The 56,646-nt window shown below is 69.1% G+C and carries 55 protein-coding genes and 3 tRNA genes (2 of these 58 cut by a window edge); 17 read left to right on the forward strand and 41 right to left on the reverse strand.

Features of this window, described 5'->3' with window-relative positions:
• From ACFQV6_RS09635 to ACFQV6_RS09660, 6 genes are all read right to left on the reverse strand, one after another.
• Positions 1-432: the 5' portion of a metalloregulator ArsR/SmtB family transcription factor gene (locus tag ACFQV6_RS09635; RefSeq protein ID WP_378027029.1), read on the reverse strand. 534 nt of this gene lie to the left of the window's left edge; only the first 432 of its 966 coding nucleotides appear in the window; its start codon is at positions 430-432; its stop codon lies beyond the left edge, outside the window.
• Positions 433-464: 32 nt separating this feature from the next.
• Positions 465-1,415, reverse strand: a complete 951-nt coding sequence (locus tag ACFQV6_RS09640; protein WP_378027030.1) for a LamG-like jellyroll fold domain-containing protein — start codon at positions 1,413-1,415, stop codon at positions 465-467.
• A gap of 208 nt (positions 1,416-1,623) precedes the next feature.
• Complete coding sequence (locus ACFQV6_RS09645; RefSeq protein WP_378027031.1) at positions 1,624-2,664, reverse strand: hemolysin family protein; 1,041 nt, start codon at positions 2,662-2,664, stop codon at positions 1,624-1,626.
• Positions 2,657-3,991 carry a hemolysin family protein gene (locus ACFQV6_RS09650; RefSeq protein WP_378027032.1) on the reverse strand — a complete coding sequence of 445 codons (1,335 nt, stop codon included), beginning with the start codon at positions 3,989-3,991 and terminating at the stop codon, positions 2,657-2,659. The genes ACFQV6_RS09645 and ACFQV6_RS09650 overlap by 8 nt, the downstream gene beginning before the upstream one ends.
• 135 nt (positions 3,992-4,126) lie before the next feature.
• Entirely contained in the window at positions 4,127-6,322 is a 2,196-nt protein-coding gene (locus tag ACFQV6_RS09655) for a (Fe-S)-binding protein (protein WP_378027033.1), read from the reverse strand.
• Between the two features lie 209 nt (positions 6,323-6,531).
• Positions 6,532-6,798 (reverse strand): cell division protein CrgA, encoded by a 267-nt coding sequence (locus ACFQV6_RS09660; protein WP_378027034.1) that lies wholly within the window; start codon positions 6,796-6,798, stop codon positions 6,532-6,534.
• Between the two features lie 230 nt (positions 6,799-7,028).
• Between ACFQV6_RS09660 and ACFQV6_RS09665 the strand changes: the two genes are divergently transcribed.
• The 4 genes from ACFQV6_RS09665 to ACFQV6_RS09680 are packed head-to-tail and all read left to right on the forward strand — an operon-like array spanning position 7,029 to position 10,970.
• Complete coding sequence (locus ACFQV6_RS09665) at positions 7,029-7,802, forward strand: DUF881 domain-containing protein (RefSeq protein ID WP_378027238.1); 774 nt, start codon at positions 7,029-7,031, stop codon at positions 7,800-7,802.
• Positions 7,802-10,018 carry a class E sortase gene (locus tag ACFQV6_RS09670; RefSeq protein ID WP_378027035.1) on the forward strand — a complete coding sequence of 739 codons (2,217 nt, stop codon included), beginning with the start codon at positions 7,802-7,804 and terminating at the stop codon, positions 10,016-10,018. The genes ACFQV6_RS09665 and ACFQV6_RS09670 overlap by 1 nt, the downstream gene beginning before the upstream one ends.
• Positions 10,019-10,021: 3 nt before the next feature.
• Positions 10,022-10,315, forward strand: a complete 294-nt coding sequence (locus ACFQV6_RS09675) for a hypothetical protein (RefSeq protein WP_378027036.1) — start codon at positions 10,022-10,024, stop codon at positions 10,313-10,315.
• 4 nt (positions 10,316-10,319) lie between these two features.
• Positions 10,320-10,970, forward strand: a complete 651-nt coding sequence (locus ACFQV6_RS09680) for an aminodeoxychorismate/anthranilate synthase component II (protein ID WP_378027037.1) — start codon at positions 10,320-10,322, stop codon at positions 10,968-10,970.
• Between the two features lie 81 nt (positions 10,971-11,051).
• On the opposite strand, the gene pknB is transcribed toward ACFQV6_RS09680, so the two are convergent.
• The 7 genes from pknB to ACFQV6_RS09715 all read right to left on the reverse strand — a co-directional run bounded on the left by pknB (position 11,052) and on the right by ACFQV6_RS09715 (position 19,876).
• A complete protein-coding gene (pknB, locus tag ACFQV6_RS09685; protein ID WP_378027038.1) occupies positions 11,052-12,836 on the reverse strand; it encodes a Stk1 family PASTA domain-containing Ser/Thr kinase in 1,785 nt (594 codons plus the stop codon).
• Positions 12,833-14,203 carry a protein kinase gene (locus ACFQV6_RS09690; protein WP_378027039.1) on the reverse strand — a complete coding sequence of 457 codons (1,371 nt, stop codon included), beginning with the start codon at positions 14,201-14,203 and terminating at the stop codon, positions 12,833-12,835. The genes pknB and ACFQV6_RS09690 overlap by 4 nt, the downstream gene beginning before the upstream one ends.
• Before the next feature lies 1 nt (position 14,204).
• Positions 14,205-15,707, reverse strand: a complete 1,503-nt coding sequence (locus ACFQV6_RS09695; protein WP_378027040.1) for a peptidoglycan D,D-transpeptidase FtsI family protein — start codon at positions 15,705-15,707, stop codon at positions 14,205-14,207.
• A complete protein-coding gene (locus tag ACFQV6_RS09700; RefSeq protein WP_378027239.1) occupies positions 15,704-17,161 on the reverse strand; it encodes an FtsW/RodA/SpoVE family cell cycle protein in 1,458 nt (485 codons plus the stop codon). Before ACFQV6_RS09700 ends, ACFQV6_RS09695 begins: the two co-directional genes overlap by 4 nt.
• A 77-nt stretch (positions 17,162-17,238) precedes the next feature.
• Positions 17,239-18,603 carry a PP2C family protein-serine/threonine phosphatase gene (locus ACFQV6_RS09705; protein WP_378027041.1) on the reverse strand — a complete coding sequence of 455 codons (1,365 nt, stop codon included), beginning with the start codon at positions 18,601-18,603 and terminating at the stop codon, positions 17,239-17,241.
• Positions 18,600-19,082: an FHA domain-containing protein gene (locus tag ACFQV6_RS09710; protein WP_378027042.1), complete on the reverse strand. Its 483-nt coding sequence runs from the start codon at positions 19,080-19,082 to the stop codon at positions 18,600-18,602. The genes ACFQV6_RS09705 and ACFQV6_RS09710 overlap by 4 nt, the downstream gene beginning before the upstream one ends.
• A gap of 5 nt (positions 19,083-19,087) precedes the next feature.
• Positions 19,088-19,876 carry an FhaA domain-containing protein gene (locus ACFQV6_RS09715; RefSeq protein ID WP_378027043.1) on the reverse strand — a complete coding sequence of 263 codons (789 nt, stop codon included), beginning with the start codon at positions 19,874-19,876 and terminating at the stop codon, positions 19,088-19,090.
• 240 nt (positions 19,877-20,116) lie between these two features.
• On the opposite strand from ACFQV6_RS09715, the gene ACFQV6_RS09720 reads away from it, so the two are divergent.
• From ACFQV6_RS09720 to ACFQV6_RS09730, 3 genes are all read left to right on the forward strand, one after another.
• Positions 20,117-20,199: transfer RNA gene (locus ACFQV6_RS09720), tRNA-Leu, on the forward strand.
• A 289-nt stretch (positions 20,200-20,488) separates the two neighbouring features.
• A complete protein-coding gene (locus ACFQV6_RS09725; RefSeq protein WP_378027044.1) occupies positions 20,489-21,307 on the forward strand; it encodes a WecB/TagA/CpsF family glycosyltransferase in 819 nt (272 codons plus the stop codon).
• Between the two features lie 78 nt (positions 21,308-21,385).
• Positions 21,386-22,006, forward strand: a complete 621-nt coding sequence (locus ACFQV6_RS09730) for a hypothetical protein (protein WP_378027045.1) — start codon at positions 21,386-21,388, stop codon at positions 22,004-22,006.
• Positions 22,007-22,026: 20 nt separating this feature from the next.
• On the opposite strand, the gene ACFQV6_RS09735 is transcribed toward ACFQV6_RS09730, so the two are convergent.
• The 3 genes from ACFQV6_RS09735 to ACFQV6_RS09745 all read right to left on the reverse strand — a co-directional run bounded on the left by ACFQV6_RS09735 (position 22,027) and on the right by ACFQV6_RS09745 (position 23,711).
• Positions 22,027-22,473 (reverse strand): hypothetical protein, encoded by a 447-nt coding sequence (locus ACFQV6_RS09735; RefSeq protein WP_378027046.1) that lies wholly within the window; start codon positions 22,471-22,473, stop codon positions 22,027-22,029.
• 168 nt (positions 22,474-22,641) lie between these two features.
• Positions 22,642-22,860 carry a DUF397 domain-containing protein gene (locus tag ACFQV6_RS09740; RefSeq protein WP_378027240.1) on the reverse strand — a complete coding sequence of 73 codons (219 nt, stop codon included), beginning with the start codon at positions 22,858-22,860 and terminating at the stop codon, positions 22,642-22,644.
• Positions 22,830-23,711, reverse strand: a complete 882-nt coding sequence (locus tag ACFQV6_RS09745; protein WP_378027241.1) for a helix-turn-helix domain-containing protein — start codon at positions 23,709-23,711, stop codon at positions 22,830-22,832. The genes ACFQV6_RS09740 and ACFQV6_RS09745 overlap by 31 nt, the downstream gene beginning before the upstream one ends.
• A 430-nt stretch (positions 23,712-24,141) precedes the next feature.
• Between ACFQV6_RS09745 and ACFQV6_RS09750 the strand changes: the two genes are divergently transcribed.
• Positions 24,142-24,444 (forward strand): hypothetical protein, encoded by a 303-nt coding sequence (locus tag ACFQV6_RS09750; protein ID WP_378027047.1) that lies wholly within the window; start codon positions 24,142-24,144, stop codon positions 24,442-24,444.
• A gap of 106 nt (positions 24,445-24,550) precedes the next feature.
• Here ACFQV6_RS09750 and ACFQV6_RS09755 read toward each other — a convergent pair whose 3' ends face one another.
• Positions 24,551-25,318 carry a PASTA domain-containing protein gene (locus tag ACFQV6_RS09755; protein WP_378027048.1) on the reverse strand — a complete coding sequence of 256 codons (768 nt, stop codon included), beginning with the start codon at positions 25,316-25,318 and terminating at the stop codon, positions 24,551-24,553.
• A 145-nt stretch (positions 25,319-25,463) separates the two neighbouring features.
• On the opposite strand from ACFQV6_RS09755, the gene ACFQV6_RS09760 reads away from it, so the two are divergent.
• Positions 25,464-26,777 (forward strand): Hansenula MRAKII killer toxin-resistant protein 1, encoded by a 1,314-nt coding sequence (locus ACFQV6_RS09760; protein WP_378027049.1) that lies wholly within the window; start codon positions 25,464-25,466, stop codon positions 26,775-26,777.
• Here ACFQV6_RS09760 and ACFQV6_RS09765 read toward each other — a convergent pair whose 3' ends face one another.
• Complete coding sequence (locus ACFQV6_RS09765) at positions 26,778-28,256, reverse strand: glutamate-cysteine ligase family protein (RefSeq protein WP_378027050.1); 1,479 nt, start codon at positions 28,254-28,256, stop codon at positions 26,778-26,780.
• A gap of 187 nt (positions 28,257-28,443) precedes the next feature.
• Complete coding sequence (locus ACFQV6_RS09770; RefSeq protein WP_378027051.1) at positions 28,444-29,016, reverse strand: YceI family protein; 573 nt, start codon at positions 29,014-29,016, stop codon at positions 28,444-28,446.
• 100 nt (positions 29,017-29,116) lie between these two features.
• On the opposite strand from ACFQV6_RS09770, the gene ACFQV6_RS09775 reads away from it, so the two are divergent.
• Positions 29,117-29,608 carry a MarR family winged helix-turn-helix transcriptional regulator gene (locus tag ACFQV6_RS09775; RefSeq protein WP_378027052.1) on the forward strand — a complete coding sequence of 164 codons (492 nt, stop codon included), beginning with the start codon at positions 29,117-29,119 and terminating at the stop codon, positions 29,606-29,608.
• Positions 29,609-29,689: 81 nt separating this feature from the next.
• Here ACFQV6_RS09775 and ACFQV6_RS09780 read toward each other — a convergent pair whose 3' ends face one another.
• The 15 genes from ACFQV6_RS09780 to ACFQV6_RS09850 form a co-directional block, all read right to left on the reverse strand.
• Positions 29,690-30,847 carry an acyl-CoA dehydrogenase family protein gene (locus ACFQV6_RS09780; RefSeq protein WP_378027053.1) on the reverse strand — a complete coding sequence of 386 codons (1,158 nt, stop codon included), beginning with the start codon at positions 30,845-30,847 and terminating at the stop codon, positions 29,690-29,692.
• Positions 30,848-30,858: 11 nt separating this feature from the next.
• Complete coding sequence (locus tag ACFQV6_RS09785; RefSeq protein WP_378027054.1) at positions 30,859-32,382, reverse strand: acyl-CoA carboxylase subunit beta; 1,524 nt, start codon at positions 32,380-32,382, stop codon at positions 30,859-30,861.
• A gap of 239 nt (positions 32,383-32,621) precedes the next feature.
• Positions 32,622-33,986 (reverse strand): chaplin family protein, encoded by a 1,365-nt coding sequence (locus ACFQV6_RS09790; protein WP_378027055.1) that lies wholly within the window; start codon positions 33,984-33,986, stop codon positions 32,622-32,624.
• Between the two features lie 359 nt (positions 33,987-34,345).
• Entirely contained in the window at positions 34,346-35,398 is a 1,053-nt protein-coding gene (locus tag ACFQV6_RS09795; protein WP_378027056.1) for a hypothetical protein, read from the reverse strand.
• Positions 35,399-35,562: 164 nt separating this feature from the next.
• Positions 35,563-36,441: a hydroxymethylglutaryl-CoA lyase gene (locus tag ACFQV6_RS09800; RefSeq protein ID WP_378027057.1), complete on the reverse strand. Its 879-nt coding sequence runs from the start codon at positions 36,439-36,441 to the stop codon at positions 35,563-35,565.
• A gap of 8 nt (positions 36,442-36,449) precedes the next feature.
• Positions 36,450-37,781, reverse strand: a complete 1,332-nt coding sequence (locus tag ACFQV6_RS09805; protein ID WP_378027058.1) for an acetyl/propionyl/methylcrotonyl-CoA carboxylase subunit alpha — start codon at positions 37,779-37,781, stop codon at positions 36,450-36,452.
• 117 nt (positions 37,782-37,898) lie between these two features.
• Positions 37,899-38,504 (reverse strand): TetR/AcrR family transcriptional regulator, encoded by a 606-nt coding sequence (locus ACFQV6_RS09810; RefSeq protein ID WP_378027059.1) that lies wholly within the window; start codon positions 38,502-38,504, stop codon positions 37,899-37,901.
• A 48-nt stretch (positions 38,505-38,552) separates the two neighbouring features.
• Positions 38,553-41,330, reverse strand: coding sequence for a tetratricopeptide repeat protein (locus tag ACFQV6_RS09815; RefSeq protein WP_378027060.1), 2,778 nt, complete (start codon positions 41,328-41,330; stop codon positions 38,553-38,555).
• Positions 41,331-41,367: 37 nt separating this feature from the next.
• On the reverse strand, positions 41,368-43,104 hold the full coding sequence (locus ACFQV6_RS09820; protein ID WP_378027061.1) for an HSP90 family protein: 1,737 nt from the start codon (positions 43,102-43,104) through the stop codon (positions 41,368-41,370).
• Positions 43,105-43,137: 33 nt separating this feature from the next.
• A complete protein-coding gene (locus ACFQV6_RS09825; RefSeq protein ID WP_378027062.1) occupies positions 43,138-43,791 on the reverse strand; it encodes a hypothetical protein in 654 nt (217 codons plus the stop codon).
• Positions 43,788-45,299 (reverse strand): hypothetical protein, encoded by a 1,512-nt coding sequence (locus ACFQV6_RS09830; protein ID WP_378027063.1) that lies wholly within the window; start codon positions 45,297-45,299, stop codon positions 43,788-43,790. Before ACFQV6_RS09830 ends, ACFQV6_RS09825 begins: the two co-directional genes overlap by 4 nt.
• A complete protein-coding gene (locus ACFQV6_RS09835) occupies positions 45,296-46,171 on the reverse strand; it encodes an ABC transporter ATP-binding protein (protein WP_378027064.1) in 876 nt (291 codons plus the stop codon). Before ACFQV6_RS09835 ends, ACFQV6_RS09830 begins: the two co-directional genes overlap by 4 nt.
• The gene (locus ACFQV6_RS09840; RefSeq protein ID WP_378027065.1) at positions 46,168-46,998 is read right to left on the reverse strand and encodes a zf-HC2 domain-containing protein; all 831 of its coding nucleotides are present in this window, start codon (positions 46,996-46,998) and stop codon (positions 46,168-46,170) included. The genes ACFQV6_RS09835 and ACFQV6_RS09840 overlap by 4 nt, the downstream gene beginning before the upstream one ends.
• Positions 46,995-47,570 carry an RNA polymerase sigma factor gene (locus ACFQV6_RS09845; protein WP_378027066.1) on the reverse strand — a complete coding sequence of 192 codons (576 nt, stop codon included), beginning with the start codon at positions 47,568-47,570 and terminating at the stop codon, positions 46,995-46,997. The genes ACFQV6_RS09840 and ACFQV6_RS09845 overlap by 4 nt, the downstream gene beginning before the upstream one ends.
• Positions 47,571-47,656: 86 nt before the next feature.
• A complete protein-coding gene (locus ACFQV6_RS09850) occupies positions 47,657-48,556 on the reverse strand; it encodes a sulfurtransferase (protein ID WP_378027067.1) in 900 nt (299 codons plus the stop codon).
• A gap of 75 nt (positions 48,557-48,631) precedes the next feature.
• Between ACFQV6_RS09850 and ACFQV6_RS09855 the strand changes: the two genes are divergently transcribed.
• The 4 genes from ACFQV6_RS09855 (at position 48,632) to ACFQV6_RS09870 (ending at position 52,279) form a co-directional block, all read left to right on the forward strand.
• On the forward strand, positions 48,632-50,365 hold the full coding sequence (locus ACFQV6_RS09855; RefSeq protein ID WP_378027068.1) for a proline--tRNA ligase: 1,734 nt from the start codon (positions 48,632-48,634) through the stop codon (positions 50,363-50,365).
• A 35-nt stretch (positions 50,366-50,400) separates the two neighbouring features.
• Positions 50,401-50,790, forward strand: coding sequence for a CBS domain-containing protein (locus ACFQV6_RS09860; protein WP_378027069.1), 390 nt, complete (start codon positions 50,401-50,403; stop codon positions 50,788-50,790).
• A 408-nt stretch (positions 50,791-51,198) separates the two neighbouring features.
• Positions 51,199-51,642, forward strand: a complete 444-nt coding sequence (locus tag ACFQV6_RS09865; RefSeq protein WP_378027070.1) for a SufE family protein — start codon at positions 51,199-51,201, stop codon at positions 51,640-51,642.
• A gap of 1 nt (position 51,643) precedes the next feature.
• Positions 51,644-52,279, forward strand: coding sequence for a DsbA family oxidoreductase (locus ACFQV6_RS09870; RefSeq protein ID WP_378027071.1), 636 nt, complete (start codon positions 51,644-51,646; stop codon positions 52,277-52,279).
• A gap of 133 nt (positions 52,280-52,412) precedes the next feature.
• Here ACFQV6_RS09870 and ACFQV6_RS09875 read toward each other — a convergent pair whose 3' ends face one another.
• Positions 52,413-52,964 carry a YbaK/EbsC family protein gene (locus ACFQV6_RS09875; RefSeq protein ID WP_378027242.1) on the reverse strand — a complete coding sequence of 184 codons (552 nt, stop codon included), beginning with the start codon at positions 52,962-52,964 and terminating at the stop codon, positions 52,413-52,415.
• A gap of 66 nt (positions 52,965-53,030) precedes the next feature.
• On the opposite strand from ACFQV6_RS09875, the gene ACFQV6_RS09880 reads away from it, so the two are divergent.
• The 3 genes from ACFQV6_RS09880 to ACFQV6_RS09890 are packed head-to-tail and all read left to right on the forward strand — an operon-like array spanning position 53,031 to position 54,395.
• Positions 53,031-53,468 (forward strand): helix-turn-helix transcriptional regulator, encoded by a 438-nt coding sequence (locus ACFQV6_RS09880; RefSeq protein ID WP_378027072.1) that lies wholly within the window; start codon positions 53,031-53,033, stop codon positions 53,466-53,468.
• Positions 53,469-53,478: 10 nt separating this feature from the next.
• The gene (locus ACFQV6_RS09885) at positions 53,479-53,889 is read left to right on the forward strand and encodes a VOC family protein (RefSeq protein ID WP_378027073.1); all 411 of its coding nucleotides are present in this window, start codon (positions 53,479-53,481) and stop codon (positions 53,887-53,889) included.
• A gap of 53 nt (positions 53,890-53,942) precedes the next feature.
• The gene (locus ACFQV6_RS09890) at positions 53,943-54,395 is read left to right on the forward strand and encodes a hypothetical protein (protein WP_378027074.1); all 453 of its coding nucleotides are present in this window, start codon (positions 53,943-53,945) and stop codon (positions 54,393-54,395) included.
• Here ACFQV6_RS09890 and ACFQV6_RS09895 read toward each other — a convergent pair.
• The 6 genes from ACFQV6_RS09895 to ACFQV6_RS09920 form a co-directional block, all read right to left on the reverse strand.
• Entirely contained in the window at positions 54,278-54,868 is a 591-nt protein-coding gene (locus tag ACFQV6_RS09895) for an NUDIX domain-containing protein (RefSeq protein WP_378027075.1), read from the reverse strand. The two genes, ACFQV6_RS09890 and ACFQV6_RS09895, sit on opposite strands and share 118 nt — an antisense overlap.
• A gap of 93 nt (positions 54,869-54,961) precedes the next feature.
• Positions 54,962-55,642, reverse strand: a complete 681-nt coding sequence (locus tag ACFQV6_RS09900; protein ID WP_378027076.1) for a DUF6461 domain-containing protein — start codon at positions 55,640-55,642, stop codon at positions 54,962-54,964.
• 65 nt (positions 55,643-55,707) lie between these two features.
• Positions 55,708-55,780 (reverse strand) — tRNA-Ala (locus ACFQV6_RS09905).
• A 10-nt stretch (positions 55,781-55,790) separates the two neighbouring features.
• Positions 55,791-55,919 carry a DLW-39 family protein gene (locus ACFQV6_RS09910; RefSeq protein ID WP_378027077.1) on the reverse strand — a complete coding sequence of 43 codons (129 nt, stop codon included), beginning with the start codon at positions 55,917-55,919 and terminating at the stop codon, positions 55,791-55,793.
• 235 nt (positions 55,920-56,154) lie between these two features.
• Positions 56,155-56,228: transfer RNA gene (locus ACFQV6_RS09915), tRNA-Ile, on the reverse strand.
• 78 nt (positions 56,229-56,306) lie between these two features.
• A protein-coding gene (locus tag ACFQV6_RS09920; protein WP_378027078.1) for a DUF3566 domain-containing protein crosses the window boundary here: on the reverse strand, positions 56,307-56,646 show its final stretch. Its footprint extends 548 nt past the window's final position; only the last 340 of its 888 coding nucleotides appear in the window; the start codon falls outside the window, past its right edge; it ends in the stop codon at positions 56,307-56,309.

Consider the following 56,646-nt stretch of genomic DNA (forward strand, 5'->3'; position numbering starts at 1 on the left):
CCACCAGCGGGCGAGCAGGGCCGGGTCGGTCAGGTGGGGCCAGAGCTGCTCGGGCGGCACGCCCACCGACCTGACGAAGGTGAACGACCGGCCGTCTGCCCAGCCCGGCTCGTGCGCAGCCGACCGCTCCGCGTGGAGGTTGTCCCGGTAGAGGTGGAAGGCCTGCGCCTGGTCCGCACCGTCGGCCAGCCGGAGCAGCTCGGTGGCGAGATCACGCAGGACGGTGGGCTGGAGCTCGTAGATGCGGCGCTGCCCGGTGCGATGCGAGACGACGACGCCCGCCCGCTCCAGGGCCTGTAGGTGCTTGGTCGTCTGGGGCTGACGCGCCTCCGCCAGCTGGGCGAGGACCCCGACGGAACGGGGCCGCTCGGCCAGTAGTGCCACGAGCCGCCACCGAGCGGGATCGGCCAGTGCGGCAAGGAGTACGTCCATGCCGCAATCATTCTTCTAGAAGAATATTCCTGTCAAGGAATAGTTTCCCCGATCCTGACGAAGACGTCGTCGATGGCGCCGGCGAACTGGTCGTTGCCCTGGGCCAGACCCTTGCCGCCGATGCGCAGCGGCTCGGTGTTCGCGATCGCGAGCACAGGAGGCACCGGCACCGAGGCGCGTGGCCGACCGTCGACGATCATGAAGAGGCGGTTCGGGGTGCGGTAGCACTCCAGCGCGTGCCAGGTGCCGTCGGCCACGTCGATCCAGGGCTCGGCGCGGTAGATGCGGGCCCGCTGACCGGCGATGACGCAGCTGGGATGGCCCTGCCGGTGGTCGACCTGGAGCTTGAACTGGCTCATCCCACCGACGGAGTACCCCTTCTGAACCACGTTCGCGCCGTCGGCCAGGTCGCCGTGGGTCATCAGGACGGAGGCGCCGTAGCGCAGGGGGCGCCGGCCGGGGTTGAGGTTGTCGTCACGGATGCCTTCGAGGATCGCGCGGGGGCAGTCGCGCTCCCTCGGCAGGGCGCATCGGTCGGGATAGGCAACTGCCAGACCACCACGCTGGGGTACGAGACGCAGCCGGCCGCCATTCTGCCCGAGCGGCCGGAGGAGGTGGCGCCCGTCGACGTCCACGATCGGGCGGCGCACCCCGGCGTCGAACGTGTACCGAACGGTCACCGGTCCACCCGCCACCCCGATCGGATCCGGCGACACAGGCCGGGGGACGGCCCCCGGCGGCACGGGCCGGGAGACGGCTCTACCCGCCGAGGTCCGAGAAGGGGCAGGCAGGGAGGAAGCGGGCCGGGAGGAGTCGCCGAGGTTGTCGAGGACACCGGCAACGGGCGGCGTCCGGACACCACCCGAGGCGCGCGGGCCGGCCGGAGCGGCGGGGGCGTGACCGGCGAAGAGGAGGGCACTGCCCAGAACGAGGGTTGCTGACAGGGCGCCTACCGATACGACGCGCCGCCGAGAGTGAAGCATGGGGATATTGTCCGGATTACCACTTGACTACCCAAATGAAACACCGGTCAACACCAAATGCACCCGAACGCGTTCGGCCGAACCGCCGACGCCGAACCGGGGAAGCGGAACCGCCGAGGCCGAACAGGGAAGCGGAACCGCAGAAGCCGAACAGGGAAGCGAACCCGAGACAGCCGAACCGGCGAACGCAAGATGCCGAACCGGGCGATCAGCGCGCCCGGACCACCGCCTCCGCCGCCCCGGCCGACTCCCCCACCACCGCATGCAGCACGTCATCCAGCGTGATCACCCCGAGCGGCCGCCGCCCATCGCTGACCAGCACGATGTGCAGCCGATCCCGGCGCATCGTCAGCAGCAGATCGGCCAGGCTCCGCTCCGGCGACACCACCGCCAGGGGGCGGATCACCTCAGGTGTTATCGGAAGGCGGCGCTGCGTTGCCCCGTACCCGAGAACGTCCTTGATGTGCACGAAGCCCAGCACCCGCCGGGTGTCGCGCTGGACCACCGGAAAGCGTGACCGGCCGCTGCGGGTCGCCACCGATTCCAAGGTCGCCGGCGAGACGTCGGCGGCCACCGTCGTGACCCGCGACCAGGGCAGGAGCGTGTCGGCGGCGGTGCGGTTGTTGAGGCCGAGCGCGGCGTGGATGCGCGCGTACTGCTCGGAGCCGAGCAGACCCTCGCTGCGCGCCTGGGTGACCATGCCGGCGAGTTCCTCGGCGGTGAAGACGGTCTTGACCGCGTCGGTGGTTTCGATCTTCCAGAGGCCGAGGATGAGGCCGGATGCCCAGCGCATCGCGGTCAGCAGGGGCTTGGTCGCGGTGCAGAACGCCAGCATGAACGGGCCGAGGATGAGCGCCGAGCGTTCCGGGCCGGCCAGCGTGATGTTCTTCGGGACCATCTCGCCGATCACGGTGTGCAGGAAGGTCACGATCATCAGCGCGACGACGAAGGCGACCGGGTGCACCGCGTTGTCCGGCAGCCCGGTCGCGGCGAACGGGTCCTCCAGCAGGTGCGCGATCGTGGGCTCGGCGATCGCGCCGAGGACCAGCGTGCAGATCGTGATACCGAGCTGCGCTCCGGCGATCATCAGCGGGATCTGGCTCATCGCGGAGAGCGCCCAGCGGGCCGCCTTGGAGGTCTCGGCGAGCGGTTCCAGCGCGGTACGCCGGGACGCGATCAGAGCGAACTCGCCGCCGACGAAGAGGCCGTTGCCGATCAGGAGTACGGCGACGAACAGCAGCTCAGTCATCGGCGGGCTCCGGCGGCGCGACCACACGCACCTGCTCGATGCGGTGCCGGTCGACCTCCATCACGGTGAACTCCCACCCCTGCTCCTCGAGCGACTCGCCGACCACCGGGATGTGGCCGAGGCGGGCGAGGAGAAAACCGGCAAGAGTCTCGTACGGGCCTTCGGGCAGTTGGAATCCGGTCTGCTCGAGCACCTCGTCCTCGCGCAGCAGGCCGTCGGTCAGGAAGGTCTTCTCCCCGCCCGGCGCGGTCACCTCCTGGCTGCCGATCTCGTCGAGGTCGATGTCGTGCTCGTCGGCGATCTCACCGACCAGCTCCTCGATCAGGTCCTCGACCGTCACGACGCCGTCGGTTCCGCCGTACTCGTCGACCACGATCGCCAGGTCGGCGCCGGCGGCGCGCAGGGCGGCCAGCACCTTGTCGAGGCTGAGGCTCTCCGGAACGTAGACCGGTTCCTTGGCGAGCGTGGAGACCCGGGTCGCGGCTCGGCGCTCGGGCGGGACACCCAGCGCCTCGTTGACCCCGACCACCCCGGTCACGACGTCGAGCGTGTCCTCGTACACCGGAAAGCGGGTGTGGCCGGTCTCCCGCGCCACCGTGATCAGGTCCGCGGCGCTCGCGGTGGTCTTGAGGCCGACCACGTCGACGCGCGGGGTCATCGCCTTGGCCGCGCGTTTCTCGCCGAACCGGATGGTGCGGCGCAGCAGGGTCGCGGTCTCGTTGGGCAGCGCGCCGGCCCGGGCGCTGATCGCCGCGAGCAGGCCGAGTTCCTCCGGGGAGCGGGCGCTGGCCAGCTCCTCCTGCGGTTCGATACCGAGGCGGCGGACCAGCCAGTTCGCCGTGCCGTTGAGCGCGGCGATCAGCCATTTGAAGAGGATCGAGAAGCCGCGCAGCGGGGCGGCGGTTGCCAGCGCCACACGCATCGGGCGGGCCAGCGCGGCGTTCTTCGGCACGAGCTCACCGAAGAGCATCGAGACCAGGGTCGCCACGACCAGAGCGCACACGTGGGTGACGGTTTCGGTACGCGACCCGGCGAGTGGCTCCACGACGGGGATGAAGAGCTCGGACAGGGCCGGCTCGGCCAGGTAACCGGTGAGCAGCGCGGTGAGCGTGATGCCCAGCTGCGCACCGGAGAGCTGGAAAGACAGGCCGTGCAGGGCGTTACGGACGGTCCGGGCTCTGCGGTCACCGGCTGTCGCGCGTTGCTCGATCTCCGCTCTATCGACGGTGACCAGCCCGAACTCGGCGGCCACGAAGAACGCGTTGCCAGCCGTGAGCAGCACAAAGGCCACCAGCGGGAGCACCGCGGTCAGGAACAGGCCGTCCATGATCGCTTCACCTCGGCCATCATTGTGCCGGATTCGGGCCGATCGGCACCAACCACACCCGTGACAAGGACAACACTTGCCGCTGAAACGGCGACGGCCGCGAGCATCACGCTCGCGGCCGTCACCTCAAATCCGTCAGGCTTCCTGCTTGAGTGATCTGAGCAGCACGGTCGCGACGTCGACGACCTCGACCTCTTCCTGCTTGCCCTTGCCGGTCACCCCGTCGCCGATCATCGTGTAGCAGAACGGGCAGCCCACGGCGATCGTCTTCGCGCCGGTCGCGAGGGCCTCCTCGGTGCGCTCGACGTTGATCCGCTTGCCGATGCGCTCCTCCATCCACATCCGGGCGCCGCCGGCACCGCAGCAGAACGACCGCTCCTGGTTGCGCGGCATCTCGATCAAGCCGCTGGCGCGGCCACCGGACTCGATCCCGGTGCTGTCCTGGCTCTTTCCGGCTGCGCCTCCAAGAGCCGAGCCGAGCACCTCGCGCGGCGCCTCGAAGACGCGGTTGTGCCGGCCCAGGTAGCAGGGGTCGTGGTAGGTGACGCCGCCGTCGACAGGCTGCACCGGCGTCAGCTTGCCGGTGGCGACCAGGTGGGCCAGCAGCTGGGTGTGGTGCACCACCTCGACCTTGAGGCCGAGCTGCTCGTACTCGTTGCCCAGCGTGTTGAAACAGTGCGGGCAGGTCGCGACGATCTTTTTGACCCCGGCCTCCTGCAACGTCTCGACATTCTGCTGAGCGAGCATCTGATAGATGAACTCGTTGCCGATCCGGCGGGCCGGGTCACCCGAGCAGGTCTCGCCCTCACCGAGGATGGCGTAGTTGACGCCGGCCTCGTTCAGCAGCGTGGCCACCGCGCGGGTGGTCTTCTTGGCCCGGTCCTCGAAGGCGCCGGCGCAGCCGACCCAGAACAGGTAGTCGAAGTCCTCGACCTCGCCGACCCGCGGCACCTCGAAGGGCAGGCCCTTGGTCCAGTCCTCGCGGGTGTTCTGCGGCGCGCCCCACGGGTTGCCCTTGTTCTCCAGGTTGCGCAGCATGACGCCGGCCTCGGAGGGGAAACTCGACTCGATGAGCACCTGGTAGCGGCGCATGTCGACGATGTGGTCGATGTGCTCGATGTCGACCGGGCACTGCTCGACGCAGGCGCCGCAGGTGGTGCAGGACCAGAGCACGTCCGGGTCGATGATGCCGTTCTCGTCGACGCCGCCGATCAGCGGGCGCTCGGACTCGGCCATCGCGAGGACGTCGACGCCGGCGAGCTGCGCCTCGGTCCCCTTCTCCTCGCCCATCAGATCTTTGCCGCCGCCGGCCAGAAGATAAGGGGCTTTCGCGTACGCGTGATCCCGCAGCGACAGCACGAGAAGTTTCGGGGAGAGCGGCTTGGCGGTGTTCCAGGCCGGACACTGCGACTGGCACCGGCCGCACTCCGTACAGGTGGAGAAGTCCAGCAGTCCCTTCCAGGTGAACTGCTCGACCTGGGCGACGCCGAACTGGTCCTTCTCCGGGTCGGCCTCCTCGAAGTCGAGCGGCTTGCCCCCGCTCATCATCGGCTTCAGCGCGCCGAGGCCGGAACCGGCCGGCTTCTCCGGGCTGCGCTTGAAGTAGATGTTGAAGAAGGCCAGGAAGCGGTGCCAGGCCACACCCATCGTCGGGTTCAGCGAGATGGTGATCAGCCAGGCCATCGAGATGAAGATCTTGATAAGGGCGGCCCAGGTGCCACCGTCCTCCCAGGCCGGCAGCACGGAGCCGATCGCGTGGCTGAGCGGGGTCGCCCACACCGGGTACTCGAAGTGGTCCGTGGCGACCTTGAAGCCGCGGATCAGGAAGCCGAAGATCAGCACGCCGACGATGACGGCCTCGACGAAGTACGCCTGCCACATGGTCGAGCCGAGGAACCGGCTCCGCTTCGTGCTGCCCGGCTTGTCCCGCTGCCGTCGGTAGATCAGGTAGAGGATGCCGATCAGGCCCAGGATCCCGATCCACTCGGTGACCAGGCCGAAGATCGTCCAGTGCCCGATGATCGGGAGGCCGGCCTCGGGGTCGACGACCTCGAAGTACGCCTCGAGCACCAGCAGCGACAGGATGACGAACGAGACCATCACGAACCAGTGGGCGGCGCCGATCGCGCTCCACTTCAACATCCTGGTGTGACCCACGGTCTCCACCAGCATGGTTCTGGTCCGGGTCTTCGGCTCGGTGAAGCGTGCCGGGTCCGGCTGTCCCTGACGGATCACTGCCGTGATCGTGAGGACGGCGCGGACCGCGAGGTAGACGGCCACCACCGTGACCGCCCCGGCTAAGACGGTGGCGACGATCTGCGCGATGCCCATCTGCGTTGTGCCTCCTCGGTCCGGCGGTGCGCCAGACCATGTTACCCACGAGTAATAGACGAGCGCGCGCCGTAGGTCAAGGATGCGCCCCAGGCCAAAGCGCACCCCACGCCGAACGGGGGTGCGCTCACTTCCGACGATTTTCACGTATCCGCGGGATGCGGATACGTGTTGTCAGCGCCAGCGGGGACAGAGGGCCCAGCGGATCGTCAGCGCCAGCGGGACAGCAGACCCAGCGAGGCGACCATGCAACCGAACCCGACAGCCAGGTTCCAGTAGCGCCAGCTCTCGACCGGCCACTGCTGTGACGAGAGGTAATAGACGACCAGCCACCCGATGCCGATGACGATCAGGCTCACCGCGGTGACTGGCAGCCAGATCGGACTCGGCTTCTTCGACGCAGCCGCACTCACCGCCGGGCTGATGTCCGACGGCGGGGTGTAGACCTTCTTCTTGCGAACCTGAGACTTCGGCACGGTGCTCTCCTGAGGGCAACAAGTGGTGAACAACCCACCGCTGAGCGGCTCCGGGATCCCCGAATGCTGCCCGTGGCGAATACTGTTCGACAGCTAGCGTAGTCAAGTCGATGCGGAGACAGGCACCCGCCGGGGCAGGAAAATACTCCCGCGTCGGGTGTTGAGGGGGCTCGGTGGTCTTTCGAGGGGGAGGCGACGTGGACGACGGCGCCGGTGGGGCCTCCTGGCGGATGGTGCTGCGCCGTGCCGCACGCGGCCTTCGGCCACGCCGAAACCAGCACATAACAATCTGGTCAGCGGGGGTTCCGCTGATCGCTTTGGCGGCGGGTCTGCTCTTCACCACCTCCGCGACAACCGCAGACGGTACGGCACTGCGCGATGACCGCCGTCCGCAACTGACCCAATTGATCACTGAGAAGCGGGAACGCCTCACCGCCAGTGAAAAGCGGGCTGCCGAGCTTCTGGACGACGTGGACGACGAGACCGCCCGGCTGGCCGAGGTGGACCAGCCGGTAATGAGCGCGCGGCAGCACGCGGACGCCCTGCGCGAGCCCGCCGGCTTCACGGCACTGCACGGGCCTGGCCTCACGGTGACACTCAACGACTCGCCGCGACGGGGAACCGACTTCGGCGAGAACGCACCGGACAATGACGATCTCGTGGTGCATCAGGGTGACGTCCAGGCGGTCGTCAACGGACTCTGGGCTGGTGGAGCGGAGGCTATGACGATCATGGATGTCCGCGTGATCTCCACGAGCGCGGTACGCTGTGTCGGCAACACGCTGCTCCTTCACGGCCAGGTCTTCTCACCCCCCTTCAAGATCACCGCGATCGGCGAACCCACAACCATGCGTCAAGCGTTGGGGTCGTCAGAGGGAGTCAGGCAGTTCCGCGAGGCCGTCGCCGACTTCGGGCTCGGTTACACGGAAAAGGTGGAGAAGAACGTGACAGTGCGGGCGTACGACGGATCGACCGACCTCCGATCGGCGCAGGCTGCCCAGTGATGGTTCCCCCCGAGCACCCCGCCAGCCCGCCCGGCAAGGGCCGCCACCGCGCTCCCGACGGCGACGCGCAGACCGCCTTCATCCCCCGGATCACCGACACCTCACCCGACGGTGTCCCCGGCGGCCCACTGGCACCCCCGGTCGGCCTCGGCGGCAACGTCGACCCACGCCCACCCCGGCCCGCCGCGGCACCGCCCGCGAGCCAGCCGATGGCACCGCCCGCCGGCCAGCCGATCGCGCCGCAGGTGAGCCAGCCGATGGCGCCGCCCGCCGGCCTGCCGATCGCGCCACCCACCGGCCAGCCGATCGCGCCGCAGGTGAGCCAGCCGGCGGCACCGGCTGCCGGCCTGCCGATGACGCCTCAGCCTGATCGTTTCTCCGCGGCGCCTCACGCAGCCTCGGGCAGCGGCACAGGAGCGCCGTTCGCGGGCGAAAACCGCGGTAATGGCAGTCCGGTCACCCCGCAGCCGCTCGCGGCCGCTCAGCCCTTCACGGCCGCTCAGCCGCTCGTGGCTCCTCAGCCCTTCGTGGCCACTCAGCCGCCGCCGAACCCGCAACCGGCACGCGGAGCGGCAGCCCACTCCGAGCCGGTCGCGCCGCACAGTGGGGGCGGCTGGCAGGGAAGTTCGTCGACGGATCCATCGGTCACCGCCCAGATCGGCGCGCCTCAGGCCACCTCGGGATGGCCGTCAGCGCCGGACCGGCGCGCGCCCGAGGAGCCGCCCGCTCCCGCCTGGCCCCCGGCCTCCCGCGCGAGCGCACCGGCCGGCGGGTCCGGCTGGGCCTCAGGGGCACCCGCCGCAGCAGAGCCGACCGGCCGGCACGGCAGCGCCGCTACGCCGCCGATGCCCCGCGGCTGGGACGCGAACGCACCTCAACGAGCGAACGGAACGGCTTCGGTGCCACGCCCCGGCGCCGAGACGAACGGCTGGCACCCCACGGTGGCGCCGCCCACGGACAGCAGCACCACAGCCTGGCTGCCGACCGCGAGCCCGACCCGCCCGCCCGCGACCCCGGCAGCGCCTCACAACCCGGCAGCGCCCCACAGTGCGGCACTCCACCCGGGTCTGGCACCGGCACCGGCCGCGAACCCCGCGCCGAACGGCTGGGCACCATCGGTCAGCCCGGCGAACGGCGGCAGCCCGGCACTCACCCCCGGCTACGGGCAGCAGCCGCCCGTCACCGCGCCGACGAATGACCCCAGTCCGACTGCTGTCATCCGTACCATCGACGCTCCCACCGGCTTGCTCCCCGCGTTGCCGCAGGGCGCCCCCCTGCCCGGCAAGCTCACCGCGCTACCGCCCGGCGGGGCCGCCCAGGCCGCCCGCGACGCAGCCGGCCCCGAGGCCGCACTGGGCGCGGCCTCGGTCTCCCCTGCGCCCGCGGCCCGGCCCGGCGGCTCTGACGACGACGCCGCGGCCGAGCCCGCGGAGCCCGTCGAGCCGAAGCGGGGTGAGCGGGTGGTCAAGCTCCGCCCGGAGCAGACCGACGAGGGCTACAAGAGCGTCTACTCGGAGCTGACCCGCCCGACGATCGCCTCGCGGCTGCGGACCGGCATCCGCACCTCGGGCGAAGTGATGATCACTTTCGGTCTGGTGGTGCTTCTCTTCGCGGGCTACCAGGTCTTCGGGAACTCGGCCAAGGTGCAGTCCGAGCAGGACAACCTCGACCAGGAGCTGGATCAGGCCTGGAACGACCCGACCGTGGCGCCGACACCCAGCAACAACGTCAAGGCTCCGGCGGCACCGAAGGACGGGCTGGTCGGGCGCCTCTACATCCCGAAGTTCGACAAGAAGTGGGTGGTCGTCGACGGCGTGCAGCCCGACGACATCCGGTACGCCCCCGGCCACTACCCGGACTCCGCGAAGCCCGGCGACATCGGCAACTTCTCGGTCGCCGGCCACCGGATCAAGAAGATCTTCTGGCGGCTCGACGAGCTCACGACCGGTGACGTGATCGGCGTGGAGACCCGCGACAGCTGGTACGTCTACCACGTCTACAAGTCGGAGGTGGTGAAGCCGAACCAGGTCGAGGTGGTCGCCCCGGTTCCCGGCAAGCCCCGGGCGAAACCGACGAAGGCGCTGCTCACGCTCACCACGTGCAACCCGAAGTTCAACAACTACGAGCGGCTGATCGTGCACGCGGAACTGGTTCAGACGGTGCCGCGCGACCCGACGCTGGCCGACGCCGGCATGCCGGCGGAGATGAAGGCGTAGCCGATGTACGGGTGGATCTGGCGCAAGCTCCCGGGTGCCCTCTGGCACAAGGTCACCACGTCCCTGGTGCTGGTCACGGCGATCGGCGCACTCCTCTGGTATGTCGTCTTCCCGTGGGCGACACCCCTGCTGCCGTTCGACGACGTCCAGGTCGAGGCGGGCACCGAGCAGGTCGACTCGGACTCCGGCATCCCCGGCGACGCGGGCATCCCGGGCGACGACCCGGACGCCGGCGCCCCCGACGAGATCCCCTACAGCGTGACCTCCAACCATCCCGAGCCCAGTCCCAGCAGGTGATGACGTGCGCATTCTCGTGATCGACAACTACGACTCGTTCGTCTTCAACCTCGTGCAGTACCTGGAGCAGCTCGGCGCGCGGTGCGAGGTGCGGCGCAACGACGAGATCTCGGTCGCCGACGTGGGCGGCTTCGGTGCGGCCGGCATCCTGCTCTCCCCCGGTCCGGGCGAGCCGACCCGCGCCGGGATCATGATGGACGTGATCAAGGAGTACGCCGGGAAGATCCCGATGTTCGGCGTCTGCCTCGGTCACCAGGCGATCGGCGCGGCTTTCGGCGCGACCGTGACCCGGGCTCCGGAGCTGCTGCACGGCAAGACGTCCGAGGTGCATCACCAGGGTGCGGGTGTGCTGGCCGGGCTGCCCGAGCCGTTCACGGCGACCCGGTACCACTCACTGGCTGTGCTCCCGGAGACGCTGCCGGCCGAGATCGAGGTGACCGGCCGTACCGAATCGGGTGTGGTCATGGCGATGCGCCACCGCGACCTTCCGATCGAGGGTGTGCAGTTCCACCCGGAGTCGGTGCTGACCGAGGGCGGTCACACCATGCTGGCGAACTGGCTGGCGTCGTGCGGCCTGCCGTCGGCGCTGGAGAAGGCCCCGCCGCTGGCCGCCGAGGTCGAAGCCCGCCGCCGCTCCGCATTCGCCACGGTCTGAGCAGGCGTTCAAGGCTGACAGAACGAAGAAGGCCGGTAACCCGAGAGGGCTACCGGCCTTCCGCCGTTCTCAGCAGGAGGATTACTCCTGGCCGTCACCACCGCCGTTGCCGGTCTCGCCGTCCGTCGGTGTTGAACTACTCGGATCAGGCTCTCCGCCACCCGGCTGGACCACCGTGATGGTCACTGTGGCGCTCTTCTCGACCTTCTTGCCACCCTTGGGGTCCTGGCTGATCACCGAGTTGGGATCCCCGCCGCTGGCCACGAACCGGACCTCGACGTTCAGCCCGTCCTGTTCGAGCAGCGCCTGCGCGACCTCCTGGGACTTGCCGACCACGTTCTGCACGATGACCTGGCTGTTGTTGGAGACCCGCACCGTGATCGACGTGCCGGGGTCGACCTTCTCGCCGGCACTCTCGACGGAGAGGACCTCGCCCTTGGGCTTCTCCGAGTCGCTCGTCCGGATCACCGGCTCGAGGCCGACGCCCCGCAGGGTCGCCTCGGCGGAACTCTGGTTGCCGCCGACCAGGCCCTTGGGAACCGTGACCTGCTCAGGTGCGTTGCAGATCTGATAGGAGACGGCCGCGTTGAGCTCGACCGAAGTACCGGTTTCCGGCGTCTGCTTCTTGACCGTGCCGTCGCAGTCCTTGTCGACCGTCGGCTTCTCGGCCTGCACGTTCGTCAGTTTCGCGTTGGCGACCTCGGCCTGCACCTCGTCGGGGGTCAGCCCGATCAGTTTCGGCATCTGGATCGTCGTCGGCGCGGCGGTGTTGTCGCCGTTGTCCTTGTCGTCCTGGTTGCTCAACGCGAGGGCGACGCCGAGAACGACCACCACCAGGAAACTGAGCCCGGCCAGCACGGCCATCACCCAGGACGACTTGTTCTCCGGCTTGCGCGGCGGCGCCACACCGGCCGGAACCGTCCGCTGCATGGTGGTGGCGGCCTGCGGCTGCCACTGCCGCGGGTCGTTGGTCATCGCCACGGTCTCCGCCTGGCTCATCACCGGCGTGGCCATCACGGGACGACCGGAGACCGCGCGCAGAGCGTCGGCCCGCATCTCCTGTGCGCTCTGATAGCGGTTCAGCGGGTTCTTGGCGAGCGCCTTCAGCACTATCGCGTCGATGTCCGGCGGGAGGTCGCGGACGATCGAGCTCGGCGGCTTCGGGTCTTCGCGAACGTGCTGGTACGCGACGCTGACCGGGCTGTCGCCGACGAACGGCGGGTGGCCGACGACCAGCTCGAAGAGGACACAGCCGGCCGCGTACACATCGGAGCGGGCGTCGACGGACTCGCCGCGGGCCTGCTCGGGTGAGAGGTACTGAGCCGTACCGATCACCGCACTGGTCTGTGTCATCGTGGTGGCACCGCTGGCCAGGGCCCGGGCGATGCCGAAGTCCATCACCTTGACCTGGCCGTTCTGGGTGACCATCACATTGCCGGGCTTGATGTCGCGGTGGATGATCCCGTGCCGGTGGCTGAACTCCAGGGCGGCACAGATGTCGGCGATCATCTCGAGCGCACGACGTGGCTGGAGACGCTGCTCCTGGGCGAGCACCTCCTTGAGGGTCCGTCCGTTGACGAACTCCATCACGATGAACGGGAGCTTCTCGCCGGTCGCGGAGATCTCTTCGCCGGTGTCGTAGACGGCGACGATCGCGGGGTGGTTCAGCGCGGCGGAGTTCTGCGCCTCGCGACGGAACCGCTCCTGGAACGTTGCGTCGCGGGCCAGATCGGTGCGGAGCATCTTGATCGCCACGTCGCGGCCGAGGCGCAGGTCACGTCCCTTGTGCACCTCAGCCATACCGCCATAGCCGAGCAGCTCGCCGACCTGGTACCTGCCACCGAGCAGGCGGGCCTGCGCCGTCATAACGTCTGTCGTCCTTCGTTCGGTCGGATCCAGCCGAGCTGGGCATCGGCCTTAGTAAGACGGTACGACGCCACCAACACTGGGTCAGCGACCACGCCCGAGCGGAGGATAGCCGCAGAGCTGCTGTGATAGCCCAGCGTGTTGCTCGCGGCGGTATTGCCGTTGCCATGTCGTAACAGGAAAGAGATGACCCCGGCGCAGAGCAGGACCAGAAGTGCCAGCACCACGGCCAGCACCACCAGGACCTGACGGCCGAAGGGACTCTCCGGTTTGGCTGCCGGCGAGACGGGTGGTGAGTAGGCGTTGACCGGCGGCGCCGACTGTGGCCGGTACGGCGGCGGCATCTGCGGTGACGGCGAGGTGGGCACCGAGGCGGCACCGCGGGCACCGGAGACCGGTCGCGGCACCGAGGCCCGGGCCGCGGCACCGGACTGGGGCCTCGCCGGCGGCCCGGACTGCGGCCGGGCCGGCGCCGGGCTGACCGGACGCGAGTTGCGGGCCTGCTGCTGCTGGTGCTGCTGGTGCTGCACCGGCTGCTGCACGGCCGTGGTCAGCGAGGACGCGGCCTGACGGGCCACCGTCGCCATCGCCGAGGCGCTCGGCCAGCGGGCCGACGGGTCCTTGGACATCGCCCGGTCCACAATGGCGCGGACCGCGGGCGGGATGTCGCCGGGAAGCGGGCGCGGGTTCTCCCGGACGTGCTTCATGGCGATCTCGATCGGGGTCGACCCGTCGAACGGCCGGTGCCCGGAGAGGCACTGGTAGGCGACGACACCCAGCGCGTACACATCGGAGGCGGCCGTGGCGACGTCGCCGGCGGCCTGCTCCGGTGAGATGTAGGAGGCAGTGCCCAGCACCGCGCCCGCGACGGTGAGCTGACCCACCATCGCCGAGCGGGCGATGCCGAAGTCGGTCAGAACGAGGGTGCCGTTCGGCCGTACCAGAAGGTTTCCCGGTTTGACGTCACGATGCACGATGCCGTTGGCGTGTGCGGCCTGGAGTGCGTCGGCGGCCTGCGCAACCAGCGCCATCGTGCGCGCCGGCGTCAGCCGCCCCACCCGGCTCAGCGTCCGGGAGAGGGCGTCGCCCTCGACATACTCCATCACCAGGAAAGCGATCTGCTGATCGCTGCCGTAGTCGTAGACATCCACGACGCCCGGGTGATTGATGGTGGCCATGGTCCGCGCCTCACCGCGGAACCGCTCGGCGAAGCCCGGCTCGTCGAGGAGCGCGGGCAGCAGGATCTTGACAGCGACGATGCGGCCCAGCACCTCGTCGGTGCCGCGCCAGACGTCGCCCATACCCCCGCCGGCGATCCGCTCCTCCAAGCGGTACCGCCCACCGAGCGTGACCCCCGGGCGGATCATGTCAGTCCCCTCCCTGGCCCGCCGCGGCCTTCATGATGCGCCCGGCGATCCGGGCGGCCTCGGCGCTGGCGTGGCCACCGGGCACGTTCTCCAGCATGACGCAGGCCGCGGAGACCGCTTCGCCCTTGGAGTTGAAGGCGAAGCCGATGAACCAGCCGTGCGGGTTCGCACCCTCGGCGTTCTGGGCCGTTCCGGTCTTGCCGCCGACGGTGTAGTTGTCGATCTGTGCGTTCTTACCGGTACCGCCCTCGACGACGCTGACCATCATCTCCTTGAGCTTCCCGGCGACGTCCGCGTTGATCGGCTCGCGCAGCGTCTTCGGCTCGGCGGTGTAGATCGTCCGCCGGTCCGGGCCGAGCAACTTCTGCACCAGGTAGGGCCGCTTCTGGTCGCCGCCGTTGGCCACCGTGGCGGCCATCAGGGCGCCCTGGAGCGGCGTCATCCGGACGTCACGCTGACCGAGCGAGGACTGGGCCAGTGCGGCGGTGTCGGTGCTGCCATCAGGGTTCGTGATGTTACCCGTACGGCTGGCGGCGACGGCCAGACCGTTGTCGACGCTCTCCAGATCACCGATCCGCAGCGCCTCGTCCTCGAAGCCGAACGCCTTCGCGGTTCCCTTGATCTTGTCCGCCCCGAGCTTCACGCCGAGCCGGGAGAAGCCGGTGTTGCAGCTGGTCCGCAGGGCGTCCTTCAGGGTGATCTGGCTGCCCGGGCAGACCTCGTCCTCGGAGTTGCGGATCGTCGCGCCGCCCTCGCGGTAGACGGCGCCCGCCTCGATCTCGGTGTCGAGGTCGTAGTTGCTCTGCAGGGCGGCCGCCGAGACGATCACCTTGAAGACCGAGCCGGGCGGCAGGGTCGAGGCCACCGCGCGGTTCAGCAGCGGCTGGTCGTCGTCGCCGTTGAGCTTGTCGTACGCCTTCTTGGCCGCCGCCTGATCGTGGCTGACCAGCGGGTTCGGGTCGAAGCTCGGCATCGAGACCATCGCCTGGATCGCTCCGGTACGCGGATCGATCGCCACCGCCGCGCCCTTCTTCACCCCGCGCTCGTTGTTGGTCATCTGCTTCCAGGCGGTCTCTTGCGCCTTGGTGTTCAGGGAGAGCAGGACGTTCCCGCCGCTGGTGTCCTCACCGGTGAACATGTTGCTGATCCGGTCGGCGAGCAGCTTGTCGCTCTGGCCGGAGAGGAAGTCGTTCTCGCTCGCCTCGATGCCGACGGCGCCGAGACCGACGGGCTTGTACCCGATTACCGGGGCGTAGATCTCATCCTTGGGATAGACGCGCAGGTACTTCAGGTTGTCGGCGGTCTCCTTGTTCTCGGCGAGCGCCTGACCGCCGGCCTCGATCACGCCGCGCGGGCGCTCGTACTCGGCGATCATGACGCGGTCGTTGCGGTAGTTGGTGCGGTACTCGTCGGCCTTGTACGCCTGGATCCAGTTGAGGTTCGCGAAGATCAGGCCGAACAGGACGAGGATGACCACGCCGGATCGTCGGAGTGGTGCGTTCACGGCTTGATCACCTCCGTCATGGCGCCGTGCAGTTGGGTGGGTGCCTTCTTCGGTCCCGGGCGTTCCGGGCTGCCGCCGCTGGTGGCGGGGCGCCGGGCGGCATCCGAGATCCGCAGGAGCATCGCGATCAGCAACCAGTTCGCCATCAGCGAGGAGCCACCGGCGGAGAGGAACGGGGTGGTCTGACCGGTCAGCGGGATCAGGCCGGTGATACCGCCGAGGATGACGAAGACCTGCAGGCCGAGGGTGAACGCGAGACCGCCGGCGACCAGCTTGCCGAACGAGTCGCGAACCGCCAGGGCCGCACGCAGGCCGCGCTCCACGATCAGCAGGTACGTGACGAGCAGGGCGGAGAGGCCGAACAGGCCGATCTCCTCACCGAGCCCGGCGAAGATGAAGTCGGTACGGACCTCGGGCACCTCACCCGGCGATCCGGCACCGGGCCCGCTGCCGAACAGCCCGCCCGTGCCGAGCCCCAGCAACCCCTGGACCAGCTGATAGCTGCCGCCGATCCGGTTGTAGTTCTCGTCGTCGAACGGGTTGAGCCAGACCTCGGCGCGGTCGTAGAAGTTCGCGAACGGCCCGCCCACCGAGGCACCCAGCAGGTACGCCACGTAGACGCCGCCGAAGAAGAGCAGCAGACCGATGATCAGCCAGCTGGCCCGCTCGGTGGCGACGTAGAGGGTGACGATGAACAGGCCGAAGTACAGCAGTGCGGTACCCAGGTCCTTCTCGAAGACGAGGATGAGCAGGCTGAACAGCCACACCGTCACCACCGGCCCGAGGTCGCGGCCGCGCGGGAAGTCGATGCCCAGGAAACGGTGGCTGGCCAGCGAGAGCACCTCGCGCTTGCGCACCAGGTAGTACGCGAAGAACGAGACCAGCGCGAGCTTGGCGAACTCACCGGGCTGGATGGAGACCCCGCCGAGCCGGATCCACAGCTTGGCGCCGTTCACCTCGGAGATGCTGGCCGGCAGGACCGCCGGGATCATCATCAGCACGATGCCGGCCAGGCCGAGCGTGTAGGCGTAGCGCGAGACAATCTTGTGGTCCCGGACCACCACGAGCAGCACGGCGGCCAGGATCAGCGAGAGCAGCGTCCAGGCCAGCTGGCGACCGCCGGTGTCGGCGAAGATGCCGGGCATCGGCTTGTCCGTGGCGATCGCCCGGGCCAGGTCGAGACGGCGCAGGAAACCCACGCCGATCCCGTTGATCAGAGCGACCGCGGGCAGCAGCACCGGGTCGGCGAACGGCGCGGTGAACCGGACGACCACGTGCAGGCCGAGGAAGAGGAGGCTGAGCAGCGCGGCCGGGATCCAGAAGTTGGGCTGGAGCGAGTCGAACTGGTTCGCCTCGACGGTGGCGCTGAACGTGAGCACGATCAGCATCGCGAACCCGAGCAGGCCGAGTTCGGCGTTGCGGCGTGTCTTCCATCCCGTCGGGATACGCGACATCTCGCCCGTGGAGGCGGGCGTCGGAGCCGGTACGGCGGGCGCGGTCAAAGAATGATCCCCAGACGTGTTGGCCGTGCTCAGTTGACGGTCCGGCACGCGACCGGGTCGCCGGCGGCCGGAGCATTTGCGGACGGTTGGGTGGTGGGAGCGACGCTTGCCGTCCCGCTGGACGGCTGTCCCGCAGCGGGCGTCGTCGGGGCCGCGGACGGCGTGGTGCCGACCGGGGCGCAGATCGGCTTCAGGTTCGGGTTCGAGGGCTCGTCGCTGGTCAGGTCGGCGAGCATGTTCTTCGCGTCCGCCTGACCGTCGGCCTGGATGCCCTCTTTGACGCGCTCCTGGGCCACGGTGGTCAGGTCGTCGAGCTGGACCGCGCTGGTCTCGCTCACGGTCGAGAGGTCGAGCCCGGCGATCTGCCCCGGAACACCGCGGAAGATGGCGAGCTGGCCGGCCTCGTCGGCACCGACGTAGTACTGGTCCTGTGTGTACTGCCAGCCGGCCCAGAGGCCACCGCCGAGCACACCGAGCAGGAGCAGCACCATCAGTGCGGTGCGGATCGGATGACCCGAGGGTTCCGGTTCGTAACCGTTCACCGGTTCCGGCTGGGCCGGACGCGGCGGAGGCTTCAGCGCCGACGCCCGTGCGGCGGGCGTCGAGCTGTCCGCCACCGTCGTGTTGCCCCGGTCGAGGGAGGCCGCGCCACCGACGATCGGCGACTGCTCCACGATCCCGTCGATCGCGTCCGCGATGACGACGGTGATGTTGTCCGGGCCGCCGCCGCGCAGCGCGAGCTGCACGAGCCGCTCGACGCACGCCTTCGGGTCGGTGAGCTCCCGCATGGTCTGACCGATCGTGTCGGCACTGACCACGCCGGACAGGCCGTCGCTGCAGATCAGATAGCGGTCGCCCTTGAGCACCTGGCGCACTGAATATTCAGGGTCGATGTCTCGGCCGTCGAGCGCCCGGGTGAGCAGGGAGCGCTGCGGATGGCTGCTCGCCTCCTCCGGGCTTACCCGGCCCTCGTCGACGAGCATCTGGACATAGGTGTCGTCCTTGGTGATCTGCGAGAAGTCGCCGTTGCGCAACAGGTACGCCCGGGAGTCGCCGATGTGCACCATGCCGAACTTGCTGCCCGAGAAGAGCACCGCGGTCAGCGTGGTGCCCATGCCTTCAAGCTGTGGGTTCGCGTCGACGGTGTCGCGCAACTGCTGATTGGCCGTCCCGACGGCGTGCCGCAGGGCGTCGACCAGGGCATCACCCGGAACGTCGTCGTCGAGCGGCGCCATGGCGGCGATGACAATGTTGGACGCGACGTCACCAGCAGCCATGCCGCCCATGCCGTCCGCGACAGCAAGAAGCCGCGGCCCGGCGTAGACGGAGTCCTGGTTCAGGTCTCGGATCAGACCGCGGTCGCTCTGAGCGGCATAGCGCAGGGTCAGGGTCATGGCCGTAACTCGAGAGAAGTGCGCCCGATCCGGATCGGAACGCCAAGGGGGACGGGAGTGGGTCCGGAGACCTTACCGCGATCAAGATAGGTGCCGTTGGTCGAGCCGAGGTCCTCCACGAACCACTGCCCGTCCCGCGGCATCAGGCGGGCGTGCCTGGCGGAGGCGAAGTCGTCGGTGATGACGAGCGTCGAATCCTCGGCCCGCCCGATCGTGATCGGAGCTTCACCGAGCGTGATGCGAGTGCCGGCCAGATTGCCGGCGGTCACGACGAGTTGCCGTGCCGCCTTACCGCGCTTCGCCTTCGCCGGCCGGCCCGGAAGCACCGCGCCACCCACCCCCCGAGGGCTGGCGACGATGCTCTTGGACCGGACCCCGGAGAAGAGATCCCGCCGGATCACCCCGACCACTGTGAACACGAATATCCACAGCAGGATCAGGAATCCGAAGCGGGCGACGGTGAGGACGAATTCGGGCAAGGTCGCTAGCCGTCCACTCGGAAGGTGAGCGTGGTGGTACCGAGCTGGATCATGTCGCCCGGGTTGAGCGCGACGGCGGACACCCGCTGGCCGTTGACCATGGTGCCGTTCGTCGATCCGAGATCGGTCAGCACGACCTGGTTGCCGTCGTAGTCGAGCCGGGCGTGCCGGCGCGAGATGCCGACGTCCGGCAGGCGCAGGTTCGCCTGGTCGCCACGGCCGATCACGGTCGAGCCCATTTGCAGCGGGTAGGTCCGGCCATCACCGGAGACCAGGCCGACACTGCGCGGGCCGCCGTGGCCACCACCGTGCGGCGGGTAGCCGCCCTGCTGGTCATACGGCGAGTACTGCGGGCCGGCGTCATACGCGGGCTGTTGCACCGGGGCGACCTCACCACCGGTGTACACCTCCGCGGTGACACGGAACATGCCCGTGTCCAGGCCGTCGCCCCGCTCGATCTCGACGATCACGTCGCCGTAGACGGTCCAGGCCTGTTCACCGATGAACTCGGCCTGCGACTGAGCCAGCTCCTGCGCCAGCGCAGCCGCGTAGGGCGCCAAACGACTGTGGTCGTATGGCGACAGGTCGATCACGTAACGGTTGGGCACGAGAGTGCGGCCACCGGCAAGGATGGCCTTGTGTGCCTCGGCCTCCCGCTGCATGGCATTCAGAATCTCCACAGGGTGTACGACACCCTTGAACACCTTCGCGAAGGCCCCTTCGACCAGGCCTTCCAACCGCTTCTCAAAGCGCTGCAGCACGCTCACCGGCTCCTCCTCGGGTTCCGAGGACATGATGGTATCCGGCGACCGCTTGCGCATCTGTAGCCCAAGAGCAGCCGGCACTTCTGACCCTCGTATGACCGCCTTCGACGCCGTGCTAATCTTCTCTGCGTCGCGGGCGGTATCAACTCGCTTAGTGACGTGCGACAGCGTAGTCTGTCGCAGCCAGTAACAAGAAGCAGGCTCGACCGGCTGCTTCGGTCAAAGAGGTCAACGATATGATCTCGGAGACTGATCGGAAAAAAGTCACATGGGGATGTGGCGGAATGGCAGACGCGCACGGTTCAGGTCCGTGTGTCCGAAAGGACGTGGGGGTTCAACTCCCCCCATCCCCACGAGGTGCTCAGGCGCTCTCAGCTCGCGAAACTCCGAGCAGGGAGCGCCTCATCATTTCCGGCACGGCACCCGCCTCGTCACTCTCAGTGAGATCAAGGCCCTTTGATCGTACGGTCGAAGTGCCCTCCTCTTCGGTGGTGTTTTTGATCGCCTCAGGGTGGAAGAAATAGCCGTCACTCGGTCGGGTAGACGATCTTGTGTGGTTGCGCACACGGGTGTCGGCCGGTTATGAGGTAGGTGGCGCTATGCTCGCCCCTTTACTGTTCGCCCAACGCTGGAGAGTCGTCCGTGTCCGTCACCGGAACCGCTCAAGGTAAGCGCAACGTGCTGGGCGTGCTCGTCGACGCCACCGACTACGCGTCGGCGACAGCCCGGATCATCGAGGCGGCCCGGGAGCAGCGGCCGTTCGCGGTCACCGCGCTCGCGGTGCACGGGGTGATGACCGGCGTCCAGGACCCGGCGCACAACGCCCGCCTGAACTCGTTCGACCTCGTCACCCCCGACGGGCAACCGGTGCGGTGGGCGCTCAACCTGCTGCACGGCGCCGGCCTGACCGATCGGGTCTACGGGCCGACGCTGACACTCAAGGTCGTCGAGCAGGCCGCCGCCGAGGGGCTGCCCGTCTACCTGTACGGCTCCACCCAGCCCACGCTGGACCGGCTGGTCCCGGCCCTCCAGTCGATGTTCCCGGCGCTGAAGATCGCCGGCGTGGAGGCGTCGAAGTTCCGGGCCGCGCTGCCCGGCGAGGAGCTGGAGATCGCCGAGCGGATCAAGGCTTCCGGTGCGCGCATCGTGCTGGTCGGCCTCGGCTGCCCCCGGCAGGAGGTCTTCACCTACGCGATGCGCCCGCTGCTGGACATGCCGCTGCTCGCCGTCGGCGCCGCCTTCGACTACCACGCCGGCCTGCTGAAGAACCCGCCCGCGTGGATGCAGAAGTACGCGCTGGAGTGGCTCTGGCGCCTCGGCCTCGAGCCGAAGCGGCTCTGGAAGCGGTATGTGCTGCTCAACCCGGCCTACCTGAGCCGCCTCGCCGCGCAGAAGGCCGGCCTGTGGAAGGCGGCTCCCCCGGCGCCGGCCACCGAGCCGGTCCACGCTTTCGCGGTCTAGGGACCCCGTTCCCGCGATCCAAGAACCCTTACGGGTGCCCGCTGGGGGCAAATCCCGGTTTCGCGTACGCCCGAATCGGTGAACGCTGTCGATGTGAACACCGCTGTGGACGTCATCCTGATCGCCGCCCTCGCCGCCGTCTGGCTCACCGCCGGACTGCTCGTGGACGGCCTGCCCACCGCCGGCACCGCTCGCGCGCTGCGCCGGCGGGCCGGGCTGCTCACCGCACTCGTGGGCGCGGGTGCGGCGGTGTTCGTCGCCGTTCCGCTGATCACCGGCCTGGTGCCGGGGCTCTCGTCGGCGCCCGCGGCGGCACTGCTTCCGGCCGTGCCGGCCCTGATCGTTCTCAGCGCCACGGTTCGCCGGCTGGCCTGGGTGCGGCGCGGTGCGGGCGCGTTCGCGACCGCACCTCTGGCGCCCGTGCCGCCGGCTCTGCGCGCCGCCGCCGCGCACCCGCTGGTGGCGGCACCGCTGCAGGTGACCGGGCTGGCCGCCCTGGTGGGGCTACCGATCGCCGCGGGCCTGGTCGAGCTCCCCGGCAACGGTGCGCCGGGCATGGCCGGCATCGCCGTCACGGTGGTCGCGATCGCGGTCCTGGCCATCGGCGTCCGGGCGGCGCTGCGTCATAGCCGGCTCGCCCCGCTGGTGATGGCACCGCTCGGCCGCGGGCGCACCCGGATCCCGGCCGACGCGCGGTGATCCGGACTACTGCTTCCTGACTACTGCTTCTTGGCTTCCTGGACGTAGAGAAGCTCCAGAATGGAGCGTGCCGCCTCGAACCACCGGTCGAGCCAGTCCGAGGTCGGCAGCGTGCCCCGGGCCGGCAGTTCGAGCAGGAGCCCGCGCAGCAGCGGGTGATCCGCCATCGACTCGCTCGTCGAGCCGCTCTCCGACCAGGTGGAGTTGAAGACCGGCTCGCTCAGGCCCGGAAGGTCGAGCGAGGGCAGCTTGGCCGCCCGGTCCAGCGCACTCGTCGGCTCGATGCTGTGCGACCGTCCGGGCGACCGGGTCGGCAGGCCCGAGCTGCTGCGGGACACCAGTTCACCGTCACTCTCGCTGCCCAGCCCGCCGTCCCGCCGGTTCTGCCGGTACGCGCTGACGCCACCGCTGAATCGGTCCTGCGCCGTCGACGAGCCGTTGCTGAGGTTCTCGGAGCCAATCGTCATATCTCTGCCTTGCCTCGTTCAGTGATGGTTCCCGGCCGCCGGCTCGGTCCGGGCCGGTCCGCGCTTAGAGGCTTCAACGAGGCGACGCCGCCGTAGCGACGGAAAATGGGGCAAATAGCAACGGCCGGCCCGGGCGCCAGGAGCGCCGAGCCGGCCGTGCCGGGTCAGTCAGAGATCGAACTCGCCGTCCTTGGCGCCACCCACGAACGCGTCCCACTCCGCAGCCGTGAAGATCAATGCGGGTCCGGCCGGGTTCTTGGAGTCGCGGACCACGATCGCCTGGTCGACGAACGCGACCTCGACGCAGTTGTCACAGTTCGGGCCGCTACGAGTGCTCTTGAACCACTGTGCGCGGCTCAGGTCGACCCGGAAACCCTTCGTCTTGATTTCCACAACGGCTCCTCAATCAGCATTTCGATCATGTCGATGGACTCCCCCGGATCAAGGGCCGAGGCCCGGATGGTGTCGAAGACGGTGACGTACTTACGGAGTTCGTCGTCCTTCTCCAGGAAGAGCCCGCCCGTCGCGTTCTCGGCGAACACCACGGCGGGGTCACCAGCCGAGGGGAAGTCGAGAATGGCGAACGCGCCGTCCATGCCCGCGTGTGCGCCGACCGCGAACGGCAGGATCTGGAGAGTCACGTTCGGCAGCCGCGCGGTGTCGACCAGCTGTCGCAGTTGGTCGCGCATGACCGCGTCGCCGCCGACGGGCCGGCTCACCACCGATTCATCAAGCACCACCCAGAGATCGATTGGATCGTCCTGAATCAACAACGACTGCCGTTCCATGCGGACGCGGATGCGTTGGGCGTTCCTCTGATCGGTGTCATCCCATCGGGCAGACCTGATGAGTGCCATTGCATAGTCTTCGCTCTGCAACAAGCCCGGAATGACCTGTTGCTCATACGCCCGAACTGATCTCGCCTCGGCCTCCAGCCCGACGTATGCGCTGCTCAGCACCGTGGAAAACGGGTGCCACCACCCTTTTTGCCGGGCATCCCGTGCAATTTGGACAAGCTCGTCGACAACCCTCGCATCCACGCGATAAATGTCCAACATGTCCTGTACGTCGCCCGGTGTTGCACCGGTATGTCCTGTTTCAATGCGGGATATTTTGGAGGTCGAGCAGCCGAGGCGCTCGGCCACCATGTCGATGGTCACGCCGGCCGCCTCGCGATACCTGCGCAGCTCCACTCCGAGGCGGCGACGACGGACGGTGGGACTGCGGCGCTGATTCACTCGATCAGTCTCCCCGGCGAGTTCTTGATCGTTCAAGCACTGTGGATGATCACGGAGGATCACGGAAGGCTGACATGCAACTTGCATCGACGACACTGGTGGTGCAATCTTTCCGTAGGCCTTGCATCACTTAATGTTCTTGAGCAGGCACCTAGTGTTCTTGAGCAAGCATCTAAAGATCTTGAGCAACCAACGCAAGTCCGACACAACACATCAAAACGACGTCCTATACGGGGCGCCGAGACACTTGCAGTCCGAGATGGACTGCCGCCCGCGATTTGGGTGGCGTGATCGGCGATGGTGACGTTCCGCAATCTTCTTCGATGGTTGGCACCTTCGGAGGCTTGCAAAGCTGCATCAGCCGGGCAGACTGGTGCATCTGTGTCACAAAGCTACTATCACCCACACGAGTCTCAGGGCAGGAGATGACGTGGTTCTTCCTCGGTCCGGTGATGTCATTCACGTGACGAAAGCGGCCAGCGTCCAATTCGCATCACCGATGCTCTTCCGGGTCATCCGGGTCCACGACTGGCCGACATATGAGGGCTGGGTCTGGCTCGATGGCTACGAGTTGAACCCGGCCGGTGACGCGGTCGAGCGCCGATCCATCTTCGTCCAGGTCAACGGCTTGCGGCCGGTCGGCAAAGCGCCGGACCCCCGGGCCCGTAACGGCCGCCAGCCGGCCACACGACCGGGCGTGATTCCCGCGCGAACAGTCCGCGTCAACCGCTGACGTCAGCCCTTTCAGCCGCGCCGTCGTGGCTGACGTCGATTCCACCGAGGCGCGATCGTTTGTCGCTGACGTCAGTTTCCGGCGGGCGCCGTTGTTGTCGCTGACGTCAGTTTCCGGCCGGCGCCGTTGTTGTCGCTGACGACAGCGGAGCTGGTTCCTCCGTGCTCGGCTCCGCGACCACCAGGGTGACCCGGGTGTCCGACGGCACCAGCCGGCCCTCCGGCGGATCGCTGTCGATCACCGTGTCCGGTTCGGCGTCGCTCGGCCGCCTGATCACCCGGTACGTCAGTCCGGTCCGGTCCAGTGCCGCCTTCGCGTCGGCCAGCGGCATCCCGCGCAGCGCCGGCACGTTCACCTCCTTGTCGACCGGCTCGGTCGTCGGAGGTGTCGAGGCAGCGGTGGTCGGGACCGTCGCCGGCGCGGTCGTGTCCGGTGGCGTCGTCTGGCGCGTGGTGGCCGCCGGTCCCGGTGACTCGGTGTCCCCGCCGGAGTTCTGGACGATCACGGCGATACCGAAGCCGAGCAGGCCCAGCAGCACCAGCGCGGCGGTGCCGACCGCGATCGGCGTCCACCATCGTCGCTGCTGCTGGTCGGCCGGTCCGAAGTCGGCCCAGTCGGCGTCGTACTGCTCGGACACGTACTGCTCAGTCTCGCCGCGGCGTGGCGGCCGGACCTCGGCACGGCCGGTCCACACCGACTTGTCCCGGTCGTCCGAGCGCTTCCCGCCGTCACCCGATCGAGGATCCTCGGAAGATCGAGAGGTCTCGGAAGGCTGATTCCGCTGAAGTTCGGTGGCGTCGGAGGGTGACATCGGACGCGTCTCGTCCGGCCGCGGCGCACTGTCGTCCCGGCTGGGCGGGCGCTCCTCAGACATCGCCGGTCCCTTCCGCCTTCCCCATGTCCCTGGCTCCTCGCCCGGTCAACGTATCGAATCTTGGGGCCATGTGGGGTTATCCAGCAGCGGAAAGCCGATCACCGGCAATTCGCAGACATCGGCACCGGCCAGTACAGTGCCCCGCATGGCCGAGAAGGGCTTGACAACACAGGCCGGCGCCGCAGCAGGTATCGCCGCCGGCGCGGGAGCCGCACAACTGGGCCTCGGCTACGGACTCGGCGTGATCGCCTGGCCGGTCACCGCCGCCGAGGCGGAAAGCGTCTGGCTGGGCAGCCTCGGCTGGGCCACCTGGATCACCGCGAGCGCGACGGTGCTCGGCGCGGTGATCGCCGGCCGGCTCCGCCCGGACGAACCCGGGCGGTGGCTCGGGCTCTGGCGGTTCCTGCTGGCGGCGTCGTCAGCGCTGGGCGCACTCGTGTCGGTCGTGCTGGTCGCGCTCCCCGCCCGCTCAGCGGTACGGGCGGACACGCTCTCCCCCCAGATGGTCGCCGGCGGCTACGCCCTGGCCGGCCTGCTCGCGGGCGTGATCGTCGCGTTCTGGGCGGTGTCGTCGGTTCCGGTCGCGGCCAACCTGATCGGCACCGCGGTCTGGCTCTGGGCGCTGGCGATCGCCGGTGTCGTCGCCGAGCTGGCCAGCAACCGCGAGTTCGCCACCTACCTGACAAGCTGGCAGTTCGCCGAGTCGGTGAGCCCCCTGCGGTACGGCGGGATCTACTGGCCGAGCGCCCTGCTGACCCTGGTCGCGGCGTTCGTCATCGGGCTCGTCGCAGCCTGGCCGGCCGCCCGCCGGGGTGCGCTCGGGCTGGGCACCGCGATCTCCGGTGCGGTCGGGCCGCTGCTCGTGGCCTTCTCCTTCCTGCTGCTGGCACCTCAGCTCACCGAGGCGATGGGACCGTTGCAGTCCGCCTATCTGATCGCTCCCTATGCCGTGCTCGCCGGACTGGGCGGGTCGGCGCTGACGGTCACGCTGGAACAGGGCCGGCGCAATCGGCAGGACCGGGCCGGCCGCGTGCCGGCGGGTGAGCTGCCGAGCGCCGAGCCGGACACCGCGGTGATCCCCGCACCCCGGGCCACGACCGCGCCGGCCGCCACCCCGGTCAAGCCGGCCCGCGCGCCTCAGGGCATGGGCGACCTAAAGGCGGGCGAACTCGACACCGCCGAACTCAACCTCGGCAAGCCCGCGCCGGCCAAGGCGACCGGCCGGGCCCCGGCGCCGCCCAAACCCGGCGAAACGCTCCTGGGCCTCGGTGATCCCGGAAAGGGAAGTGACCCCGCAAGGCCGGGGGACCGCGAGAACGTCGGCGATCCGGAGATCGCCTCGGCGGCCCGGCCGTCCCGCCCGCCGGCGAAGCGTCCCGCCCCCCGCAAGAACACCAACACGATCACCCCGCCACCGGCGAACCCGACCGTGGCCCGGATCAACCCGGACGCGAAGTAGTCAGTCGACCGGCCAGGTGTGCACCGGTTCGTTCAGCCGCTGCAGGTCCAGGTAGCGCTGGGTCATGTCGCGTACGGCAGTGAGCCGGTCCGCGCCCCGGCAGTGCTCGGCCGCGCGCACGGCCTCGGTCTGCCAGGTCGCGCCGTTGCGGCGGGTCCGGCACCGGCCCTCGATGATCCCGAGCAGCCGGTCCCGCTGCGCCGGATGGACACCGAAGCGGTCCAGTCCGGCGTACGCCTTCGGCAGCAGCGTGTCGAGGACGAGCTCGGTGACCGGCACCCGCCCCACTTCCGGCCAGTGCATCGTGGCGTCGATACCGTCCCGGGCGCCGTTGCGGAAGTTGTCGGCGGCGGCCGAGAACTCCAGCCGGGACCAGATCGGCGACTCCTCCTCGGCGAGCGCGGCGACCAGGCCGAAGTAGAACGCGGCGTTGGCGATCAGGTCCACCACTGTGGGACCGGAGGGCAGCACCCGGTTCTCCACGCGCAGGTGTGGCCGGCCGCCGGTCACGTCGTAGACCGGGCGGTTCCAACGGTAGACGGTGCCGTTGTGCAGGCGTAGCTCGTACAGGTGGGGAATGCCGCCGGCGTCCCAGACCTCGTCGGGCTGCTCCTCGAAGAGCTCGGGGAGCAGCGGGGGGAAGAAGCGGACGTTCTCCTCGTACAGGTCGAAGACCGAGTCGATCCACCGCTCGCCGAACCACACCCTCGGCCGTACGCCCTGTTCCTTGAACTCGTCCGGCCGCGCGTCGGTGGCCTGCTCGAAGAAGACGATCCGGGTCTCCGCCCAGAGCCGCCGGCCGTGCAGGAAGGGCGAGTTGGCGCCGAGCGCGACCTGCACGCCGGCGAGGGCCTGGGAGGCGTTCCAGTACCGCGCGAAATCGGACGGGCCGACCTGGAGGTGGAACTGCACGCTGGTGCAGGCCGCCTCAAGCGCGATCGAGTCGCTGCTTCCCGTGTATCGCTCGACACCGCGGATGTCGATGCGGAAGTCGTCACCGCGGGCGCCGACGATCTCGCTGTTCAGGGCGCTGTACCGGGCACCGGCCGAGAGGTTCGCCGGTATCAGGTGCTCGGACGAGAGGGTGGGCAGCATGCCGATCAGCGCCAGCCGGCTCTCACCCTTGCGTGCGCAGTCGGCGGCATCCCGCAGGCCGTCCAGGATGTCGTGTTCGTAGTCACCGAGCCCGTCGCCGGCGATCTGCCGCGGCGGCACGTTGAACTCGATGTTGAACTTGCCGAGCTCCGGCTGGAAACGCGGATCACCCAGGTCGGCCAGGATCTCGGCGTTGCGCATGATCGGATCGGCGTCCCCGCCGACCAGGTTGATCTCGATCTCCAGCCCGGTCGTGCCGGCCCCGGGGTCGAACGCGTCCGCGTCGAGCATCCGGCCCAGCACGTCCAGACAGTGCCGCACCTTGTGTCGGAAGCGAACCCGATCCTGCGGCGAGAAGGCGGCGGTCCCCAGATCCTTGCCCACGAACCCTCCCGGAAAGCCAGGGATGAAGCGGACGTCGATCACCGCTCTGTGAACGAACGCTTGCGCTCGGTTCACATTGCCACCCCTGCGGAGCGTCCGCCAGGCGAACGGAGGCGCGCCCACCGCATAAACCGAGGCGCGCCCGGGAACCGGACGCGCCTCGACTGTGGACTTGATGCGACGGCGATCAGCCCTGCTGAAGGATCGCTTCGCCCTCGATCTCGATCTTGACCTTCTTGCCGATCATCACGCCACCGGTCTCCAGGGCCATGTTGTAGGTCAGGCCCCAGTCCTCACGGTCGATCTCGGTGTGCGCGCTGAAACCGAAGAGGTGCTGCCCGTACGGACTGGTGGTGGCGCCCTCGAACTCGACGACCAGCTCGACCGGACGGGTCACGTCCTTGATCGTGAGCTCACCCTCGAGCACGAACTCCGCGCCGGCGTGCGACTTCACGCGGGTGCTGCGGAACTCCATGGTCGGGTACTTCTCCGCCTCGAAGAAGTCGCCGGTGCGCAGGTGGTTGTCGCGGTCGACCTGACCGGTCTCGACGCTCGCGGTCTTGATCGACGCGGTCACCGAGGAGTCGAGCGGGTTGTCGGCGACGACGATCGTCGCGCTCGCCTCGGCGAACTGGCCGCGGACCTTGCTGACCATGAGGTGCTTGACCACGAATCCGACCCGCTTGTGCGCCGCGTCCAGCTCGTAGGTGCCGGCGGCGGGGATCTGAAGACCTTCGAACTCACGGGTGCTGACGGTCATGACACTGCCTTCTCTCGAACGCTTGTGGGGATGCTTGTCTGACGGAGCAACTATATGCTGCGCAATATTCCCCCTGTCAAGTGCCTGCTAGTGTGGCCACGTGAACACGGACCTGGACGACCCACGCCTCACCGCCATCGGGCTGCTCGCGGAGGCACACACGGGATTGATGAACCGGCTCGCCGCGCAGTTCGAGGAGCACCGCCTCTCCGGGGTGGAGTTCGAGGTGCTGATGCGCCTGGCCCGTTCGCCCGGCAACCAACTGCGGATGACCGATTTGGCAGGCCAGACAACGCTTTCCACCAGTGGCGTCACCCGCGTCGTCGACCGGATGGAGCGCAGCGGCCTGGTCCGGCGAGAGGCCTGCGCAAGCGACCGCCGCAGCTCCTACGCGGTGATCACCGACGCCGGCCAGCAGCGGCTCGCGGAGGTGCTTCCGGGCCACCTCGAGCTGGTCCAGCGGTGGTATGTGGGATTGCTCACCGAGGACCAACTGGAGCAGCTGCTGCGCTCATTGCGCACGATCCGCGACACGGTCAATCCGTGCGCGGTGGCCGGCAGCACAGAATCAGAAACGGCCCTGCCGGCCTGAGCATCGCGCTCGGCCGCCGGGCCGTTTCATTCCAAGAACCACTCAGGGGTACGAGCTGAGCACACGCCCGCCCCGCTCCGGTCAGAGCCCGAGCCCCCGGGCGATCAGCATGCGCTGCACCTCGGAGGTGCCCTCGCCGACCTCGAGGATCTTCGCGTCCCGGTAGAAGCGGCCCACCGCGGACTCGTTCATGAAGCCGTACCCGCCGTGCACCTGGGTGGCGTACCGGCTGTTCTCCATCGCGGCGTTGCTGGCGTTCAGCTTGGCGATCGCCGCGTACCGTTTGAAGTCGTCGCCGGCCAGCATCCGGGCCGCGGCGTCGTAGTAACCGAGCCGTGCCGTGTGCGCGCGCAGGTCCATGTCCGCGATCAGGAACTGGACGGCCTGGAAGCCGCCGATCTCGCGGCCGAAGGCGGTGCGCTGTTTCGCGTACGTGAGGGACTCGTCGACACAACCCTGTGCCAGCCCGACCGACAGGGCCGCGATCGCGATCCGGCCCTCGTCCAGGATCCGCAGGAACTGCGCCAGACCCCGGCCACGCTCGCCGAGCAGGTTGGCGGCCGGTACGCGGACGTCGTCGAAAGACAGCTCGTGGGTGTCCGAGGCGCACCAGCCGACCTTCGAGTACTGCGGTGCCACGGTGAATCCGGGCGTACCGGAGGGCACGATGATCGTGGAGAGTTCCTTGGTGCCGTCCGGGTTCGTCCCGGTCACCGCCATGACGGTGACCAGGCACGTGATGTCGGTACCGGAGTTCGTGATGAACGCCTTGGTCCCGTTGATCACCCACTCGCCGGTCGACTCGTCGAGCACGGCCCGGGTGGTGGTGCCACCGGCGTCCGAACCCGTACCCGGTTCGGTCAGTCCGAACCCGGCGAGGGCGTCACCGCTGGTCAGCCTCGGTAGCCAGGTGTTGCGCTGCTCAGGCGTACCGTAGCGGTAGATCGGCATGGCACCCAGCGAGACCGCTGCCTCCAGGGTGACCGCCACCGAGCTGTCCACTCTGGCCAGTTCCTCCAGGGCGAGGCAGAGCGCGAAGTAATCGCCGCCCATACCGCCGTACTCCTCCGGGAACGGCAGCCCGAAGAGCCCCATCTTGCCCATCTGCCGCACGATCTCGTACGGGAAGGTCTTGTTCTCGTAGTGCTCGGCGATGACCGGGGCGACCTGCTCCCGGGCGAACGCCTGCACGCTCGTACGCAACTCCTCGTACTCGTCGCCGAGCCGGAAGTCGACCATGACGATCCCTTCTAAACAGGAGTGACGCCGTGCCTGCGCCGGGAGAACGACCGGTCCTTGTTGCGTGCCGCGGCGAACCGGCGGACCAACTCGGCCCGCAGGTCACCCGGCTCCACGACGGCGTCCACGACGAGTTCGCTGGCGAGGCGCATGATGTCGATGTCGCGCTCGTACTCGGCGCGGCGTTCCGCGACGAAGGCGGCCCGTTCCTCCGGGTCCTCGATCGCCGCGATCTTGTTGGCATAGACCGCGTTGACTGCCGCCTCGGCACCCATCACGGCGATCTTCGCGGTCGGCAGGGCGATGGTGGCGTCCGGCTCGAAGCCGGGACCCGCCATCGCGTAGAGGCCGGCGCCATACGCCTTGCGGACGACGACACAGATCTTCGGCACGGTGGCCTCGGAGATCGCGGTGATCATCTTGGCGCCGTGCCGGATGATGCCCTGCTTCTCCACAGCCGTACCGACCATGAAGCCGGGCACGTCGGTCAGGAAGAGCAACGGCACATTGAAAGCATCACAGAGTTGGACGAAGCGGGTGGCCTTGTCGGCTGAGTCGACGAAGAGCACCCCGCCCTTGAACATCGAGTTGTTGCCGACGATGCCGACCACCTCGCCGTCGAGGCGGGCGAATCCGACAGTCAGCTCGCGGGCCCAGAGCGCGTGGATCTCGAAGAACGATCCCTCGTCGACGAGGCCCTTCACGTACCTCCGCATGTCGAAAGCCTGCCGCTCACTCACCGGAACCAGCGCGGTGAGATCAACATCGGCAGCCTCGGCGCTCGCCGCCGCGGGCGGGCGCTCGGTCCAGTTGGCCGGCAGGTACGACAGGTAGGTGCGGACCACGTCGAGCGCGTCACGCTCGGTCTTGCAGAGAAAGTGCCCGACGCCGGACTCCGCGCAGTGCACGCGGGCACCACCCATCGCCTCGAGCGTGGTCTTCTCCCCGGTCACCATCTCGACCATCCGGTCGGAGCCGAGATACATACTGGCGTTGCCCTCGACCATGGCGACCACGTCGCAGAAGGCGGGAATGTACGCCCCGCCGGCGGCGGACGGCCCGAACAGGGCACAGACCTGCGGAATCGCACCGGAGGCACGGACCTGGTTGTGGAAGATCCGGCCGGCACCGCGCGGCCCGGGGAAGAGATCGACCTGGTCGGTGATCCGGGCACCGGCCGAGTCGACGAGGTAGACCATGGGCACACCCTGCCGGTACGCCCGCTCGATGATCCTGATGATCTTCTCGACCGTGCGCGCACCCCAGGAGCCGGCCTTGACCGTGGAGTCGTTCGCCATCACGCAGACATCGCGGCCGTCGATCCGGGCGACTCCGGTGATCACACCATCGGCGGGCAGTCCGTCGGCCAGACTGTTGGCATAGAGCCCGTCCTCGACGAAGGAACCCTCGTCGACAAGCAGCGCGACCCGTTCCCGGGCGAAGAGCTTGCCCTTGGCGGCGTTCGCGGCGTGGTACCGCTCCGCACCGCCGGCCAGCACACGCTTGCGCACTCCCGCCAGCGCGTCGCCGTCCATCGCCGCCCCGCTCCCCGGCTCGGGTCCGACCCGGCCTTAACGCTCGTTAATGCTTAACGGTCGTTAGGCTAGCTCACCGGAAGCCGGGCGGCAACGACGAACGGGAGCCCCCGCTTGATGCGGGGACTCCCGTCCACTTACTCGTTACCGGTGCCGTGGAGTGGCACCGGTCGTCACCGGCGGCTCGCGCCGGCGCGGATCACGCCCGGGACCGGCGCGACCCGGTCTGAAACCTCAGGTCAGCGCACTGCCTGGAGCAGGTCGAGACCACCGAGGCCGGCGCTGCCGATGCCGCCGAGGTTCTCGCTCAGGTCCGGAACCGGGGACTTCTCGGTCATCCGGCCACCGGTCTTCTTGTCGCCGTACTTGGCCGGCTTCTCGTCGCCGTAGCCGGCGTTGTCCGCACCCGGCTTGCCGTAGCCGTCGTCGGCCAGGTCCGAACCGGGCTTGCCGTAGCCGTCACCCTTGTTGCCGCGGTCGTCCTTGTTGCCCTTGTAGCCGTTGTCGCCGCGGACGTCGCCGTCGTCGTCCTTGTCGCCGTAGCCACGGTCGTCGTCGTCGTTGTCACGGACGCCACCCGGGTGGTCCCCGTGGCCGTGGCCGTGGCCGGGACGGACGCCGCCGTCACCGAAGACGTCGTCGTCGAGGCCCCAGATCGGCTTGTTCTGACCCGGCTTGATCCACCGGACCTGCCGGCGGCCGTTGTCGTCGGCGCTGGTGATGACGTTGTTACACGAGCCGACCGCGGTGGAGTGGCCGAGCAGCGCGCCCAGCGAGTTGCCGCAGGCGTTGATCGGGACGGTGATCGGCGCGGAGATCTGGTTGCCGGTCACGAACCCACGGTTGCCGGCGCTGAGCTGGCCGACCCGGGTGCCACGACCGCCACGGTCGCCGTCGTTGTCGCAGCAGCCGCTCTCGGCGTGCCGGGCGGTCTTGCTCTCCTGGTTCCAGGACCTGCGGTCGTTCGGCACGCCGATGACGTTGTTGCAGACGCCGACGCCCTGGCTGGCACCGAGGAGCGCGAGCGAGTTGCCGCAGGCGTTGATCGGAACCGTGATCGGCACCGAGACCTGGTTGCCGGTCAGGAAGCCGGAGTTGCCGGCGCTGAGCTGGCCGACGCTGTCGACGTCGCCACCGCGACGGTCGTCACGGAAGCCCTCGGTCCGGGCGCTCTCCTCGGCGATGACGTTGTTGGCGACACCGACACCCGTCGACTTGCCGAGCACCGCGGCGGAGTTGCCCGCGACGTTCACCGGAACGGTGATCGGAACCGAGATCTGGTTCCCGGTCAGGAACCCGGAGTTGCCGGCGGCGAGCTGGCCGACCTTGGTGCCCCCGCCGTTACGGCCGTTGCGGCCGTTCTCCAGCAGGACGTTGTTGCCGACACCCTGAGCCTGGGAGAACCCGGCGACAGCGGCGGAGTTGCCGACGAGGTTGACCGGCACCGTGATCGGGAGGGAGATCTGGTTGCCCGTGCCGATCCCGCTGTTGCCGGCGGAGAGCTGGTCGATCTCGTCAGCCTGCGCGGCGGCCGGTGCGAACAGCAGGGCACCGGCAGCCAGGATACCGACGCTCAGAGTCTTACGAACCCAGGTCTTCTTCATGAGAAAGAGATGCCTTTCACAAATGGTCAGCAAAATGATTTCCGCATATTCAATTGAATTTGTTCCGGAACCTTTTTAGGGCGCAGCGGTGCCCTGGCGCGTTTTCTCCGGCCCTGACTCCGCTTGTCGACACGCGCCCATTACCAGCGCTTTCGAACAGCGGTGAGGTGATTTCTGGGCTTCCGCGATTCGCCGCTCGTACGCGAACGGTGGGGGAATCGGGTGGCCCGGGCGCTTGACGAAGCGCCGGTGGGAAGCGACGGCCGGGAGGATGTCGGCCATCGGTGTCCCTCACCCCGAACCTTCTCGACCCGGCCTCGAGCCCGGCTGTCGCCGGCCCGGCCACGCCGGAAGGTTCGCTAGTCAGGTGAGACGGTCGGAGCCTCGGCGTCGTGACGCCGGACCTCGACTTCGGGCGCGGGCCGGCGCAGATGGTGGTCCACCGCACCGTTCACGACCCGGGCCGGGAGGAGGGCTGCCGAGCCGACCTCCGGAGACGCTCCCGGCCCACCGGCCGGGATACCGCTGACTGCCCCCAGGTTCATCCGCACCGGTTCCGGCCCGTCGCCGGGCTGGTCCTCGCGGATCGTCTCCGGCGCGGCCGGCCGGGCGGCCGGGACATGCCGTTCAACGTGGGACCTGGAGTCGGCCTCGGCGTACCGGATTCGCTTCGCAGCGGCCGGGGTACGCGAGACTCTGGTGCTGTCGCTCGTCGCGGCGAGCGGTTCCGACGGTGGCAGGGGCCGGGCGCGAGCAGCGCCGTTCCGGTCCTTCGCGCCGTCGGTGGCGGTCACCGGTGCGACATCCACCGGTGCCTCCGCCGGCGTGATCTCCGCCGGCTCAGGCTCGGTCACGGGCTCCGCGGCGGGCTCCGCGGGTTCGGTCCCCGTCCGATGGCCCGCCGGTCCACCGCTGGTACGCAGTGGGGCGGTCACCGTACGCAGGACCGCGCCGGCGGGTTCCGCGTCGATCGCGGTTCCGTCGTGCACGACCTCGTCGAGCGTTTCCACCGGCCCGGACAGCACCCGTTCCGGTGCCGTGAGGATCGACGTCACGGCATGACGCCGGTGGGACTTCGGTGCGGACTCCAGCGGCTGGACGGCCGCCTTGAGGAGCTCGCCGACCGCAGCATCTTCTCCGGACACCGTCGCGACACTGCGCAGCGCGGACCCGAGCAACGAGCCGGACGGCTCGGACTCCTGGTCGGCCGCTTGCGCGGCGGTGCCGGTGAGCAGCCAGGCTGCCCCGGCCAGGCCACCGACGACGAGTGCACGCAGGACCCAACGTCCCGCGCGGCGCTCCGTCCGCCGCTCCGCCCCCTGGCTTTGGGACGGCATGAGCGCGGAGTCGCCGTGGGCGATCAACGAGCGGCATGCCGTGCGCTCTTCGCGCTCGACCCCCCAGCTCGCCATGATCCACCCCTCGTCGTTGACGCCGACCGGCGCTTATACGCCCTCTTCGACTCGGATGAGTCAGGAACAGGCGATATTGGCCACTCGGTATTGGTAACGACGGGGGCGAGCCGGAAGTCACGCCGACAAATCGGAAAAATGATCGCAGGAAAAAGGGGCGAGAATCACACGGTACGAGTACGCGGGCCGGCGCGCAGAACGCCGGACGGTAATGAACGGCCCACCAGCTCTTCGGCCAGTTCAGCCGCCTCGATCAGACGATCAAGGTCGATTCCGGTGCTGATGCCCATGTCGTGGAGCATGTGCACGACCTCTTCGGTGGCCACGTTCCCCGAGGCGCCCGGCGCGTACGGACAGCCGCCGAGGCCGCCCGCGCTGGCGTCGAACTCGGTCACCCCGAGCTCCAATGCGGTCAGGATGTTCGCGAGACCCGTACCCCTGGTGTTGTGGAAGTGCAGCAGGTCCGGGCGAACGGCCGACAGCAGATCACGCACCCGGCGCGGAGTCCCCATGCCCGTGGTGTCGCCGAAGGCGATGCGGTCCGCGCCGTCGGCGCGAACCCGGTCCACGATGGCAGCCACCCGGTCCGGATCGATGTCGCCCTCGAACGGACAGCCGAAGCTCGTCGCGACGATCACCTCGAGCGTCGCGCCGTCGTCGTGCACCAGGGGGATCAGCTGCGAGATGTCGTCGAGCGACTCCTCGGTGGACCGGTTGAGGTTGCGCCGGTTGTGGGTGTCACTCGCGGACACCACCACCTCTATCTCCCGGAAGCCGGCGGCGATCGCACGCTGCGCGCCGCGGGAGTTCGGGATCAGCGCCGAATAGCGCACATCGGGGTTGTGCCAGGCCCGCGACCACACCTCGTCGGCGTCCGCCATCTGCGGGATCGCTTTCGGGTGCACGAAGGAGACCGCCTCGATCCGGCGCACACCGGTCCGGCTGAGAGCGTCGATCAGCCGCACCTTCGCGTCGGTCGGTACCGGGTCCTCGTTCTGGAGCCCGTCCCGCGGAGCCACCTCACGAATGGAGATTTCGCTCATGTCGCCGCTCACCTCATCCGGGAGACGATGCCGGTGTCGTAGTCGCCGGAGAGGAACTCGTCGTTCTCCAGCAGCTCGGCGAAGAACGGCAGGTTGTTCTTCGGGCCGGCGATCTGGAAGCCGGACACCGCGGTGCGCGCCCGGGCGATCGCCTCCTCGCGGTCGGTACCGAAAACGATCAGCTTCGCCATCAGCGAGTCGTAGTTCTGCGAGACCGTGGTGCCCTCCGTGTAACCGGAGTCGACCCGGACACCCTCTCCGGACGGCTCCACCCACGTCGTGATCTTGCCGGGGCCGGGGAAGAACCGCTTCGGGTCCTCGGCGTTGATCCGCAGCTCGATGGCGTGGCCCGCGGTCGTCCCGAGATCCACATTGGGCTCCAGCCCGGAGGCGATCCGCAGCTGCTGCTCGACCAGGTCGATGCCGTGCACCAGCTCGGTGATCGGGTGCTCGACCTGTAGCCGGGTGTTCATCTCCAGGAAGAAGAACTCGCCGGTGGCCGGGTCGAGCAGACACTCCACCGTGCCCGCATTGCGATAGTTGACCGCTTCACCCGCTTTGACCGCTGCGGCGAGGAAGCGTTCGCGCAGCTCAGGGCCGACTGCCGGGGACGGCGCCTCCTCGACGAGCTTCTGGTTGCGGCGCTGCACCGAGCACTCCCGCTCGGAGAGGGCGATCACGCGGCCGTCAGCAAGACCGAGGATCTGCACCTCGACGTGGCGCACCCGGGGAAAATACCGCTCGATCAGCACGGAGCCGTCACCGAACATCCGCTCGGCGAAGGCGCGCACCTTCTCGAACTCCGTACGCAGGCCGGCCTCGTCGTTCGCGACCGCCATGCCCATACCGCCACCGCCGGCGGCGGCCTTGACCATGACGGGGAAGCCGATCGTCCCGGCTGCTTCGAGAGCTGCGTCGACTGTTGCTGCCGGATCCCGCGTACCCGGGGCGACCGGGACGCCTGCCGCGGCCATCAGGTTCCGCGCATTGATCTTGTCGCCCATCGCGGTGATCGCGTCGGCGCCGGGTCCGACCCAGATCAGGCCGTTGGCCTCGACCGTACGGGCGAAGTCGGCATTCTCACTGAGGAAGCCGTATCCGGGGTGAATGGCCTGGGCGCCCGTCGACTTGGCGGCCGCCAGGATCGCCTCGGTGTTGCGGTAGCTCTGTGCGGGGTTCGCCGGTCCGACACAGACGGCCTCGTCCGCCTCGGCGACGAACGGCATCTCCGCATCGGTCTCGGAGTGAACCGCGATCGTCCGGATCCCCAGCCGTTTCGCGGTCCGGATGATCCGGCGGGCGATCTCACCCCGGTTGGCGATGAGCAGCGACTCGATCATGGCGCTCTTTCTGTCGGTTCGTCCGCCTCGTGGGCGCTGTCCCGTACCCATCGTCATGCTCGCTTGTGGCGTGCTTCGACATGGGGTTTTCAGTGCGCTTCGGTGTTTGCCCGGTTCTCAGTGGCCCGTCAGCGCGTGCATCGCGGCGTCGCGCAGCAGGTCGGCCCGCCGGCGTCGCTCCACCTCGCCGCCCAGGAACGGCGTCGAGTTCATCAGGCCGAACGCGGCGTGCGCCAGCACCCGCGCCTCGGCGGCGGCCAGCTCGGGCCGCACGCGCGACAGGACGCCGACCCACTCCTCGACGTAGAGACGCTGCAGCCGGCGGATCTGCCGGCGCGGCTCCTCCGGCAGGCGATCGAGCTCGTGCAGGTGCAGAGCGATCACCGCCGGGTTGGCCAGCGCGAACTCGACGTGGAAGTCGATCAGGTCGGCGAGCGCCGACTCGGCCTCGTCGGAGTGCCGGGCGACCCGCTCCTGACCGCCCTCCAGCAGGCTCTCGCTCACCGGAATCAGCGCGGCCACCAGCATCGCCTCTTTGCCGGCGAAGTGGTGATAGAGGGCTGGGCCGGTGACGCCGGCGGCGGAACCGATGTCGTCCATCGACACGCCGTGATAGCCGCGGGACGCGAAGAGTCCCACCGCGATCTCCAGGATCTCGTCGCGGCGTGACCGCCGCCGAGGCGCCGGCGGGGTGGTCCGGTGCCGCTGTTCAACCGTCGTCACCCGGCAACTGTAACCCGATGTCAAGCCCCGACTTAACGGTCGTTCAGCCTAAATTTCGGTGTCGCCGGCCTCTTCGTACAACTCGGCGGCCTGGGCCCGCACCTCAGGGTCAGCCGCCGGGCTCACCATGACGGCGCCGAGCAACTCGCGCGCCTCGCCCACGGAACCCGATCGGAGCAACGCGTCGGCGAGCATGACCGACACCCTTTCGGCGTCCTCCTCGGCCTCGATCTCACGAAGCCGCTCCGGGGCACCACGGAGGAGCCGCACCGCGTCAGCGAACCGGCTACGGCGCATCAGGAGACCACCGGCCTCGAAGGCGAAGATGGACTGCCCCCAGCGCACTGCCCGCTCTTCGGCCAGCTCAGCAGGAATGTCGGCATAACGCTCGGCGGCCAGACGGATGACCTCCTCCGCCTCCGGCATCTCGTCGGCGTAGTTGTGCGCCATCAGCCGGCGGCGCAGCAGCCGCATCTCGCCGATGAAATCACCCGACTCGCGCAGGGCCTCGCCGGCGGCCCGGAAGGTCAGGGCCGCCTCGCTGTCGCGGTCCAGGTCGTACAGGAGCCCACCCGCCTGCTCGCCGATCTGCCCCCGCCCGGCCGGGTTGTCCGCCAGCCGCTCGATCAGGTCGCGATAGATCGCCAGCGCCCGGCTGGTGTCACCGAGATCACGGTAAAGACCGGCAAGCAGGAAGCGCGTGTCATTGGCGGGCTCGTCGAGACCGAGACGCTCGAAGCCGATCAGCGCCTCCTCGGCGACCTCGACGGCCTCCGCCATCCGATCGGCCACCTGGTACGCCCGGGCCAGCTCCTGACGTGCGAACACCCCGCCCTCGTCGAGGCCCTGCTCGGCGCAGAGAGCCACCGCCTCGACCAGGTCGTCGACGGCCGCCGCAGCCCGGTCGAGCTGGAGCAACGCGCGCCCCCGGGCGATCCGCGCGGTGAGTTCCGCACCGGGCACGCCGGTGGCCAGCGTCTCGTCCAGCGCGGCCACGGCCTCGGCCGGGTCGTGGGTGATCTGACCGACCACGACAGCGGCGAAGGCGCTCATCCGGGCCGGGCCGTGGGTCCGGAAGAACATCCAGCCGGCCCGGGCGGCTTCCAGCGCCTCGTCGTGGCGGTGGGCGGCGCCCCTGATCTGGGCACGCACCATCGAGTGATGGGCGAGCCGGCGCGGGTCGGCCACCTCCCCCGCGTACTGGTCGGCCCGGTCGATGGCGTCGTTCGCCTCGTCGAGCCGCTCGAGCAGGAGGTAGATCCTGGACAGTCGCAGGTACGCCGCGGCGCGGTCCCGCGGTTCCCCGTGCTCGTCCTGGTGGGCAACCTCGGCCTCGACGGCGGCCAGGCCGTTCTCCGGCTCGCCGATGAAGGCGCGCTCCAGGGCGATCTGAGAGCGGAGCTTGACCGCCGGGCCGGCCTCACCGGCCTGGTCGTAGAGCTCTGCCGCGAGTTCCCAGTGTTTGACGGCGGTGGCCGGGTCGGACTCGCGGACCCGCTGCCCGCGCGCTCGCCAGAGGCGGGCGTCGTAGGTGCTCGGCCGGTCCGATTCCGGCGAGCGCGCATCGATGGCGTCCAGGACGGCACCGAACGCTTCCAGGCGGTCCTCTTCCCAGTGCTTCTCCGCCAGGTCGAGCAGCTCGGCGGCGGACACTTCCGGGATCGGCTCCACTTTCGCCTCTGCCACCGGCTGCGCGGTCGTCCTCACCGCTGGCGAGACGCGCCGGGCTGTCGCCGACAGGTTCAGGTCGACACCGTAGGACTTGTCGTTGAGCACCTCGTTGACCAGGGAACTCTGCCGGTCGGTGCCGTTACGCGCGTCGAAGCGAGCAGCCAGGTCGGTGGCGACCGTCGCCAATTCCTCCGCCAGCACCGCGGCCGTCACATCGTCGCGCCCACTGCGGCGAATCGGGGAGTCACCGTGGCCCAACTCGGTGATCCGGCGCAGCAGCGCGGCACCCGCCGCCGCGAACTGCATCGCGGCCGCCGGCGACGGGGCGCGTTCCAGCCAGTCGATGTGCCGCTGAAGGATCTCCAGGCCGCGATGCTCGTTGCCGGTGCGCGTGCAGAACCGGATGTGATCGGCGATCCCCCACAGGTCAGCCAGATTGTTCCGCTCGATCAGGTACGCCCGGCGGTGCGCGTCGGCCGCCTCGTCGAGCCGGCCCATCTTCACGTAGGCCTCCATCAGCTCGCTGAGGATGCCCTGCGGCTGCTCGGCACAGTCGAGATCCTTGGCGAGCGTCGCCACGCCCCGCTCGACGGCCTCGGCATACCGCCCCTGGCTGTTCAGATGGCGGACCAGGCTGGTGGGGTCACAACCGGCACAGTCGGAGAGCGAGTCTCGAGGCGTCGCCTGCCACTTCTCGAACCAGGCGTCAGCCTCCTCGAGATGACCGACGTGCCGGGCGACGAGATAGCGGTGCTTGTAGACGGCCTGCAGGCTGTGGCCGCTCTCCCGGTACCGCCGCTCCATGTCGTCGAGCACGGCGTTGGTCCGGGCGAGCGGGACCTCGTGGAAATCGGTCAGCGAGCTGACCATGGTCTTGAACAGCCAGAGCAGGCTGTGCATCTGGCGCTGGTGGTACGGAGAGGGATTACGGTCGAAGTCGGCGACACACCAGGAGAAGGTGGGGAACGCTTTCACCGGCTCGCCGCCGTAGACATATGCATTCGTCGCGGTCAGCCTGGTGTGGAAGGCCAGCGCCGGATCGCCGGTCGCGTCCACGTGCCGCAGGACCTGCTCGACGAGGGCGATCTGCGCCGCACCGAACGGCAACTGGTTGGCCTCGCGAAGCAGGCCCCAGAGTTCGTCGGCGGTCTTCATCAGGACTCCTCCGCGGGGACGGCACGGTCGAGCTTCATCAGGATTCCTCCGCGGGGACGGCACGGTCGAGCAGACCGAGGAACGATGTGGTGAGCAGCGCCGCGTCGGACGGCCGGATCGGGTGGTGGCCGAGCAGCAGGGCCTGGCCGTATAGCGACTCGACGGCGAGACCGGCCAACTCCACGTCGGCGAGCGCGGCAACCCGGCGGACCAGCGGGTTCCGGTGGTTCAGGACGAGCTGCGGACGGTCGGTCGGCACGGTCTGCGAAAGGGCGTCGAGGACACCGCCCCACAGGTCGTCCGCCTGGTCGCGGCTCGCGGTGAACTCGTCGTGGAACGCGGCGGCACGGCTCACCAGGTAGAGCGCGGGCAGGGTGACCGGGTCGAACGCGCGCACCACGACCTCGCAGCCGAGCCGGTCGAGTCGCCGCTGGGCGGCCGCGAGGAACGGGCGCAGGCCCAACTCGGTGCCGGCCTCCAGCGGGAGGAAACGGGTGGTCAGATCGGTCGGGTCGAGCCGCTCCGCACGAACCTCGGAGTCACGCGCGGCCAGCCGCTCGATCAGCTCGGCGTCATACACATACCCACCGTTGATCAGCCCGACGTCCTGGGCGGCGGCGACGGCGGCGAGCTGGCGGAACTCGTCGGCGGTGGCGGCATAACGAAGGACGCCATACCGCTCGCGGAACTCGGCCAGGGTGATCTCGCCCATGTTGGTCTGCATCGGATACCACTGCTCGACCAGGCGCAACATCTCGTCGTCGTGCAGGGCCAGAGCCTTCACGCCGAGGTGGTGCACGCGCAGGAACTCACCGAGCCGGCGCGGATCGGTCGCGGCGAGCCGCACCAGCCAACCGCGGATCTGATCGGCGATCGCCTCCCGCGTCTCGGCGAGCTGGCCGTCGTCGTAGAGCGACTCCCGGCTCGCTGTCGGCCGCAGCTCCGCGCTGTCGACCACGCACCGGGCGAAGAACGCCCACTCCGGGAGCAGTCCCTCGACACTCTCGGCGAGCAGCATCCGCTTGAGATAGACCCGGTGCCCGCCCCGGCTGGCCGGATTCACCGGGGTGGGCAGCACGAAAGCAGCACCGGTGAGCCCGGCCGCGGGCACGTTCAGCTCGATCACGTCGAACGGCCGGAAACCCAGGGTCTCCTCCGCATAGGCCAGCCGAGCGGAATGCGGCAACTCCCACGGCAGCCCACCGCCGGTGACCACACGGCCGTCGACCGACACCTCGACCGGGAGCAGCGAACCATATTGACTGGCCAGGTCGGTCACCACCGAACCGGTCAGGAAGTGCTCGGCACCGCGACGCGGCATCAGGGTGACGGTCGTGCCGGGCTCCCGCTCGGGGCCCGCGGTCACCTCATAGCGGCCGTCGGAGGAACCGGTCCAGACAACGGCCGGTGCGTCGCCCCGCCGGGTGTGCACCCGAATCTCGTCGGCCACCATGAAGCAGGAGAGCAACCCGATGCCGAACTGACCGAGAAACTCGTGCCGCGCGAACCCGAGCTCGTCCCGCTTGGAGCTGCGGCCGATGGTCGCCAGCAACTCGTGCACCTGAGCCTCGGTGAGACCGATCCCGTTGTCGCTGATCCGCAACGTCTCCCCAGTGACGATCTCCACCCGCCCGACGTGTCCCGGGCCCACCGCGGTGATCGCATCGACTGCGTTCTGCAGAAGCTCACGAACGTAGACGCGGGGGCTCGCGTAAAGGTGGTGGCTCAGCAGATCGACGATGCCCCGCAGGTCGACCTGAAACGTGTTGCTCACGGTGCGGCACGGTACCGGTAACCACCGACAAAATCAGGTCGGTTCCCGGTTCCCCCAGAGAAGCGTCCCGAGAACCAGAACGAGCGCCACCGGCCACACCCGATGCGCGGTCGTCCACTCGCCCGCCCCCGGCACCGACCAGGGCGAGGCTCGGTCACTGAAGAACAGGCTGCCAACCAGCACCATCCCCTGCGCCACCGGTCCGAACAGCGCCCCCGAAGCGGTATCCCGATAACGCGCACCAATCGCCGCCACAGCCACCGGAAGCAGCCCACACACCGCCGCCTGCAGAACCACGAACCCGGCGCCCCCGACCGCCCCCGCCCCTATTCCCGCTCCCGCGACCAGCCCATCCCCGACCGCCTCCGGTCCCGCAATGTGCCGCGCCGCCATGTAGAGCAGTGCCCAGACGACCCCGGCCGGCAGCACAACCAGCCCGGTGCGAAGCCACTGCCGAACCCACCGCGGCACCGGCGTGATCACTGTGGACGCCATACCGTCCGGAAGCGCGAACGCCGCCGCCGCCCCCAGCACCCCCGCGGCCAGCCACAATCCCGTCAGAACGGCCCGCCCCGAAGGCTCCTCCGCAAGCAACGGAAGCTGCGCCAGGATCGCGAGCGATACCGCGCCGACAAGCGGCCACCAAGGAACCGCCCGCACCAGATGCGGAACCAGCAGCCAGCTCATCGGCAGACACCGGCATCCCGCAGCCCGGGGGCATCCGGCCCAGCGACGTCCGGCCCGGCGACGTCCGGCGTTGTGGGAATCGGCGGCGGGGTGATCGTCACGCCGAGGCCGGCCAGTGCGGTGCCCGACGGATCAAGCAGCTCATCCCAGTGCATAGCGAGGTAGCCGGCGACTTCCTCCCGAGGACGCCCCAGCAGATCACGAGCCGCCCGCACCTCGTCCGGCCCGTACCGGACCATCGGCAGTCGCAGGTCACCGCTCTCCAGACGCCGCCGCGCACTTTCCGGCCCGGCCTGGCCGATCAGCCACAACGCCACCACCGTGCGATGCTGGCCCGCGCCGTCGCAGCTGCCGACCAGAAATGCATCACGCCGGGTGAGCCCCACCGCGGCCGCCGCGTAGGCGCTGGTCATCTGCAACCGGGAACTCTCCGCCCAAGCACCGGTCCGTCCCCAGACAGTCGAAGTGATGATCTCCGGCTGGCCGGGCACCATCGGCACCATGTCGTCCATGCTCCCGAGCTGCCGCACCGCCGGCCGGGTCGCATCCGCCGGCAGCCGCGTCGCCACCGGCTCCACCGCCTTCCGCCACAGACCTGTCCATCCGGCGTAGTGGGGCAGCGCGCAGTACCGAACTTCCCGATACGTCCGGCAGTCCAGAACGGCGACGCCGGTGAGAGCCGCCTCATCCTCCGGGTGAACGGTCACTACCGTCCGCTGCACCTGCTGCTGCACCGCAGCCCCTGACAACATCACTGCCGGCACCACCACGAGCAGCGCGAACAACGGCCGACTCCGCCAAACGATCACAGCGATGATCGCCAGGAGCACGCCGCACAGGTAGGCGAGATGCCAACCCGTCGGCCGGTCGGCACCCACCTCCCACGGCACGTCCGGCACCGGCCACAACGCATCCGGGAAGTCCTTCGGATACGACGGGAGCGCGAGCAGGGAGAGCAGCATCGCGGCGAGGGCGACCACAGTGAGCGGTCCGGCCGCCGCACCGGGCAGAACGCGCCCCACCGCCACGCCGATGGCCGCCCCGATCGCCGGGATCACCACGACGGCCCCGGCCGCCCAGGGATCGAATCGTCCCACCGGCCAGGCCGGCATCAGGAGCAGCAGCTCAAGAAGGTAGGCCGCCGCACCGGTCACCCCGGAGACGGGCACCGCGACGAGCAGGGCGAGCCCGCGCCGCCCGGAACCGGCCGGCATGGTGCTGGTGCACTCCTCAGCGCCCGCTCGATGATCGCGGCCTGCGGCCAGATGGGTCGCCATCAGCATCGCGGCACCCAGCACCAGCGAACTCATTCCGGCGTTCTGATGGAAGGTGTCCCAGGTCGGCATCCGGGTCCAGGCCCAGACCACCCCGAGGGCGATCGCCAGCACCGTGCCGCCCCAGTAGAACGGGCTGTGCCACAACCGCCGGGCCTCCGCCCAGGCAAGTGCCCTGGTAGCGGCTGGGGCGGGCGGCTCCGGCCGCTCCACCCGATCAAGAACGGCAGTCATCGGACCGCCTCGTTCGCCGAACCGGATCCGACCACCGCGTTGCCGAGCAGCAGCAGATAACCGTCCTCGATGGACGGCTTCGCCGCCTCGGCGCCCTCCGGTTGCCGGCCGACCGTCCGGTAGAGCCCGTCCGCGTTCCGCCAGTACGCCGAGTTGCCCACCGGTGCGCTCTCGGAGAGCCACACCTGCCCGTCCGCGACTCCGGCAAGCGCACGCGGGGCACCCTCGAAGATCACCCGGCCGCCGTTCATCACCACGACCCGTTCACAGAGTGCGCCGACGTCCTCGGTCTGATGGGTGGAGAGCAGCACTGTCTTACGCTCTCCGAGCCGTGAGGTCAGAGCCCGGAACACCATCCGTTGCTCCGGATCAAGACCGACCGTCGGTTCGTCGAGAATCACCAGGGCGGGGTCTCCGAGCAGCGCCTGCGCGAGCCCCAGCCGCTGGCGCATCCCGCCGGAGAGCTTGCGCACCTTCGTCTTCGCCCGATCAGCGAGGTCGACCTCCTCGAGCACCCGGCGCACCTCGGCCCGTCGCAGCCGGGAGTCGGTCTGCTCCTTCAGAACCGCGACGTAGTCGAGCAGGTCATACGCCGTGAAGTTCGGGTACAGCCCGGGGTTCTGCGGTAGGTAGCCGATCCGCCGGCGCATGTCGGTCCGCTGCTCCGGCACCGCCGGATCGAGCCCGCCGACCCGGATCGATCCGGTGTCCGGCGCGAGAGCGGTGGCAAGGCACCGCAGCAGCGTGCTTTTCCCCGCGCCGTTGGGCCCGAGCAGACCTGTCACACCGGCTCCGATCTCCAGGTCCACGGAGTCGAGCGCGGTCGTCGCTCCATACCGTTTTGCCAGCCCGCGAACGGTGACCGTGGTCATCGACTCTCCCCCAGGTCGAAGCGGCGACGCCGCAGGATCAGAACGGCGGCGGCTGCCAGCGCCGCCATCAGATAGGCCAGTTGTGCCCCCGGGCCGAACAGGACCGGCACGAACGCCTCCTGGCGGCTCAGCGCGACGCCGAGCACACCGGTCAGCCACAGGCCGCCGAGGACTCCGGCGGCGGCCGGCAACGACAGAACCGTGGCCAGGGCCAGGGTCCCGGTGCAGAGCAGAAGGGCGGGTAGCAGCCAGGCCGCAGCGAACCACCCCGGCCCGGGCAGCAGCACGCCCGCGATCGCCGCCATCGCCGTCGCGATCCCGATCACCGAGACCGCCCGCCACAGCACCAGCGACGGGCCGGCGGCCGGAGTGGTGCCGGTGATCTCATGCATCGGGTCGGCGGGCGGCCCATAGGCCCCGGAGACGGCGACCACCGGGAGGATCGGGGCCAGCACCAGGAACGACGCGCTCACCACGCCGGCACCGGTCCGGCCGAGCCAGGCGGCGGCGACTGCCAGGCCCAGCACGGCGGCTGTCGCGACCAGCCACGACCAGCGCAGGGCCGGGGTGGCGGTGAGGATCCGGATCCGGTGCTCGGGCAGGCCGACCCGGGTCAGGACCCGCTGGACGAGGGTGAGCCGGGGAGCGTGGATCGTGTCGAACACGACCTCCCAGTTGCCGGTCACCCAGGTGATGTCGATCGGCACCAGTGAGCGGCACGAACCGCAGGCCAGCATGTGCGCCTCGACTGCCAGCAACCGGCTGGGTGCGAGGTCGCCCCGCTCATATTGCTCGACGAGCGTGGAGTCGATGTGCCAGTCGGTCATGCCAGCAGCTCCCTCAACCTGATCCGCGCCCGCATCAGGCGGGTCTTGGCGGTGCCCTCCGGAATGCCGAAGAGTTTGGCGGCCTCACGCACGGTCAGGCCGTCGAGTGCGGTCGCCTCGATCAGACTGCGCAGCTCGGGGGAGAGCCGGTCGAGAGCCGGGCCCAGGGCGCCGTGCTCCACACCGAGCAGCACGAGCTCCTCGGCGGACGGTGTGGTGGCGATGTCGGGGATCTCGTCGGCGGAGCCGCTCAGCCAGCGGTGGGCCGGGCCTCGCAGCGCCGAGACGAGCCGGCGGACGGCAATGGTCCAGATCCAGGCCGCGGGATCGGCGGCCGTCTCACCGTACGAAATGGCATCCCGCCAGACCGCGACGAACGTGTCCTGGATCGCGGCATCGACCACGTCGGGGTCGGCACAGCGCCGACGCAGCCTGGCGCGCAGCCAGGCCGCGTGGCGGTGGTGCAGCAGGCGCAGTGCCGCGGTGTCCCCGGCGGCGACAGCGTGCAGCAGCTGGATGTCGCTGCTCTGCTCGCTGACCGGGATCACCGGCGGCTGAATTCTCCGTCGCACATCTGGACTATCGCCGACGGGCCCGGATTCGGTTCACGAAAAACGGCGCCGCCCGGAGGCAGCGCCGTTCTCGATGTGGCGGGAGGTCAGCTGAGACCGCCGCGCTCGGTGCCCTTGACGATCGGAGCCCGCACCAGGTTGCCCCACTCCGTCCACGACCCGTCATAGTTGCGGACCTGCGGATATCCCAGCAGGTGACGCAGCACGAACCAGGTGTGGCTGGACCGCTCACCGATCCGGCAGTAGGCGATGATGTCGTCCGCCGACTCCAGCCCCAGCTCGTCCTGATAGATCTTGACGAGATCATCGTGTGGCTTGAACGTGCCGTCCTCGTTGGCCGCCGACTTCCACGGCTTGCTGGCCGCACCCGGGATGTGACCGCCACGCAGCGCGCCCTCCTGCGGGTACGCCTCCATGTGCGTCAACTCACCCGTGTACTCCTGCGGCGACCGGACGTCCACCAGCGGCCGCCCGCTGGCGATGTGCCCCATCACCTGGTCACGGAAGGCCCGGATCTCGGCGTCGTTGCGCACCGGCACCGGATAGTCAGCGGCCGGTCGCGCAGTCTTCTCCCTGGTCAGCGGACGCCCCTCGGCCGCCCACTTCTGCCGGCCACCGTCGAGCAGCCGCACGTCATGGTGACCGAAAAGGCTGAAGACCCAGAGCGCGTACGCCGCCCACCAGTTGAAGTTGTCGCCGTAGAACACGATCGTGTCGTCACGGCCGATGCCCTTGGCCGCACACAGTGCCGCGAAATCGGCCGGGTCCAGATAGTCACGGGTCGTCTGGTCGTTGAGCTCGAGGTGCCAGTCGACCTTGACCGCACCAGGGATGTGGCCGGTGTCGTAGAGCAGCACGTCCTCGTCCGACTCGACCACGACCAGGCCTGGCGTGTCCAGGTTCGCGGCGAGCCACTCGGTGGTGACCAGTTTGTCAGGGTGCGCATACGCCTGAAGCGCCTGCGCCGGATCGTTCGGAACGGACATGCCTGTCACGCTAGCTCTTTCCGGCACGGGATTAAGCGGATGCTTTCGTCGTACCCGGTCCCTAGGCTCGTGGACGTGCTGCTTCGAATGTCCAGCTTGCTGCTCAAGACACTTCGCGAGGAGCCGGCGGACGCTGAGGTGCCGAGTCACCGGCTCCTTCTGCGCGCCGGCTTCGTCCGCCGCGCCGCGCCGGGTGGTTACACCTGGCTGCCGCTCGGGAAACTGGTGCTCGACCGGGTCACCGATGTGATCCGGCAGGAGATGGTGTCCGCCGGCGGTCAGGAGATCTCCTTCCCCTCGCTCCTGCCGCGCGAGCCCTACGACGTCACCGGCCGCTGGACGGAGTATGGGGAGGACATCTTCACGCTCCAGGACCGGCGGGGCGCCGACCATCTGCTGGCGCCGACGCACGAGGAGATGTTCACCCTGCTCGTGCAGGACATGACCGCTTCCTATCGAGACTTTCCGCTGCTGCTGTTCCAGATCCAGACGAAGTTCCGCGACGAGGCCCGGGTGCGTGGCGGCCTGCTGCGCGGCCGCGAGTTCCTGATGAAGGACGCTTACTCCTTCGATCTTTCCGAGACCGATCAAATTCGGGCGTACGGGCTAATGCGCACCGCCTATCAGCGAGTCTTCGAGCGGCTGGGCCTGGAGCACACGATCGTGTCCGCGGTGTCGGGTGCCATGGGCGGCTCCGCCTCCGAGGAGTTCCTGGCCGCCGCCGAGGTGGGTGAGGACACTTTCGTCGGCTGCACCGCCTGCGACTACGCGGCCAACACCGAGGCCGTCGTCACGCCCGCACCGGAGGACCGGCCGGTGGACGCGCCCGCTCTGGAGGTGCACGACACCCCCGGCACGCCGACCATCGCCTCCCTGGTGGAGCTCGCCAACGATCGGGCGCTCGGCGGGCGTACTGACTGGTCAGCAGCGGACACGCTGAAGAACGTCGTGGTGACCGTGCACCACCCCGGCGGCACTGACGAGGTGCTCGCCATCGGTGTGCCCGGCGACCGCGAGGTCGACCTCAAGCGCCTGAACGCGGGTCTGGCCCCGGCCACCGCCACCCTCTTCGACGACTTCGCGTCCCGGCCCGACCTGGTCAAGGGCTACATCGGCCCGCAGGGCATCAAGGTCCGCTATCTCGCCGACCCCCGGGTGGCCCCCGGCACCGCGTGGCTGACCGGCGCCAACGAACCGGGCCGGCACGCCACGAACGTCGTTGCCGGGCGCGATTTCACCCCCGACGGGCCGATCGAGGCCGCCGAGGTGCGCGCCGGTGACCCCTGCCCGACCTGCGGCTCCGGGTCCCTGACCATCCGCCGGGGTATCGAGATCGGACACATCTTCCAGCTCGGCCGCCGCTATACGAACGCCTTCGCGGTTGATGTCCTCGGCGCCGACGGCAAACCGTTGCGGCCGACGATGGGCAGCTACGGCATCGGAGTCTCACGGGCCGTCGCGGCGATCGCCGAGCAGCATCACGACGACCGCGGGCTGATCTGGCCGAATTCGGTCGCGCCGGCGGACGTGCACATCGTCGCGGCCGGCCGCGACGGCCAGGTCGAGGCAGCACTCACCCTGGGCGCGGTCCTCTCCCGGGCCGGGGTGCGGGTCCTCGTCGACGACCGGCCGAACGTCTCGGCCGGGGTCAAATTCACCGATGCCGAGCTGATCGGCATCCCACGGTCCGTGGTGGTCGGCCGCCGTCTGTCCGAGGGGTACGCCGAACTGCGCGACCGCCGCACGGGAAGCCGGGAGGAAGTGCCCCTTGTGGACATCGCGGGTGTAATCAGGGCGGAGCTAGGGTAATCATGTCGTCACGCCGGCGGAGAGGCAGCAATGGCATGGTGAGGCTGGTCGCGGACGCGATGACCCGTCGGGTGATCTACCTGCCGGAGGACACACCGCTCGACGAGGCGGCCCAGGTCATGCGTGACCAGGGCATCGGCGACGTGGTGGTGACACGGGGCCCGACCATGGCCGGGCTGGTGACCGACCGCGACATCGTGGTCCGCGCGCTCGCCGAGGGCCTGCCACCGGCCACGACCACTCTGGGCGCGATCGCCAGCCGCGAACTCATCATGATCGAGCAGAGCGCAACCGTCAGCGAGTCGGTCAACGCCATGCGCGACCGCGGCGTCCGCCGTCTCCTGGTCTGCGACGCCGATCGCAAGGTGGTCGGCATCATCAGCCTCAGCGACCTCGCACTGCTCCCCCACTCCGCCGCCGCCTGACCCACCCGCTCGCGCCCCAGCCAGCCGGCCCCCGCGCCCGCGCACGGCCAGGCTGCTCACGATCAGCGCGCTCGAACCCCAGCGCCACTCAACGCCAGCGGCCGCTCAGCGTCAGCCCGCTCAGGGCCAGCCGCTCAGGGCCAGCCGCTCAGGGCCAGCCGCTCAGGGCCAGCCGCTCAGGGCCAGCCGCTCAGGGCAGCCCGCTCAGGGCCAGCCCGCTCAGCGCATTGTCCAAAACAGGCACCGTAGCTGCAGACGTTGAGGTTGTGTGCGCGTTGACCCACGCCGGGGGCACCACCAGCGCACACGCAACCTCAACGTGTGCAGCTACCCACGCTGGCTTGACGCACAGGCGGCGGACGGATGGCGGGGGCTTGACGGTCGGGGTGGCGACGTAGGGTCGGAGCCGTGAGTGAGATGCCGCCGAAGCTGGCCGAGATCGTCGACGAGTTCGCCTCCGCGCCGCGTGAGCTGGTGCTCGAGATGCTGCTGGAGTTCGCCGACGCGGTGCCGCCGCTCCCGGCCGACCTGGCCGGCCACGAGGGTATGGAGCAGGTTCCGGAGTGCCAGACCCAGTTCTTCCTCAAGGCCGTCGTGCAGCCCGATCGCACGGTGGTCACCCACTTCGACTGCCCACCGGAGGCGCCCACCACACGGGCGTTCGCCGGGATCCTCGCCGAAGGGCTGTCCGAGGCGAGCGCGGAGCAGATTCTCGGCGTACCCGATGATCTTTATGCTCGAATGGGGTTGGCGCAGGCGATCAGCCCGCTGCGGATGCGCGGCGGCACGGCGATCCTGGGCCGGTTGAAGCGCCAGGTCGCGGAGCAGTCGATGTCGTCCAAGGCGGAGTGACGTGGACATCCAGGCCTGGTCCGATGTCGTCTGCCCCTGGTGCTACCTCGGCAAGCGCCGGCTGGAGAAGGCCCTGAAAGGGCTCGACGCCACCGTCACCTATCGGGCCTATCAGCTGGACCCGTCCCCGGTCCCCGAACCGCTGCCGATCAAGCAGGTGATGGCCGCGAAGTTCGGCGGACCGGAGCGAGCCGAGCAGATGTTCGCCCAGGTGACCGCGATCGCCGCAGCCGACGGCCTGACGCTGGACTTCGATCGTGCGATCGCCGCGAACACCTTCACGGCACACCGCCTGATCACCTGGGCCGCCACCCAGGAGCGGCAGGCCGACATGCTGGACGCTCTCCAGCGAGCCCACTTCGCCGGCGGCGTGGACATCGGTTCAGTGCCGGCCCTGGCGGCGGTGGCGGGATCGATCGGGATGAACGAGGCCGTCGCGCTCGCCTATCTCGAATCCGACGCGGGCACCAGCGCCGTCAACACCGACGTGAACGAGGCCCGGGAACTCGGGATCACGAGCGTGCCGACCTTCGTCGTCGACGGCAAATACGCGATCCAGGGCGCCCAGGAGCCGGCCACCCTGCGCACCGCATTCGAGGAGATAGCCCGCCGCGAGGCAGTCGAAGCCAGCCCGTGAGCGAGCCCGCCGAAGCCAGCCGGTGAACAAGCCCGCCGAAGCGAGCCCGTTAGAAGCGAGCCCGCAAACCCGCCCTCGAGCCGGGATGTGAAACCTGTCGATGTCGTTCCACGTGAAACAACATCGATGACCATCACGACACTTCGCGCGCAAGACCTTCGATGACCTCGGCCCCCGGCAGCGCACCGAGCGCCGGCCCCGCAATAGCGATCTTGCTGTGCCGAACCCCGGATCCGATGATCACGTGCGGGGTGGCGGCCACCCGCGAGTCCACCAGGATCGGCCACGATGGCGGGAGACCGATCGGGGTGATTCCGCCGTACTCCATCTCGGTCAGCGCCACCGCCTCGTCCATCGGCGCGAAGCTCGCCTTGCGCACGTCCAGGTGACGCCGCACCAGACCGTTGACATCGGCACGCGTCGTGGCCAGCACGACGCAGGCCGCGTACTTGGTGACATCACCGCGGCGGCCGGCCACGATCACACAGTTCGCCGACTCGGCGAGGCGCACCCCGTACGCCTCACAGAAAGCCGCGGTGTCGGCCAGCCCCGGATCGATCGGCGCCACCAGCACCTGGTCGGCATCGATCGGCGCCTCGGCCGGCCAGACCGCCAGGGCCTTGGCGACAGGCGGAGCGAGCAGATCCAGGCGGGACTGGGCGGATTCGGTCTCGAGGCTTCCCATCATGTCCGTCATCCTCGCCCAATCCGTGGATCACGGCACACCGGGGCACCCGGTTACGCTGGGCGGGTGAGCGGTGCCACCGATCCGTACCTGCGCGAGCTCGTCCTGCTGCGACGGGTCCGCGACCGGATCGACCGTGACTACGCGCAGCCGCTCGACGTCGAGGCGCTCGCGCGCAGCGTCCATCTCTCGGCCGGTCACCTCAGCCGTAAGTTCCGGGCCGCGTTCGGCGAATCGCCGTACAGCTATCTGATGACCCGCCGCATCGAGCGGGCGATGACCCTGCTGCGCCGCGGCGACCTGTCGGTGACCGAGGTCTGCTTCGCCGTCGGGTGCTCGTCGCTGGGCACCTTCAGCACCCGATTCTCCGAGCTGGTCGGCATCTCACCGAGCGCCTACCGGCGACTGGCCGCCGACGAGGCGCAGGGCCTGCCCGGGTGCGTCGTCAAACAGGTCATGCGACCGATCAGGAATCGAGAAGTGACCCCGTCCCGCCGGATTTAGCATCGTCGTCATGACCGTCACGATTCACTCGACATTCCTGCCCGCCGACGACCCGGAGAAATCGCTCGCTTTCTACCGGGACGCTTTGGGTTTCGAGGTCCGGGCCGATGTGGGTTACGGGACCATGCGCTGGATCACCGTCGGGCCGGTGGGCCAGCCGCAGACCTCCCTCGTGCTCCATCCGCCGGCCGCCGACCCCGGCATCACCGACGCCGAGCGCCGGACGATCGCCGAGCTGATGGCGAAGGGCAGTTACGCGTCGATCGTTCTCGGCAGCTCGAACCTCGCGGAGACGTTCGAGCAGCTGCAGGCCAGCGGCGCGGAGGTGGTCCAGGAGCCCGCCGACCAGCCGTACGGTGTGCGTGACTGCGCCTTCCGCGACCCGGCCGGGAACATGGTCCGGATCAACCAGCTGACCTGATCCACAACGCTAAATTCTCAGGTCGGCCGCGATCATGCCGACCGTAAGAGTCTGTGGAGGATCGTCGGAGAGCGCGCATCGGGACCGTCAGCGGTCTCGCCCTGCTGACCGGTGCCACGGCGCTGGTCGCCGTCGGCGGCGGTCACCATTCGGTTTTCGCAACCCTGCTGCTCGGGTTGCTCGCGGCGGTCATGGCGCACGCTCTCGTCATCGAGATCCAGCGCCAGGCCCGCCGCCGGTCCCAGGTCGTCTGGGTCCGGCACGACACCGTCAACACGGTGCTGCTGTCCAGCTGGTCGCTGGGTGCCACGGCCCTGGTGCCTTTCGCCTCACGCCCGGTCCAGCTCCTCGGCCTGTTGCTGGCCGTCGGTTACGCCGCCGCCTGCGCCTACTTCGTCGTGGAGCGCCGCCGCGCCGTCTCGGCCCCGGTGCTGCCGGCACCGTCACCACCGGCCGAATCGCCGACACCCCGGCCCGTGGTCCCGGACTCCGCCTCCGCCACCTGAGGCGAAGAAGGCGGCTGCGAACGAGGCGGCTGCGGATGCGAGTGGTGCCCCACGTGCGAGGCGCCCTCACCGTCGGCGAGGGTGGGCAGAACCACCATCAGCGGCGGCACCGGCACCCCGCTGGTCTCGATCGGCAGCTCCGGAACGGGCAGCCAGTCCACCCCCAGCGGCTCCGGCCCGAACCCGTCGTCACGCCCGGCCCGCGGCTCCCCGTCGGCCACCGACACCGCGAAGACCGATGTCATCCCTGTCGGGTACGGCATCTCCAGCACGTGGCGAGCGTCGCTGACCACCAGCCCGGTCTCCTCGAAAACCTCACGCCGCACCGCTTCCTCGGCCGTCTCGCCGGGCCGTAGCCCGCCACCCGGCAGAGTCCACCACTCGCCGCCACCGAATCGCCGGCTGCGCTCGTGCACCATCAGCACACGGCCGTCCCGCACGATCACGGCGGCGGCCCGTCTTCGTTCGCTCACGAGTCGCAGGCTAACCGCCACACCTGTGATGTGCGTGGTGCAGTCATTCCTTTGTGGATGACATCCGACACTGAAGAACGGGCATATACGTCCCTACACCTTCGGAACGGTGACCAGCAAATACGTCCGTCCGGTGACCAGTTCCCGGGTCAGTGCGACACCGGATCGCGCCGCCAGGAAGGCCAGCGCCGGTCCAGTGGGTTGCGTCACTGCCGTACCGCCGATCACACCCGCCGCCCGCATCTCCGGCAGGTAGTCCCCCGGTCGCAGGCCGCCCCACCGATCCGGCTGCCGGAAGTCGTAGTCCAGGTCGAGATCACCGTCGCGGACCACCAGCAGCCGCCCACCGCCCTCAGCCTCTCCCCGGTACGCCAGCACCACCCCACCCTCGGAAAGTGGACTGACGGCCTTCTGAGTGACCCCGAGCGACCCGTTGTCCTCGACGATCAACGACCAACCGCCGATCCGCGCCACACCGATGAAGTACCGCCCGGGTCCGCCCCGCTCGCCGTCACCGCCGGCCACCAGCCGCAGCCACTCGACCCGTTCCAGCTCTTCGCCGCCGAGCCGCCCGGCCACCTCGCTCGGGATCAGCCCCTGAACCAGGGTGAAGCAGAAGCCGGCACCGAGCGCGGCCTCCCGCACCGGCCAGAGCAGGTCCCCCGGCGACGGCGCGGTACTCGGCGCGGGCACAGGCACAGGCACGTCGCCCCGGGGCGAGGCGCACCCGGCCAGACCGGCCAGCACGAGCACAAGGGCGGAGCGGCGTTTCACCAGGCCAGTAGATCAAAGGCCACGCGAATACAAAAAAGCCCCCGAGACCGGGGGCTTGAGAATTGTGGAGCCCAGGGGACTTGAACCCCTAACCCCCGCCTTGCAAAGGCGGTGCTCTGCCAGTTGAGCTAGGGCCCCTCGACCAACCTCAGCGAAGGTCGGGAGCAGTCGTCGCCTCGTGCCACAGCGCGCGCTCGTCGCTCGACGCCTTGACCCTCTTCACGACCAGGGCAGCAGTGCCCACAACAGCCGCAACAATCAGAAGCTTCTTGAACATCGAATCCCCAAACCAACACCGAAGGGCAGGGCAAGCGAAACAAGCGAGCCAGCCAACCGGAGCCAGCCGACCCAAGCCGCAACCAACACGCCCAGCGCAACCAACCGACCGAAGCGCGACCGACTCGCCCAAGCGCAACCCATAGATCGCGGGGTTTCCGGGGGCTCGGCCCCCGGAGTCAGCATGACGAGCGCCCAGGTCCGCGCTTTCCGCGGACAAGGTAGTCGCCAGCTCGTGGGGCTAGCTGGAATCGAACCAGCGACCTCAGAGTTATCAGCTCTGCGCTCTAACCGACTGAGCTATAGCCCCCTCAACTGCGAAGAGAACGTTACCGCATCGGGCTGCGAGCCTCCAATTCGGGGTGGGCTCGCAACCCGATGCTTCGCGTCAGTCGCGCTCGGCGAGCGTGAGCTCGATGCCACCGACCAGGTCGGCGCAAACGTTGTAGATGAACGCACCGAGAGTGGCCAATGCGGTGAAGAGCACCACGTTGACCGCACCGATCAGCATCGACGTGCCGATCACGCCCCAGGCCGTCACCTGGAACGGGGTGCTGGAGCCGGTCTCGGGCCCGCCGCTGGCGGTCACCAGGTCCTTGAGGCTGGTGTTGACCGAGCTCCAGACGCCCATCGTGTCGAGGGCCAGGTAGAGCACGGAGGTGGCCACGACGACCACGATGAAGAGCACGATCGACACGGCGAACGAGAACTTCATCACCGACCAGGGG

It is taken from the genome of Actinoplanes sp. GCM10030250 (assembly GCF_042666575.1).
In the GTDB taxonomy this organism is placed as follows: domain Bacteria; phylum Actinomycetota; class Actinomycetes; order Mycobacteriales; family Micromonosporaceae; genus Actinoplanes.

Coding starts and splice junctions, on each gene's coding strand:
- ACFQV6_RS09640 (WP_378027030.1), bottom strand. CDS start 1,415: ATGCTTCACTCTCGGCGGCGCGTCGTATCGGTAGGCGCCCTGTCAGCA.
- ACFQV6_RS09645 (WP_378027031.1), bottom strand. CDS start 2,664: ATGACTGAGCTGCTGTTCGTCGCCGTACTCCTGATCGGCAACGGCCTC.
- ACFQV6_RS09650 (WP_378027032.1), bottom strand. CDS start 3,991: ATGGACGGCCTGTTCCTGACCGCGGTGCTCCCGCTGGTGGCCTTTGTG.
- ACFQV6_RS09655 (WP_378027033.1), bottom strand. CDS start 6,322: ATGGGCATCGCGCAGATCGTCGCCACCGTCTTAGCCGGGGCGGTCACG.
- ACFQV6_RS09665 (WP_378027238.1), top strand. CDS start 7,029: ATGGTGCTGCGCCGTGCCGCACGCGGCCTTCGGCCACGCCGAAACCAG.
- ACFQV6_RS09670 (WP_378027035.1), top strand. CDS start 7,802: ATGGTTCCCCCCGAGCACCCCGCCAGCCCGCCCGGCAAGGGCCGCCAC.
- ACFQV6_RS09675 (WP_378027036.1), top strand. CDS start 10,022: ATGTACGGGTGGATCTGGCGCAAGCTCCCGGGTGCCCTCTGGCACAAG.
- pknB (WP_378027038.1), bottom strand. CDS start 12,836: ATGACGGCGCAGGCCCGCCTGCTCGGTGGCAGGTACCAGGTCGGCGAG.
- ACFQV6_RS09690 (WP_378027039.1), bottom strand. CDS start 14,203: ATGATCCGCCCGGGGGTCACGCTCGGTGGGCGGTACCGCTTGGAGGAG.
- ACFQV6_RS09700 (WP_378027239.1), bottom strand. CDS start 17,161: ATGTCGCGTATCCCGACGGGATGGAAGACACGCCGCAACGCCGAACTC.
- ACFQV6_RS09705 (WP_378027041.1), bottom strand. CDS start 18,603: ATGACCCTGACCCTGCGCTATGCCGCTCAGAGCGACCGCGGTCTGATC.
- ACFQV6_RS09715 (WP_378027043.1), bottom strand. CDS start 19,876: ATGTCCTCGGAACCCGAGGAGGAGCCGGTGAGCGTGCTGCAGCGCTTT.
- ACFQV6_RS09735 (WP_378027046.1), bottom strand. CDS start 22,473: ATGACGATTGGCTCCGAGAACCTCAGCAACGGCTCGTCGACGGCGCAG.
- ACFQV6_RS09755 (WP_378027048.1), bottom strand. CDS start 25,318: ATGTCTGAGGAGCGCCCGCCCAGCCGGGACGACAGTGCGCCGCGGCCG.
- ACFQV6_RS09760 (WP_378027049.1), top strand. CDS start 25,464: ATGGCCGAGAAGGGCTTGACAACACAGGCCGGCGCCGCAGCAGGTATC.
- ACFQV6_RS09770 (WP_378027051.1), bottom strand. CDS start 29,016: ATGACCGTCAGCACCCGTGAGTTCGAAGGTCTTCAGATCCCCGCCGCC.
- ACFQV6_RS09780 (WP_378027053.1), bottom strand. CDS start 30,847: ATGGTCGACTTCCGGCTCGGCGACGAGTACGAGGAGTTGCGTACGAGC.
- ACFQV6_RS09785 (WP_378027054.1), bottom strand. CDS start 32,382: ATGGACGGCGACGCGCTGGCGGGAGTGCGCAAGCGTGTGCTGGCCGGC.
- ACFQV6_RS09790 (WP_378027055.1), bottom strand. CDS start 33,986: ATGAAGAAGACCTGGGTTCGTAAGACTCTGAGCGTCGGTATCCTGGCT.
- ACFQV6_RS09795 (WP_378027056.1), bottom strand. CDS start 35,398: ATGGCGAGCTGGGGGGTCGAGCGCGAAGAGCGCACGGCATGCCGCTCG.
- ACFQV6_RS09800 (WP_378027057.1), bottom strand. CDS start 36,441: ATGAGCGAAATCTCCATTCGTGAGGTGGCTCCGCGGGACGGGCTCCAG.
- ACFQV6_RS09805 (WP_378027058.1), bottom strand. CDS start 37,781: ATGATCGAGTCGCTGCTCATCGCCAACCGGGGTGAGATCGCCCGCCGG.
- ACFQV6_RS09815 (WP_378027060.1), bottom strand. CDS start 41,330: ATGAAGACCGCCGACGAACTCTGGGGCCTGCTTCGCGAGGCCAACCAG.
- ACFQV6_RS09825 (WP_378027062.1), bottom strand. CDS start 43,791: ATGAGCTGGCTGCTGGTTCCGCATCTGGTGCGGGCGGTTCCTTGGTGG.
- ACFQV6_RS09830 (WP_378027063.1), bottom strand. CDS start 45,299: ATGACTGCCGTTCTTGATCGGGTGGAGCGGCCGGAGCCGCCCGCCCCA.
- ACFQV6_RS09835 (WP_378027064.1), bottom strand. CDS start 46,171: ATGACCACGGTCACCGTTCGCGGGCTGGCAAAACGGTATGGAGCGACG.
- ACFQV6_RS09840 (WP_378027065.1), bottom strand. CDS start 46,998: ATGACCGACTGGCACATCGACTCCACGCTCGTCGAGCAATATGAGCGG.
- ACFQV6_RS09850 (WP_378027067.1), bottom strand. CDS start 48,556: ATGTCCGTTCCGAACGATCCGGCGCAGGCGCTTCAGGCGTATGCGCAC.
- ACFQV6_RS09860 (WP_378027069.1), top strand. CDS start 50,401: ATGGTGAGGCTGGTCGCGGACGCGATGACCCGTCGGGTGATCTACCTG.
- ACFQV6_RS09875 (WP_378027242.1), bottom strand. CDS start 52,964: ATGGGAAGCCTCGAGACCGAATCCGCCCAGTCCCGCCTGGATCTGCTC.
- ACFQV6_RS09885 (WP_378027073.1), top strand. CDS start 53,479: ATGACCGTCACGATTCACTCGACATTCCTGCCCGCCGACGACCCGGAG.
- ACFQV6_RS09910 (WP_378027077.1), bottom strand. CDS start 55,919: ATGTTCAAGAAGCTTCTGATTGTTGCGGCTGTTGTGGGCACTGCTGCC.